The organism is Streptomyces niveiscabiei (assembly GCF_033794345.1).
GTDB lineage: Bacteria > Actinomycetota > Actinomycetes > Streptomycetales > Streptomycetaceae > Streptomyces > Streptomyces niveiscabiei.
Genome location: NZ_JARAYJ010000057.1, coordinates 1 through 41,813, shown reverse-complemented (window position 1 = coordinate 41,813; position 41,813 = coordinate 1). Strand labels below are relative to the sequence as shown.

At 69.5% G+C, this 41,813-nt stretch carries 42 protein-coding genes and 1 pseudogene; 25 read left to right on the top strand and 18 right to left on the bottom strand.

Annotated elements, in window-relative coordinates; genetic code table 11:
• Positions 1–65: 65 nt before the first annotated feature.
• From msrA to PV682_RS41060, 7 genes are all read left to right on the top strand, one after another.
• On the top strand, positions 66–602 hold the full coding sequence (gene msrA / locus PV682_RS41090) for a peptide-methionine (S)-S-oxide reductase MsrA (RefSeq protein WP_319737635.1): 537 nt from the start codon (positions 66–68) through the stop codon (positions 600–602).
• Positions 599–1,246: a hypothetical protein gene (locus PV682_RS41085; RefSeq protein WP_319737634.1), complete on the top strand. Its 648-nt coding sequence runs from the start codon at positions 599–601 to the stop codon at positions 1,244–1,246. Before msrA ends, PV682_RS41085 begins: the two co-directional genes overlap by 4 nt.
• A gap of 80 nt (positions 1,247–1,326) precedes the next feature.
• Positions 1,327–2,514, top strand: coding sequence for a serine hydrolase domain-containing protein (locus tag PV682_RS41080; RefSeq protein WP_319737633.1), 1,188 nt, complete (start codon positions 1,327–1,329; stop codon positions 2,512–2,514).
• 126 nt (positions 2,515–2,640) lie between these two features.
• Positions 2,641–3,225 carry a hypothetical protein gene (locus tag PV682_RS41075; protein ID WP_319737630.1) on the top strand — a complete coding sequence of 195 codons (585 nt, stop codon included), beginning with the start codon at positions 2,641–2,643 and terminating at the stop codon, positions 3,223–3,225.
• Between the two features lie 107 nt (positions 3,226–3,332).
• On the top strand, positions 3,333–4,385 hold the full coding sequence (locus PV682_RS41070; protein ID WP_319737627.1) for an iron-siderophore ABC transporter substrate-binding protein: 1,053 nt from the start codon (positions 3,333–3,335) through the stop codon (positions 4,383–4,385).
• Positions 4,382–5,374 (top strand): FecCD family ABC transporter permease, encoded by a 993-nt coding sequence (locus tag PV682_RS41065; RefSeq protein WP_319737626.1) that lies wholly within the window; start codon positions 4,382–4,384, stop codon positions 5,372–5,374. Before PV682_RS41070 ends, PV682_RS41065 begins: the two co-directional genes overlap by 4 nt.
• Positions 5,371–6,426: a FecCD family ABC transporter permease gene (locus PV682_RS41060; RefSeq protein WP_319737623.1), complete on the top strand. Its 1,056-nt coding sequence runs from the start codon at positions 5,371–5,373 to the stop codon at positions 6,424–6,426. The genes PV682_RS41065 and PV682_RS41060 overlap by 4 nt, the downstream gene beginning before the upstream one ends.
• Positions 6,427–6,490: 64 nt before the next feature.
• Here PV682_RS41060 and PV682_RS41055 read toward each other — a convergent pair whose 3' ends face one another.
• On the bottom strand, positions 6,491–7,531 hold the full coding sequence (locus PV682_RS41055; RefSeq protein WP_319737621.1) for an NAD(P)-dependent alcohol dehydrogenase: 1,041 nt from the start codon (positions 7,529–7,531) through the stop codon (positions 6,491–6,493).
• 181 nt (positions 7,532–7,712) lie between these two features.
• Between PV682_RS41055 and PV682_RS41050 the strand changes: the two genes are divergently transcribed.
• Together PV682_RS41050 and PV682_RS41045 are read left to right on the top strand one after the other, a co-directional pair.
• The gene (locus PV682_RS41050) at positions 7,713–8,615 is read left to right on the top strand and encodes a helix-turn-helix domain-containing protein (protein WP_319737620.1); all 903 of its coding nucleotides are present in this window, start codon (positions 7,713–7,715) and stop codon (positions 8,613–8,615) included.
• 84 nt (positions 8,616–8,699) lie between these two features.
• Complete coding sequence (locus PV682_RS41045; protein ID WP_319737619.1) at positions 8,700–9,083, top strand: hypothetical protein; 384 nt, start codon at positions 8,700–8,702, stop codon at positions 9,081–9,083.
• On the opposite strand, the gene PV682_RS41040 is transcribed toward PV682_RS41045, so the two are convergent.
• Positions 9,080–9,367 carry a DUF397 domain-containing protein gene (locus tag PV682_RS41040; RefSeq protein ID WP_319737617.1) on the bottom strand — a complete coding sequence of 96 codons (288 nt, stop codon included), beginning with the start codon at positions 9,365–9,367 and terminating at the stop codon, positions 9,080–9,082. The genes PV682_RS41045 and PV682_RS41040 overlap by 4 nt on opposite strands.
• Entirely contained in the window at positions 9,339–10,202 is an 864-nt protein-coding gene (locus tag PV682_RS41035; RefSeq protein WP_319737616.1) for a helix-turn-helix domain-containing protein, read from the bottom strand. Before PV682_RS41035 ends, PV682_RS41040 begins: the two co-directional genes overlap by 29 nt.
• A 126-nt stretch (positions 10,203–10,328) precedes the next feature.
• Here PV682_RS41035 and PV682_RS41030 point away from each other — a divergent pair, with 126 nt between their 5' ends.
• Both PV682_RS41030 and PV682_RS41025 read left to right on the top strand, forming a co-directional pair.
• On the top strand, positions 10,329–10,550 hold the full coding sequence (locus tag PV682_RS41030; protein ID WP_319737615.1) for a hypothetical protein: 222 nt from the start codon (positions 10,329–10,331) through the stop codon (positions 10,548–10,550).
• A complete protein-coding gene (locus tag PV682_RS41025; RefSeq protein ID WP_319737612.1) occupies positions 10,547–10,915 on the top strand; it encodes an ATP-binding protein in 369 nt (122 codons plus the stop codon). The genes PV682_RS41030 and PV682_RS41025 overlap by 4 nt, the downstream gene beginning before the upstream one ends.
• A 554-nt stretch (positions 10,916–11,469) precedes the next feature.
• Here PV682_RS41025 and PV682_RS41020 read toward each other — a convergent pair.
• The 4 genes from PV682_RS41020 to PV682_RS41005 all read right to left on the bottom strand — a co-directional run bounded on the left by PV682_RS41020 (position 11,470) and on the right by PV682_RS41005 (position 15,672).
• Positions 11,470–12,153, bottom strand: a complete 684-nt coding sequence (locus PV682_RS41020; protein WP_112471997.1) for an ABC transporter ATP-binding protein — start codon at positions 12,151–12,153, stop codon at positions 11,470–11,472.
• A gap of 45 nt (positions 12,154–12,198) precedes the next feature.
• Entirely contained in the window at positions 12,199–13,659 is a 1,461-nt protein-coding gene (locus PV682_RS41015) for an ABC transporter permease (protein ID WP_319737609.1), read from the bottom strand.
• Between the two features lie 175 nt (positions 13,660–13,834).
• Entirely contained in the window at positions 13,835–15,100 is a 1,266-nt protein-coding gene (locus tag PV682_RS41010; protein ID WP_319737607.1) for a L,D-transpeptidase, read from the bottom strand.
• A gap of 227 nt (positions 15,101–15,327) precedes the next feature.
• Positions 15,328–15,672: a hypothetical protein gene (locus PV682_RS41005; RefSeq protein ID WP_319737605.1), complete on the bottom strand. Its 345-nt coding sequence runs from the start codon at positions 15,670–15,672 to the stop codon at positions 15,328–15,330.
• Between the two features lie 106 nt (positions 15,673–15,778).
• Between PV682_RS41005 and PV682_RS41000 the strand changes: the two genes are divergently transcribed.
• Together PV682_RS41000 and PV682_RS40995 are read left to right on the top strand one after the other, a co-directional pair.
• Complete coding sequence (locus PV682_RS41000) at positions 15,779–16,072, top strand: LAETG motif-containing sortase-dependent surface protein (RefSeq protein WP_319737604.1); 294 nt, start codon at positions 15,779–15,781, stop codon at positions 16,070–16,072.
• A gap of 45 nt (positions 16,073–16,117) precedes the next feature.
• Positions 16,118–16,900, top strand: a complete 783-nt coding sequence (locus PV682_RS40995; protein WP_319737603.1) for a hypothetical protein — start codon at positions 16,118–16,120, stop codon at positions 16,898–16,900.
• Between the two features lie 84 nt (positions 16,901–16,984).
• Here PV682_RS40995 and hutH read toward each other — a convergent pair whose 3' ends face one another.
• The 3 genes from hutH to PV682_RS40980 all read right to left on the bottom strand — a co-directional run bounded on the left by hutH (position 16,985) and on the right by PV682_RS40980 (position 20,688).
• A complete protein-coding gene (gene hutH, locus PV682_RS40990) occupies positions 16,985–18,523 on the bottom strand; it encodes a histidine ammonia-lyase (protein WP_319737637.1) in 1,539 nt (512 codons plus the stop codon).
• Positions 18,524–18,580: 57 nt separating this feature from the next.
• Positions 18,581–19,732 (bottom strand): GGDEF domain-containing protein, encoded by a 1,152-nt coding sequence (locus PV682_RS40985; RefSeq protein WP_319737601.1) that lies wholly within the window; start codon positions 19,730–19,732, stop codon positions 18,581–18,583.
• A 152-nt stretch (positions 19,733–19,884) separates the two neighbouring features.
• Positions 19,885–20,688 (bottom strand): enoyl-CoA hydratase/isomerase family protein, encoded by an 804-nt coding sequence (locus tag PV682_RS40980; RefSeq protein ID WP_319737600.1) that lies wholly within the window; start codon positions 20,686–20,688, stop codon positions 19,885–19,887.
• A gap of 191 nt (positions 20,689–20,879) precedes the next feature.
• On the opposite strand from PV682_RS40980, the gene PV682_RS40975 reads away from it, so the two are divergent.
• A complete protein-coding gene (locus PV682_RS40975) occupies positions 20,880–21,485 on the top strand; it encodes a hypothetical protein (protein WP_319737599.1) in 606 nt (201 codons plus the stop codon).
• Positions 21,486–21,501: 16 nt separating this feature from the next.
• Here the strand turns inward: PV682_RS40975 and PV682_RS40970 are convergent, their stop codons facing one another.
• Positions 21,502–22,617, bottom strand: a complete 1,116-nt coding sequence (locus PV682_RS40970) for an adenylate/guanylate cyclase domain-containing protein (protein WP_319737598.1) — start codon at positions 22,615–22,617, stop codon at positions 21,502–21,504.
• Between the two features lie 153 nt (positions 22,618–22,770).
• A complete protein-coding gene (locus PV682_RS40965; protein ID WP_319737596.1) occupies positions 22,771–23,625 on the bottom strand; it encodes a biotin--[acetyl-CoA-carboxylase] ligase in 855 nt (284 codons plus the stop codon).
• 109 nt (positions 23,626–23,734) lie between these two features.
• Here PV682_RS40965 and PV682_RS40960 point away from each other — a divergent pair, with 109 nt between their 5' ends.
• The 4 genes from PV682_RS40960 (at position 23,735) to PV682_RS40945 (ending at position 26,412) form a co-directional block, all read left to right on the top strand.
• Complete coding sequence (locus PV682_RS40960) at positions 23,735–25,339, top strand: acyl-CoA carboxylase subunit beta (RefSeq protein ID WP_319737594.1); 1,605 nt, start codon at positions 23,735–23,737, stop codon at positions 25,337–25,339.
• Between the two features lie 22 nt (positions 25,340–25,361).
• The gene (locus PV682_RS40955) at positions 25,362–25,565 is read left to right on the top strand and encodes an acyl-CoA carboxylase epsilon subunit (RefSeq protein WP_319737593.1); all 204 of its coding nucleotides are present in this window, start codon (positions 25,362–25,364) and stop codon (positions 25,563–25,565) included.
• 83 nt (positions 25,566–25,648) lie between these two features.
• Complete coding sequence (mmpB, locus tag PV682_RS40950) at positions 25,649–25,777, top strand: morphogenic membrane protein MmpB (protein ID WP_319737592.1); 129 nt, start codon at positions 25,649–25,651, stop codon at positions 25,775–25,777.
• Positions 25,778–25,809: 32 nt separating this feature from the next.
• Positions 25,810–26,412, top strand: coding sequence for a Maf family protein (locus PV682_RS40945; RefSeq protein ID WP_075733099.1), 603 nt, complete (start codon positions 25,810–25,812; stop codon positions 26,410–26,412).
• On the opposite strand, the gene PV682_RS40940 is transcribed toward PV682_RS40945, so the two are convergent.
• Positions 26,381–26,848, bottom strand: a complete 468-nt coding sequence (locus tag PV682_RS40940; protein WP_319737591.1) for a hypothetical protein — start codon at positions 26,846–26,848, stop codon at positions 26,381–26,383. The genes PV682_RS40945 and PV682_RS40940 overlap by 32 nt on opposite strands.
• 373 nt (positions 26,849–27,221) lie before the next feature.
• Here PV682_RS40940 and PV682_RS40935 point away from each other — a divergent pair, with 373 nt between their 5' ends.
• Entirely contained in the window at positions 27,222–28,994 is a 1,773-nt protein-coding gene (locus PV682_RS40935; protein WP_319737590.1) for an acetyl/propionyl/methylcrotonyl-CoA carboxylase subunit alpha, read from the top strand.
• A gap of 239 nt (positions 28,995–29,233) precedes the next feature.
• On the opposite strand, the gene PV682_RS40930 is transcribed toward PV682_RS40935, so the two are convergent.
• Both PV682_RS40930 and PV682_RS40925 read right to left on the bottom strand, forming a co-directional pair.
• Positions 29,234–30,202, bottom strand: coding sequence for a DeoR/GlpR family DNA-binding transcription regulator (locus tag PV682_RS40930; RefSeq protein ID WP_319737588.1), 969 nt, complete (start codon positions 30,200–30,202; stop codon positions 29,234–29,236).
• Between the two features lie 167 nt (positions 30,203–30,369).
• Positions 30,370–31,818: an NAD(P)H-quinone dehydrogenase gene (locus PV682_RS40925; RefSeq protein WP_319737587.1), complete on the bottom strand. Its 1,449-nt coding sequence runs from the start codon at positions 31,816–31,818 to the stop codon at positions 30,370–30,372.
• Between the two features lie 143 nt (positions 31,819–31,961).
• Between PV682_RS40925 and PV682_RS40920 the strand changes: the two genes are divergently transcribed.
• The 5 genes and pseudogenes from PV682_RS40920 to PV682_RS40900 all read left to right on the top strand — a co-directional run bounded on the left by PV682_RS40920 (position 31,962) and on the right by PV682_RS40900 (position 38,787).
• Positions 31,962–32,399 carry a gamma-glutamylcyclotransferase gene (locus tag PV682_RS40920; protein WP_055722427.1) on the top strand — a complete coding sequence of 146 codons (438 nt, stop codon included), beginning with the start codon at positions 31,962–31,964 and terminating at the stop codon, positions 32,397–32,399.
• 113 nt (positions 32,400–32,512) lie between these two features.
• Positions 32,513–33,349: a purine-nucleoside phosphorylase gene (locus PV682_RS40915; RefSeq protein ID WP_055722428.1), complete on the top strand. Its 837-nt coding sequence runs from the start codon at positions 32,513–32,515 to the stop codon at positions 33,347–33,349.
• A 488-nt stretch (positions 33,350–33,837) separates the two neighbouring features.
• Entirely contained in the window at positions 33,838–35,469 is a 1,632-nt protein-coding gene (locus tag PV682_RS40910; RefSeq protein WP_319737586.1) for a phospho-sugar mutase, read from the top strand.
• Positions 35,470–35,672: 203 nt separating this feature from the next.
• On the top strand, positions 35,673–36,827 hold the full coding sequence (locus PV682_RS40905; RefSeq protein WP_319737585.1) for a hypothetical protein: 1,155 nt from the start codon (positions 35,673–35,675) through the stop codon (positions 36,825–36,827).
• Positions 36,828–37,380: 553 nt separating this feature from the next.
• Positions 37,381–38,787, top strand: a pseudogene (locus PV682_RS40900) (IS1380 family transposase).
• Between the two features lie 365 nt (positions 38,788–39,152).
• Here the strand turns inward: PV682_RS40900 and PV682_RS40895 are convergent.
• The 3 genes from PV682_RS40895 to PV682_RS40885 form a co-directional block, all read right to left on the bottom strand.
• Positions 39,153–39,803, bottom strand: a complete 651-nt coding sequence (locus tag PV682_RS40895; protein WP_319737583.1) for a hypothetical protein — start codon at positions 39,801–39,803, stop codon at positions 39,153–39,155.
• 843 nt (positions 39,804–40,646) lie between these two features.
• Complete coding sequence (locus tag PV682_RS40890) at positions 40,647–40,901, bottom strand: hypothetical protein (protein ID WP_319737582.1); 255 nt, start codon at positions 40,899–40,901, stop codon at positions 40,647–40,649.
• A 139-nt stretch (positions 40,902–41,040) separates the two neighbouring features.
• Positions 41,041–41,298: a hypothetical protein gene (locus PV682_RS40885; protein WP_319737581.1), complete on the bottom strand. Its 258-nt coding sequence runs from the start codon at positions 41,296–41,298 to the stop codon at positions 41,041–41,043.
• A 218-nt stretch (positions 41,299–41,516) separates the two neighbouring features.
• Here PV682_RS40885 and PV682_RS40880 point away from each other — a divergent pair.
• Positions 41,517–41,813 (top strand): transposase family protein (locus PV682_RS40880; RefSeq protein WP_319737580.1); only part of this gene is annotated, 297 nt, incomplete at its 3' end.

The following is a 41,813-nucleotide window of genomic DNA, read 5'->3' as shown; positions in this document are numbered from 1 at the left end:
GAGATCTACCGCGAACTCCCCGAAAGCGCCCCCGCACTACCCAACACCCCGAACACGCCCACCAGTTGATCCCCAACACCACGGCAAGGGACACGACCGCCGAGTTCGCGCTCGGGTGTTTTTGGGGTGCTGAGCGGCGGTATTGGCAACTGCCTGCGGGGGTCTGGACCACCGCTGTCGGGTTCCAGGGTGGGTTTACGCCGTTTCCCGTTGATGACGAGGTGCGGACCGGGTTGACCGGGCACGCGGAGACCGTGCGGGTCGTCTATGACCCCGCGCGGGTCTCCTACGAGGCGCTGCTGCGGGTTTTCTGGGAGGGGCACGATCCGACTCAGGGGTTCCGGCAGGGAAATGATGTGGGGACTCATGTGCGCTCGCTGATTTTTACGCGTACGGACGACGAGGTGGAGGCCGCCGAGTCGTCGAGGGACGCTTATCAGAAGTGTCTCGCCGAGGCGGGGTACGGGGAGATCACCACCGAGATTCTGGCGGCGGAGGAGTATCCGTTCTATCCGGCCAGTTCGCTGCATCAGCAGTATCTGGCTCATCATCCGGGCGGATACTGCGGGTTGGGGGGTACGGGGGTGACGTACCGGGCGTGAGTTTCGGTGTTCACGCTCGTCGGGTACGCGACGAGAGTCTGCCGTTCGCGCACAGGCGCGGGGAGTTGAGGTACGCCGTCGGGCGGTACTGCCCGCTCGGGTTCAACGCGACGTGGGCCTACCTCTCGGCCCTCGCACCGGACCTGCGTACGGAACCGGAGGCGCTGCCGCGTGCGCTGGCCGTCCTGGAGGAGAGCAGGGACGTATTCCTGGTCCGGGAAAGGGAGTTCGCGGCGCGGCGACGGGTCGAGAAGGCGGCGGGGCGGCGGACGCCGGGAGTTCGGGACACGGCTGCCCTGCGGGGGCCGTGCTGGCCGGGTACGGTGCCTCCGGCGCGGCTCGGGTTGATCGCGGCGGTCGCCAACCGGCATGCGGCGTTCCGGAGTTGGCGCTTTCCGGATGTTTCGGTCGAGGCGCCTCGCCTCGGTGGGCTGCACGCGCGGCTGGACGCGTGCGCGGTCGCCTACTTGGCGGAGCTCAGCCGGCAAGGGCCGGAAGCCGCGCGGGAGTTGGCCGACGTCCTCGACCGCATCGACTCGCTCACCCGGCCCGGATACGCGCCGCTGAACGCCCACCTCCTGAGCCGGCTGCGCTTCGGGCGGCTCCTCGCGTACGCCATGAGCGTGACGAACGTGCCCGGTTGACCAGCCGGAATCATCAACTCCCCTTCCTGTAGCGGTAATTCAGTTGCCCCGGCCATGCCTCGACCCCGCTAATGCACTGCATGGCCGATATCCAGGGCACCTACGACGACCTCTTCCTCGCCGTCCCCAACCTCCTCGCCCGACTGCTGGACGAGGGGGACGCGGGAGGGTCGGTCGCCGTGTTCGTGGGCGGGGAGCCCGTCGTGGACGTGTGGGGCGGGTACGCGGATGCCGCGCGCGGCGTCCCCTGGCAGCGGGACACGATCACGAACGTGTGGTCGGTGACGAAGACGATGACCGCGCTGACGGCGTTGACGCTGATCGAGCGGGGCTCACTGGACCCGGACGCCGAAGTCGCCCGGTACTGGCCGGAGTTCGGGGCGAAGGACGTCCTCGTCCGGCATGTCCTCTCGCACACCGCCGGGCTGCCCGACTGGCCGGGCACGGTGGAGGAGCTGTACGACTGGGACGCGGTCACCGCGCGGCTCGCGGGCCTCACGCCGCAGTGGGAGCCGGGTACGGAGGCGGGGTATCACTCGCTGACCCAGGGGTACCTGGTGGGCGAGCTGGTCCGGAGGATTACCGGGGTACCTCTCGGGGACTACTTCGCGACGGAGATCGCGGGACCCCTCGGAGCGGACTTCCACATCGGGCTGGCCGCCGAGCACGACCACCGGGTCGCCGCGAGCGTCCCTCCCGAGGGGGAGACGGAGGAGTACGCCGCCAGCGCGCCGGGGAGCGGCGACGGCGACTCGGCCACGCCGGGGAGCGGCGACATGGGCGTGACAGGAAGCGGCTCCTCCGACTCGCCGGGGCACACGGACCCGTCGGCCTCGACGCCGCCAGCGGCCCCGGCGTCCTCCACCGACGCCGCCCCCCGCCCGACCCCGCCCACCCCCATCCGCGTACACCACGGCAACTCCCCTTCCTGGCGCCGCGCCCAGATCCCCGCCGCGAGCGGCTACGGCAACGCCCGCTCGGTCGCCCTCGTCCAGTCCCGCCGCCTCACCGGCCCCGCCCTCGACCTCGCGCGCCGCACCCAGTTCACCGGCGAGGACCGGCTCCTCGGCATGTCCGTCCAGTACGGCCTGGGGTACGGCCTCTTCGGCAACGCCCTCGGCTGGGGCGGCTGGGGAGGCTCCCTGGTCCTGGTCGACCCGGACGCCGGTATGACGGTCGCGTACGTGACGAACCAGATGCGCCGGCCCGGCGACGACAACCGGGGCCTGGAGATCGTGACGGCGGCGTACGAGGGGCTGGGCCTCTGAGTCACCGCCTCTCCACCCGGCCCACGAGTCACCACCCCGCACCACCCGGCCCGCCGAACCCCGCCCCTCCGCCTGAACCACGAACTCACCGCCCCACCACCCGCCCCGCTGGGTTACCGTCCCTCCATGTCGCCCTCGACCAGTGCCCTCGTCGTCGCCGTCGTCGGTGTCGCCGGCACCCTCCTGTCCGGCGTCCTCGCACACAGAGGCGCGCTGCGCTCCACGTCGATGGAGCTGGAGCACGCGAGGCTGGAGCGGGAGGCGGAGCGGGACGCGGTGGAGCGGCGGGAGAACGTGGAGGCGCGCAGGGCGTCGTACGTGCAACTGAACCGGGCGATACGGGAGTTGCACCTGTTGCTGTGGCAGCACCGGGAGGCGCTGGCGGCGGGGACGGGCGACACGGCCGCTCAGACCGCCGAACGTGCGGATGCGCGGCGGGAGTTGAGGGAGGCGTACGCGACGGCGCAACTGGTCGTCACGGACGAGGTGTTGCAGGCGGCGGGCCGCATCGTGCACCAACTCAACCGCATCCACACCCAGTTGGAGCGACACGAGCAGCAGTCGCCCCGCACGCCGGAGCCCCTGGACGTGCTCCTCGAACGGCTACAGAAAGCCTCCGAGGGCCTCTACGAGGTGCGCCAGCACATGCGCCGCGACCTCGGCATCACCAACCTCCCGATCGAGCGCCCCGAGGATCACGGAGCCTCCTGACCAGGTCCCCCGCACGGACCCGCCACAAAAAGAGAGGTTAAGGTAAGCCTTGCCTTAGCGAGACCCCCTTGCCTGGGCAAGCCCCTTATGCCCCCCGGAGTACCCCCGTGCGCACGTCCAAGCCGACAGCAGTCCTGACCGCCGCCCTGATCGCAGGCACCGTCCTGGCGGGCTGCTCGACCGACTCGGACGGCGCCACCAAGGACGCCAAGGCCCCCGGCGGCGTCAACAAGGTCGCCGGCGCCCCCGAGGGCCCCGCCGCCGCGCCCGGCGCGCTCGCCGCCGGCATGGGCTCGGACGTCGCGAAGGACGGCACCTTCCCGAGGACGGTCAAGCACTACGCGGGGACTACGACGGTCAAGACGGCGCCGACGAAAATCGCCGTTCTCAGCACCGGCCAGCTCGACGACCTCCTCACCCTCGGCGTCGTACCGACCGCGTCGACGCGCGCGGCGAACGCGGGTCTAGTACCCGACTACCTGAGCGCTACGTTCCCGCAGTACAAGGCGGAGCTGAACGAGATGGCGGACGCCGGTACCCGGCAGGCCCCGAACCTGGAGTCCCTCGCGACGGCGAAGCCGGACCTGATCCTGGTCAACAAGTCCCTCGCCGACCTGTACCCGAAGCTGTCGAAGATCGCGCCGACGGTCGTCACCGCAGGCCAGGGCATCAACTGGAAGCGTGATCTCCTCCTGGTGGGGGACGCGGTCGGCAAGGGCCAGGCGGCGCGGACCCTGCTGAACGGCATCGTCGCGGACGCCAAGTCCCAGGGGGCCGGCGTCAAGGGCGACCCCACCGTCTCCATGGTCCGCTTCACCCCCGACCGCACCCGCATGTTCGGTGTCTCCTCCTTCACCGGCTCGATCGCCGTGGACATGGGACTCACCCGCCCCGCGTCGCAGCGGTTCAAGGCGATCTCGCAGGACATCAGCAGCGAGAAGATCGACACGGCGGACGGCGACTGGATCTTCTACTCGGTGCAGGGCGACGCGTCGAAGACGGACGCGGCGAGCACGGTCGCGGGCCCGCTGTGGAAGGGCATGAAGGCGGTCAAGGCGGGTCACGCGGTGCAGGTCGACGACGACCCCTGGTACCTGAACGCCGGTCCCACCGCCGCGCGCCTGGTCGTCGGGGAGCTCGCGGAGCACCTGGCCAAGTGACCCGGCGCCTGATCGTCTGGCCGGCGGCTGCCCTCGTGGTGGCCGCCGCCGTCGTGCTCAGCCTCGCCGTGGGTACTAGAGCCGTACCCCCGGCGGCGGTCCTGGACGCGTTGCTCCATCGGGGGGAGTCCCCTGACACCCTGGTAGTACGGTCGCTGCGGCTGCCCCGCACCGAGATCGGACTCACGGCCGGTGCGGCGCTGGGTCTCGCGGGGACGGCGCTCCAGGCCGTCACCAGGAATCCGCTGGCCGACCCCGGGATCCTCGGCCTCAGCCAGGGTGCGGCGGCCGGTGTCGTCACAGCGATCGCGTTCGGCTGGGCGAACGGTTTCAGCGGGTACGTGTGGTTCGCGTTCGCGGGTGCGGTCGGCGCCGCGTGTCTCGTGTACGCGGTCGCCTCGCGCGGCAGGGGTGGGGCGTCGCCGGTCAAACTCGCCCTCGCGGGGACGGCGTTGGCGGCGATGACGGCGGGCGGGACGACCGTCGTCCTCACCTCGTCGTCCGCGACGCTCGACCAGTTCCGGTTCTGGCAGGTCGGTGCGCTCAGCGGGCGGGACGCCGGCAGCGTCGTACGGATGCTGCCGTTTCTGCTGGTCGGGGCGGTGCTGGTGATGGCGTGCGCGCCGGGGTTGGATGCGTTGGCGCTGGGGGACGAGACGGCTCGGGGGCTGGGGCATCGGGTTCACCTCGTGCGGGGTGCCGCGGCGTTGGGGGCGACGCTGCTGACGGCGTCCGCTGTGGCCGCCGCCGGGCCGATCGTGTTCGTGGGGCTGGTGGTGCCGCATGTCGCACGGAGGTCGGTGCGCACGGGAGGGCATCGTTCGCTGTTGCCGCTGTCGGCGCTGTTGGGTGCGGCTCTGCTGGTGCTCGCGGATGTGGCCGGACGGGTGGTGCGGGCGCCCGCCGAGGTGCCGGCCGGGGTGATGACGGCGGTGGTCGGGGTGCCGGTGCTGGTGATGCTGGTGCGCAGGAAAAAGGCGGTGGCATGAGGCTCTCCAGCGATCCCCCTACCGGCGTACACCCTGGCTCCCTGGTAGTACGTGCCACCCCCCGCCTCTCCCTCCTCGTGCACCGGCGTTCCCTCGCCGTCGCCGCAGTACTCCTGCTCCTCCTCGGCGCCGCGATGCTCACGTCCGCCTGTCTGGGGCAGACCCTGGTACCCCCGGGTGACGTGTGGGCCGCACTCAGGGGGACGCCGGGGCCGTACGACCTGGTGGTGATGGAGCTACGGGTCCCCCGGATCGTCGTCGGCGCCCTCGTGGGGCTCGCGCTCGGTGTCTCCGGTGCCCTGATCCAGACCGTGACCCGCAACCCCCTCGCCAGTCCCGATGTGATCGGCGTCGGGCACGGGGCGGCTGCGGCGACCGTCGGTGCGCTGGCGACCGGCGCCGTGTCGTCGCCGTCCGCGATGCCCGCCGTATCCGTGCTGGGCGGCCTCGCCGCCGCGGCCCTGGTGTACGCCCTGGCCTGGCGGAACGGGTTGCAGCCGAACCGGTTCGTGCTGACCGGCGTGGGCATCGGTGTGGCCCTCTCCGCTGTGGTTCAGCTGTACCTCGCCGACAGCGAACTCGATGCGGCCGAGCAGCTCAAGCTGTGGCTGACGGGGAGCCTCAACGGGCGCGGGTGGGAGCAGGCGCGGCCCCTGGCCGCCGTACTCCTGCTGGCGCTGCCCGCGCTGGTGTGGGCGAGCCGTGCGGTGCGGCCCCTGGGGCTCGACGCGGATACCGCTGCGGGGCTAGGGGTACGGGTGAACCGGGTGCGGCTGGGGTTGACGGTCCTGGGTGTCGTACTCGCCGCCGCGGCGACCGGTGCCGCGGGGCCGATCAGCTTCGTGGCGCTCACGTCTCCGCAGCTGGCGCGCAGGCTCACACGTACACCGCAGCTGCCGCTCGTCGCGTCGGGGCTGACCGGGGCCGTCGTCCTCGTCACGGCTGATCTGGTGGCGCGGGTACTGGTACCTCCGGTGGAGATACCCGTGGGGGCGCTCACCGCGCTGGTAGGGGGGCCGTACCTGCTGTGGCTGCTGGGGAGACGGACGTGAGAAGGCCGGCCCTCCGGTAGGGGATACCGGAGGACCAGCCTCGGTGGTCATACGACCGGCGGGGTCAGATCGTCGCCGTGTCGATCACGAAGCGGTACCGGACGTCGCTGTTCACGACCCGGTCGTACGCCTCGTTGATCTCCTCCGCCGAGATCAGCTCGATCTCGGAGCCCAGGTTGTGCTCGGCGCAGAAGTCGAGCATCTCCTGGGTCTCGGCGATGCCGCCGATCATCGAACCGGCGAGGGTCTTGTTGCCGCCGATGAGGGAGAAGAGGTTGAGGGAGATGGGCTCCTCGGGGGCGCCGACGTTGACGATCGCGCCGCCGGTCTTGAGGAGGGAGAGGTAGGCGCCGAAGTTCAGCGGCGCGGAGACGGTGGACACGATCAGGTCGAAGGTGCCCGCGAGCTGCTTGAACGTGTCGGCGTCGCTGGTGGCGTAGTAGTGCGTGGCGCCGAGCTTGAGGCCGTCGTCCTTCTTGCTGAGGGTCTGCGAGAGGACGGTGACCTCGGCGCCGAGCGCGGCACCGATCTTGACGGCCATGTGGCCGAGCCCGCCGAGACCGATGACGGCGACCTTCTTGCCGGGGCCCGCGCCCCAGTGCTTCAGCGGGGAGTACGTGGTGATGCCGGCGCACAGCAGGGGCGCGGCGACGTCGAGCGCGAGGCCGTCGGGGATGCGGACGACGAAGCTCTCCTTGACGACGATCTGCTGCGAGTAGCCGCCGTACGTGGGCTCGCCGTCCTTGCCGATGGCGTTGTACGTGCCGACGTTGCCCTGCGTGCAGAACTGCTCGACGCCGGCCTTGCAGTTCTCGCACTCGCCGCACGAGTCGACCATGCAGCCGACGCCGACCCGGTCGCCGACCTGGTACTTCGTGACGCCGGGGCCGACCTCGGAGACGATGCCCGCGATCTCGTGGCCCGGGACCATCGGGAAGATGGCCGTGCCCCAGCCCTCGCGGGCCTGGTGGATGTCGGAGTGACAGATTCCGGCGAACTTGATGTCGATCTGGACGTCGAACTCGCCGACCGGGCGGCGCTCGATGGTGGTGCGGGCGAGCGGGGCCTTGGCGGCGGGTGCGGCGTACGCGGCGACGGTGGTCATGCCGTGGTTCTCCTAGCGGGGGGATGCGTCCCGGCCTGCCTTCGGGCCGGGCACGTGCACCAGCCTGCCATGGCGTCGAGCGTTCACCCAGGTCACAGCTCTGCCTACGCTCACTGTGCCTACCACTGGCGGGGACAGGATCAGGAGCGTACGACGGTAGGGGGTGGCCGATACTGGGTGTATGGACGAGGAGCGGCCGACAGGGCCGGGTGAGCCGGCCGGGCTGGACCGGCGGGCCGAGCTGAGTGAGTTCCTGCGGACCCGGCGAGCCCGGCTGAAGCCGGAGGACGTAGGACTTTCGGGGTACGGCCGGCAGCGGCGGGTACCCGGGCTGCGGCGGGAGGAGCTGGCTCAGCTCGCCGGGGTGTCCGTTGCGTATTACACGCGTCTTGAGCAGGGCAACGGCCGCAACGTCTCGGCGGAGATCCTCGACTCCATCGCGCGGACCCTGCGGCTCACCGAGGCCGAGCACGCGCACCTCATGCACCTCGCGAAGCCCAAGCAGCACAAGAAGAAGGCGGGCGGTGGGCGACCCCAGCAGGTCCGCGTCCCCCTGCACCACCTCCTCACCGCCATGGACGGTGTCCCCGCGTACATCATCGGGCGGCGTTCCGAGATCCTCGCGTGGAACCGGCTCGCCGCGGCCCTCTTCGGCGACTGGTCCGAACTGCCCGCCGCCGAGCGGAACTGGGCCCGCCTGACCTTCCTGCGCCCCGACTACCGCGACCTCTTCATCCCCTGGGAGGAGAAGGCGAGCGACATCGTCGCCACCCTGCGCTGGGAGGCCGGCTGCTATCCCGACGACCCCCGCCTGTCCGCCCTCGTCGGTGAACTCTCCGTCAAGAGCGAGGAGTTCCGCCGGCTGTGGGCCGCCCACGACGTCAAGCAGAAGAAGAACGGCGTCAAACACCTCAACCATCCGCTCGTCGGCGAACTCACCCTGTCCTTCGAGGGGTTCACCCTGGGGGCGGACCCCGAACAGACCCTGGTCACGTACCACGCGGAACCGGCCTCCCCCAGCGCGGAGGCGCTACGGCTGCTGGCGAGCTGGGGGGCGGACGCAACGCGGGTGGAACGGGCCTGAGCCCAGGGAACCGCCGGCTGCCGCTTCGCGTGTGACCACAGGAACGCGCACTCCGTTCACGCCCGGTTCCTGGAAGGGTCCCCGATGTTCCTCTCGCTGTCCGGCGGCATGTGGCTGTTGATCGCCGCCTGCGCCACGGTCGTCAACATCGTCGGCATGCGGTGGACCATCCAGGTCCCGGAGTACCGCAAGCGGCAGGTGTGGATACCGGTGATCGCGGCGATCGGGATCGGCGCGTTCGGGCTGCGCGGTGGGAGCACGCTGGGCCAGGTGCTGTTCCTCTATACGTCCGTCCTGTTCATCCCCCTCGTCCTCCTCGCACCGATCCGGGGCCGGGTCACCCGCGACCACTACCGCTGGAAGGAGGACCCGACGACGAAGGCGAGCACCGGGGTGGTGGTGTGGATTCTGGTGTCGCTGCCGGTGATGGTGTTCGTCATCGGGGGGTTGTACGGGGCGGGGCGTTAGGGGGTGGGGTCCTGGAGGGAGGCGAGGAAGGGGGTCCAGGCGGTGGCGGGGAGGAGGAGGGTGGGGCTGTGGGGGAGTTTGGTGTCTCGGACGGGGACGAGGTGGGGGAGGTTGGTGGCAAGTTCGACGCAGTCGCCGCCGCTGCCGTTGCTGTAGCTGGACTTGCGCCAGAGAGCTGCGCCGGGGAAGTCGCTGGCAACCTCGACGCAGTTCCCGCCGCTACCGTTGCTGTAGCTGCTCTTGAGCCACAGGGCGTCACTCAAGTCGATCCGGTCGCTTGCCATTTCGGTAGTCCTCTGCCGCTGCTTTGATCATGGCCAGGGACGCCTTGGGAGAACGCGCGGCGGCCCTGAGGCGATCGTACGACCTGCGGTACTCCAGGACGAGCGCCGGATCATCGATGGTGTCACCGCTGTGCAGCGCCTCCGTGTAGAACAGCGGCGGAGCATCCGGGAAGGTCATGATCTTGGCCGGGCCCGTCATGAACGGATGCGCCCCGTGGGTTCGCAGCAGGATCTGCGGAACAATTCGGCGCCGCTCGGCCAACCTCACGATCCGGTCAAGCTGCTCGGCCATCTCCAGCGGCGGGAGGATCGGGTCGGTGATCAGCAACTCGTGCAGGATCGCCCAGTACTCCGGCTTGTGGTGGTCCCTCTCGAACAGGTCGGCTCGTTCCATTCGGCCGCTGACCTTCTCCTCCACCTCTTCGTCGAGAGCCAGCGGGTGGGTCGCCAGCACAACGGCCCGCGCGTAGGCCGGAGTTTGCAGCAACCCCGGAAACAGCGTAGGCGCCCACTCCTCGATCGTCAGCGCATGCTTCTCCGCCTCCAGCACCTTCTCGAAGTACTTGGCGTGCCCCTTCCTCCTCGACTTCCGCACGTCCTCGCAGTTCCGCTCGAAGTACCCGTCCGTACCGAGCCGTTGGTCCACGTGCCGCGCCAGCTCGATCGGCATCGTCCGCTCCCCCCGCTCGATGTCACTGAGGTACGTCTTGCCGAAGAAGCTCCCGGCGAGCAGCTCCTCCAGCGACATCTCCGCCTTCTCCCGCTTCCAGCGCAACTCCTTGCCGTAGAAGGTCGGAACCCCCTCGGAACCGTCGATGTCCTTGCCTCGCGCCATGTTCCTCACCCCTTGACCGGCCCTCCGCAGCGTGCGCTGCGGACTCAAAACCCCTTTCACGGTAGCGACCAACACGACACCCTGTGAGGCATTCGTCACACACCGCACAGAAAGCGACTCCCCCACATGCCCGACAACTCCCCCTCCCCCAACGACATCCCCGCCTGCGTCGAAGAACTCCGCCAGGCCCTCGCCCTCCACAACCTCCAGTTCCCCTCCCTCGGCCTCGACATCGTCAGCTACGCGAGCCGCTACAGCCCGCCCCTCAACCTCCTCTCCCTCGGCAACTGCCCCACCACCACCGCCCTGGCCCTCGCGGCCATCCTCCGCGAGGCCGCACCCAAGTGAGCTTCGAGCACAGCTTGTTCGAGCACAGCCTGTTGGCAACGCCGAAGGCGGTGCCCGACCTCCGGCACCGCCTCCGCGAGCACTCGTACGACGTCCGCCTGTGCGCGACGGAACTGATCACGAACGTCATCGACCACGTCGGCGACGGCACCCCCGTGACGATCCGCGTCCTCCCCACGGCCCCCGGCCACACCCGCATCGAGGTCACGGACCCCGAGCCCCACAAACTCCCGATACTCCAACAGGCCACCGCAGACGCCGAGTCGGGCCGGGGCCTCGCGCTCCTCACGGCCCTCGCCCGGCGTTGGGGCGTGGAGTGGGCGGCCGGCCGCAAGACCGTGTGGTGCGAGATCAGCGACTCGTGACGACGTCACCGGTGCAGCGCGGATCGGGATGCGGCGCCACCTGATCCGCGACGGCCTCCACCCAGCGGACGCGCCGCGCATCGAGCCCCGTATCCGCGGGGACGGCGAACCAGACCCACCCGGGGAACACAGACACTGGCGATCTCATCACCCCCGGAGGACCCGGAGTAGAAGACACCGGCAGCCATAGCGCAGAGCACGGCGGCACGGCTGCGGCGACGGCCGGAAGACGGATGTGCTTCACGGCATCAACCCCACAGCCGTCGGTAGTTGGCCTCGTCGTACTTGGTGGACTCGGTGAACCGGATCTCGCCGTCGTCCACGGCGGAGGGGAGTTGGTCAGCAGAGCCGTGGCGGTCGCGGTGGCGAGCGCGACCACCGTGACAACGTTCATGGGACCGGTCGATTGGAAGGGGAACGGGAGACCGACGGTAGAAGCGGGCGGCACCCGTAAGCCGCCAGATCGTTCCGGTTCCCCCGGATGGCCGAACCCTCCAGGCGTACACCCCCCGTAGTCCTACGCCAGAGGTGTACGCCCGGACACAGCAAGGCAGTCAGGACCTCGCCTTCTCCGTCACCGTGATCCGCCCCTTCCTGATCGTCACCAGACGAGGCGCCTTCTTCGCGATCGAGGAGTCGTGGGTGACCATGATGAAGGTCAGGCCGTGCTCCTTCCACAGCGTCTCCAGGACGTCCATGATCTCGTCGCGCATGCTTTCGTCGAGGTTGCCGGTGGGTTCGTCGGCGAGCAGGACCTTCGGCTTCTTCACCAACGCCCGCGCTATCGCCACGCGTTGCTGCTGGCCGCCGGACATCTCCGAGGGAAGGTGGGCCAGTCGCTCGCCGAGGCCCACCGACTCCAGCGCCTCGGCGGCCCGTTCGCGGCGTTCCTTGACCTTGAGGCCCAGGGGGACCAACGCCGTTTCCACGTTCTCCTGGGCCGTCAGCGTCGGGATGAGGTTGAAGGACTGGAACACGAAGCCGATGCTCTCGCTGCGGACCTTCGTCAGCCGGGACTCGGGGAGTTTCGCCAAGTCCGTGCCGTCCAGGACGACTTCACCGGACGTGGGACGGTCGAGGCCGCCCAGCATCTGGAGGAGCGTGGACTTGCCGCCGCCCGTGGGGCCCTGGATGACCAGGCGGTCGCCGTCGGGGATCGTCAAGTCGACGGCGTCCAGGGCGAGTACGGCGTCCTTGCCCCGGGTGTAGCGCTTGGTGACGTTTCTGAGTTCGTACATGGCGTGCAGCAACTCCTCGGTGAGGTAAGGGGGTTGAGAAACCGACTACTCGACGCGGCGCAGCGCGTCAGCGGGACGCAGCCGGGACGCCCGCCACCCCCCGAACGCCCCGGCGATCAACCCACCGGCCACCGCGAGCCCCACGGCGAGCGCGACCGTCGAGACGCTGACCGGCGCGGTCAGCGCGACATCGAGGGTGCGCGCGGCAGCCGCACGGCCGGGACCACCGCCCCCGAAACCACCACCCCCGCCGCCCCCGAAGCCGCCACCACCCCCGTTGCCGCCGCCCAACTGGGCTTGCAGCGTAGGGCTGATGGCCGTCACGACGTACGCCCCCGCAAGGCCCAGCGCGATCCCGAGCGCACCCCCGAGCAGCCCGTTGACCATCGCCTCGCCGATCACCTGCCGGGTCACCCGCCCCGACTTCCAGCCGAGCGCCTTGAGCGTCCCGAACTCCCGCACCCGGCGGGAGACGGCGGAGGAGGTCAGCAGCCCGGCGACGAGGAACGCCGCGACGAGCACCGCGATGGACAGCCACTTGCCGACGTTGGAAGCCAGGGAGGACGCCGTGGACAGCGACCCCGACACCGTGTCCGCGAGATCCGCCGACGTCGTCACCGTCGTACCCGAGATGTTCTTCTGGATGGCCGACTTGACGGCGTCGATCTGCTGGGAGTCGGTGGCCTTGACGTAGACCGTGGTGACCTTGTCCTTCGCGTCGCCGAGGGTCTGGGCCTGGGCGAGGGGGACGTACACGTTGGCGGCGGCGTCGCCGCTGTCGGCGGTCGCGATGCCGATGACGGAGAACTTCACCGTCTTGATGGTGATGGCCGAACCGACCTTGAGTGACTTCTCCTTGGCGTAGGACGCGTCGACGACGGCGACCTTCGCGTTCGTCTCGGACGTCGTGAACGTCCGCCCGCTGGTGATCTTCGAGGAGGTCAGCGGCCCCAACTCCGGCTTGGCGACGTCGGTTCCGTACACGGAGTAGTTGTTGACGTCGAAGTCGGCGCCCCCGCCCCGGACTTCACCCTGCGGCTGACCACCACCGGCGCCCCCACGACCGCCTTCACCGCCACCCTGCTGGAACTGCCCCCGCGTGAACTGCCCGTCCACCTTGACGACTTGGAGGCTGAGCCCGCCCACCGCATCGGCGACGCCGCTCTGCTTGCCGACCTGCGTGACGGTCGAGGTGGCGAGCGTCTGGAAGCCGCGCACCATGACGACGTCGCTGCTCTGCGACGCGTCGCTGTCGCCGTCCTGCGCGTCGAACTGGAAGCGCGGGCGCTGGGCGCCGGTGCCGCCGGCGGCTGCCGCCTTGGTGACGGTCATGTCCGTGCCGAGGCCGTACAGCGACTGGAGGACCTTGTCCTGGGCCTTGCCCATGCCGGAGGACACGGAGTTGACCACGATGACCAGCGCGATGCCCAGCGCGAGCCCGGAGGCGACGACGAGGGCCGCCTTTCTGCGGCGGCGCAGCTCGCGCCTCAGGTAGGTGAAGAACATGCGCCGAAAAGTAGGGACGGCGTGTGATGACTCGATAAGCCGCGCATAAGAGCCGGATGAGAAGGCCGCGCCGAAGCCCCCGTGCGCCAACTCGCCGACGCCGCAACCCCTTTCAGAAACGCCGATGCCGCCCCCGGCGAGGGAGGCGGCACCGGTCGAGCCGTATGACGAACCGTCAGACCGCGGACCCGGCCTTCCAGTCGGCCCAGCTCATGTTCCAGCCGTTCAGACCGTTGTCCGGCGCGACAGTCTTGTCACCGGTGTTCTGCACGACCACGACATCCCCGACGATCGAGTTCGTGTAGAACCAATACCCGGCCGTACCCGTGTCGTTGGCGCCCTTCGTGTCCGAGAGACCCACACACCCGTGACTGGTGTTGGTGCTGCCGAAGATGGACTTCGCACCCCAGTAGTTGCCGTGGATGAACGTCCCGGAGTTGGTCAGCCGGATGGCGTGCGGCACGTCCTTGATGTCGTACTCGCCCTTGCCGTCGTCGTCGGTGAAGCCCACGGTCGCGCCGTTCATGCGCGTCTCCTTGAACTTCTCCGACATCACCATCGTGCCCTCGTACGTCTTGTTGTCGGGCGAACCGGCGGAGATCGGGATGGTCTTGATGGTCTTGCCGTCCTGCGTGACCTTCATCTGCTTGGTCTTCGCGTCGACGTAACTGACCTGGTTGCGGCCGATCTTGAAGGTGACGGTCTTCTGCTGGACGCCCACGACGCCCGGCGCGCCCTCGACCCCGTCGAGCGCGAGCTTCAGCGTGACGGTGGAGTTCTCCGTCCAGTACTGCTCGGGGCGGAAGTCGAGGCGGTTGGCGCCGAACCAGTGGCCGACGACCTCCTGACCGCTGCTGGAGGTGACCGTGATGCCCTTCTGGACGGCGGCCTTGTTGGTGATCGACTTGTTGAAGTTGATCGAGACGGGCATGCCCACGCCGACCGTGGAGCCGGAGTCCGGCGTGAAGTTGCCGATGAAGCTGTTGGCCGGGGAGACGGTCGTGAACGACGCGTTCTCGTGGGCGACGCGGCCCTCGGAGTCCTTGGCCTCGGCGGCGACCTTGTACGTGGTGGAGCGCTCCAGCTGGTCGCTGGGCTTCCAGGTCAGCTTGTCGGCGGAGAGCTCGCCCTTGACGGCCGTACCGTCGGAGGTGGTCATCGTGACCGCCGTGAGCGTGCCCTTGCTGACCGTGACGGCCGCGGAGTTGTTGATGGAGGCGTTGGCGGAGCCGTCCGCGGGCGTGATCTTGATGTCCGCGACGGACGCCTTCTGGGCCGCCGCCTCGTCGGCCTTGGCCTGCGAGGACTCGCCGCTCCCGCCGCCGGAGGCGTCGTCGTCGCCACCGGAACACGCGGAGAGCACCAGGACCCCCCCGAGCAGTACGGACGCGGCCCGCAGACCCTTGCGCCGCTTACTGTTCGCTATCACTCGCTTCTCCATACGTTGCCGATTACCCGGAACCCGGACGTCCCCGTATCCCCGAGGGCTTCCCCAATCCCCGGGACCCTCTTGTCTGTTAACGCTTCAACCGCCGTCCCGCGTTCCACACGTTCCCGTCGTGTGAGCACGCCCACGTCCTCGCGGCCGAAGCAACACTGCCTGAGACGACGAAACCCCGGACGCGGTTTCCGTCCGGGGCCGCGGATCTCACTGATTCCCCAGGACGCTCAACCGTTACGGTCCATGGCGTCGTCCTCCTCGTCATCATCCTCGTCGAGGTCCCATTCCGGCGAATCGGGGTCGTAGTCGATGCGCTCGGTGGACCAGGACGCCTGGACGAGTTCCGCTCCCGGCACCCCGCTGACCAGGCCGAACGGGTCGACGAGGTAGGCGAGCGCCTCAGCGGTGTCTTCCGTCACAGCGCTCTCGGCGTGCGCGCGCTCGGCGTCCGGGAGCTCCGGATCCTCCGCGAGCCGCTCCAGCGCGGCGCTGGTCACGGCGCCTTCGTCATCGAGTTCCAGCACGATATCCACGCGAAGGCGGACAAAGCGCGAGGTTTCTTCAGTACTCATGCCGGGAGCGTACGATCTCTCTCCCCCGTGACTTTCCCGTGACCCTCGCCTTTCACTAAGCTCGCCCCCACGGCCATTCTCCAGCGCACAAGGAGATCGATATTCCGTGTCTTCCGCCCGCCGCCCCCTGCTGACCGCCACCGCCGCGGGGACTCTCCTGTGCGCCCTGTGGTTCGTCCCGTCCGCCAAGGCCGATACGGTCACCCCGGACGCGCCGGCGTCGCCGCACAGCACCTCCCAGCAGGCGCGTGCCGTACCCGCCGCGGATTCCTCCGGCGCGCAGCTCGCCGACACCGGGAGTTTCGACACGACGCCGTACGTCGTCGGCGGGAGCGTTTTCCTCACATTGGGTGCGGGATTCGTGCTTTATTCGGTTCGCCGGGAACGCCTCGATTTTTGAGTCGGATTTGACGCCCACTTGGCCGAAACTTCATAGTTCGCTGTCATGAACAGAACGTGGGGGGTGCGGCTGTCCATGACGGCCGCCGCGAGCGCGCTCTCGCTCGCATTCATGACCGGTTGTTCGTCGGACTCCGGTGAGAGCAAGAAGGACACGGCCGCGGACGCGAAGGCGACGCCGACGGCCGCTGCCGCGCCGACGGCGAAGGCGGTCACGGCGGCGGAGCTGGAGAAGCTGCTGCTGGCGGCGGGCGACGTCAAGGGGTACAAGGTCAGCCCGGGGGACGACACCCTGCCCAAGGGCAAGTCCGAGGTGAAGACCGACAAGGCCGAGTGCGCGCCGCTGGCCTGGGCGAACACCGCCCTCCCGCCGGGTGACACGACCGCCGCGGCGAGCAACACCGTCTCGTCGGACAAGCCGACCGACGCCCCCACCAAGCTCGACGTCAGCGCCCTGCTCGGTGTCGACATGACGTGGGTGGGCCTGTCCTCCTACGACGGCGACGGCGCCGAGAAGGCCATGAAGACGGTCTCCGAGGCCATCACCACCTGCGCGAGCGGCTTCACCATCTCCGGCGCCGAGGACGGCGCCAGCAAGATCACCAAGGTCGCCTCCGAGAAGGGGACCGGCGGCGGTGACGAGGCGCTGGCCTTCTCCGAGAACGTCAGCATGGACGGCGCGGGCACCGCCGTCTTCCACACCGAGGTGATCCGCAAGGGGAACACCGTCGCGACGTTCTACACGCTCGACTTCGGCGCCTTCGAGACCGGCCAGATGCCGAAGGTCCCGGCCGCGATCATCACGGCCCAGCTCGCCAAGCTGAAGTAACCGGGTAGTACCAGTACCCAGGCAGTACGGGCCCCTGCCCCTCATCTGTACGAGGGACAGGGGCCCAACCCTTGTACTACCCCCCTACCGCAGCGCCCCCGTCACCTTCTCCACCGCCTCCACGAGCCCCCCGCCGCGCACGAACGCGTCGGCAGCGGCCAGGTCCGGCGCGAGGAACCGGTCCGGCCCGGGCCCCTGGACACCCGCCCCGCGTACGGCCTCGACGACGGCCCGCGTCGCGGGCGCCGGCGTGAGGCCCTCGCGCAGCTCCACCGCCCGCGTCGCCGCGTACAGCTCCACCGCGATCACCCGCGTCAGATTGTCGACGGCCGTCCGCAGCTTGCGCGCCGCCGACCACCCCATCGACACGTGGTCCTCCTGCATCGCCGAGGACGGGATGGAGTCGGCGGACGCCGGTACGGCGAGCCGCTTCAACTCGCTGACCAGCGCCGCCTGCGTGTACTGGGCGATCATCAGCCCGGAGTCGACGCCGGCGTCGTCCGCGAGGAACGGCGGCAGCCCGTGGCTGCGGTTCTTGTCGAGCAGCCGGTCGGTCCGCCGCTCGGCGATGGACGCGAGGTCGGCGGCGGCGATGGCGAGGAAGTCGAGGACGTAAGCGACGGGCGCGCCATGGAAGTTGCCGTTGGACTCGACCCGGCCGTCGGGCAGGACGACGGGGTTGTCGACGGCCGACGCCAGCTCCCGTTCCGCCACGAGGCGCGCGTGCGCGATCGTGTCCCGCCCGGCCCCGGCGACCTGCGGAGCGCACCGCACGGAGTACGCGTCCTGGACGCGCGGCGCGTCGTCCTGGTGGTGCCCGGTCAGCCCCGAACCCTCCAGTACGGCCAGCATGTTGGCGGCCGAGTCGCCCTGGCCGGGGTGCGGGCGGATCGCGTGCAGCTCGGGCGCGAGGACCTTCGCGGAGCCGAGGAGCGCCTCCAGGGAGAGGGCCGCGGTGATGTCGGCGGCCTTGTACAGGGCGTCGAGGTCGGCGAGCGCCATGAGCAGCATGCCGAGCATGCCGTCGGTGCCGTTGAGGAGCGCGAGGCCCTCCTTCTCGCGTAGCTCCACGGGCGTAATACCGTGCGCCGCGAGCAGCTCGGCGGCCGGGCGTACGGTGCCGTCGGGGCCCTCCGCTTCGCCTTCGCCCATGAGGGTCAGGGCGCAGTGCGAGAGGGGGGCGAGGTCGCCGGAGCAGCCGAGGGAGCCGTACTCGTGGACTACCGGGGTGATACCGGCGTTCAGGATGTCCGCCATGGTCTGGGCGACCTCGGGGCGTACCCCGGTATGACCCGAGCAGACCGTCTTCAGCCGCAGGAACATCAGCGCCCTGACGACCTCCCGCTCCACGCGCGGGCCCATCCCGGCGGCGTGCGAGCGGACGATGTTGCGCTGGAGCTGGGTGCGCAGCTCCTGGCCGATGTGCCGGGTGGCCAGCGCGCCGAACCCGGTGGACACCCCGTAGACCGGCTCCGGCTTGGCCGCCAGCGCGTCCACGATCTCGCGCGCCGCCGCGAGCGCCGCGACCGCCTCGGCCGACAGCTCGATCCGGGCTCCGCCCCGGGCCACGGCGAGAACGTCGGACGCGGTGACCCCGGTGGTCCCCACCACCACAGTGTGCATATCCATATTCAGGAGCGTACGCATTGAAGAAGGCGCTGTCACCACCGGAGCGCTGTTTCACCCCTTACCCGTGCGGTCGCCCCGGAAGCGGCGGCGTTCGGCGCCGGTAGGGGGCGGGGTGTCCGCCAGAAGTACGACGGGGTCCTCGGGTCCCTTGCGGCCCGCGACCACCGGGTACGCGGCGCGTTCCGCCTTCGCCCGGTACTGGGCCGCGTCCGCGAGCCGGAAGAGGCGGCGGGCCGTACGGATCGGGCCGATCGGGTCCGCCGTGGACGCGACGCCGCAGGCCACGCCCTCGCCGAGGTCCAACTCGCCCGCCCTGCGGCACAGTTCGGCTGCCGCCGAGACGACCTCGTCCGCCGTCGGGCCCACCGCGAGGAGGCAGAACTCGTCGCCGCCGAGGCGGGCCGCCAGCGTGCCCGGGAGCATGGCTCCGCAGAGGGACAGGACCGAGCCGAACCGTTCCAGCAGGCGGTCACCGACCGCGTGGCCCTTCGTGTCGTTCACCTTCTTCAGGCCGTTCAGGTCGCACACGACGAGGCTGACCGTCACCCCCTCCGCCCGGTGCCTCTCGACCGCCTCGTCCAGGCGGACGTCCACGGCCCTGCGGTTCGCGAGGCCCGTCAGCGCGTCCGTGAACGCCAGGCGGCGGGCCTCCTCCAGGCGTTCCGTCTGCGCCAGGCCCGCGGCGACGACCGAGGCGAGGACGGTCGCGAAATCCGCGTCCGCCCGCTCGAAGGGGGGTACCCGGGTAGGTCTCGCGACGTACAGCTCGCCCCACGCCCTGCCGTTCAGGACGATCGGGGCGACCACACAGGAACCCCGGCCCCTCCGCCGTAGCGCCGCGACGCGCTGGTGCACGTAGCCCGGTCTGCCCGTCGTCGGACCCTCCGCCGTCTCCACCCACGCGTTCGGCCCGCCGCCGGTGGCCCAGCGTTCGTGCAGGAACTCCGCGATCTCCGGGAACTGGTGGACCGGGTACGACTCCGACTCGGGGTACTGCTCCTCGTCCGGGGCCCTGTCCCCCACGTTCACCAGTACCCGTAGCCGGCCCAGCTCCCGCTCCCAGACGGAGAGGGCCGCGAAGGTTCCGGACAGGGCGTGGCGCGCGCCGTCCGCCGCGGCGGTCCAGGTGTCCCTGGGGGTGCGCGCGGCTGCGAGTCCCTGCGCGAGCTTCACCACTGCCGCGAGGTGTCTTTCGTCGCCCATTCGTTCAGGCTAGGGATATTTGGGGTGAAAGGGGGGTTCGGGGCGGTCCGAGTGGGGGGTTCCGAGGGATTCGGGGTGCGGCGCCGTCGCGGCTGGTCGCGCCCACGCGGCGGAGCCGCGAATCGATACAGCCCCGCGCCCCTGAAAACACTTCACTCGCCCGGCCATACCGGCTTCCTCTTCTCGTTGAACGCCCTCACCCCCTCCGCCCGGTCCCCCGAGAACGCCACCGTCCGCCACGCCGCGTCCTCCACCTCAAGCCCCGCCCTGATGTCCAAGCCCTGCCCCAGCCGCAGCGCCTTCTTCGCCGCCCTCAGTCCCACGGGCGAGTTCGCGGCGATCCGGCCCGCCAACGCCAGCGCCTCCTCCCGCGCCCTCCCCTCCTCCACCAGGACGTCCACCAGCCCCAACTCCCGTGCCTCCGCCGCCTCCACGCGCCGCGCCGAGAAGATCAGCTCGGCGGCGCGGGCCGCTCCCACCCGGCGGGGCAGCAACTGCGTACCCCCGCCCCCCGGAATCACCCCCACCGACACCTCCGGCAACCCCACCACCGCAGTCCCGTCGGCCACGATCACGTCGCAGGACAGGGCGAGTTCGAAGCCGCCGCCCAGGGCGAAGCCGTTGACCGCGGCGATCGCCGGGACGGGGAGGTCGAGGACGGCCGTGTACGCGGCGCGGGTCGTCGGGCGTTGCAGGCGCAGGTCCGTGTCGGTGAACGAGTTGCGCTCCTTGAGGTCGGCGCCGACGCAGAACGCGCGGTCGTTGGACGACGTGAGGACCACGACCCGCACCTCGGGGTCTACCCCCAGAGAGCTACACGCGGCGGTGATGGCACGGGCCATGTCCGTGGAGACCGCGTTCATCGCCTTGGGCCGGTCCAGCACCAGTTCCGCCACGTGCCCGTCGGCCTCACGGCGGACCAGGACATGCTCGCCGAACCGTTCCTCGCTGCTCATGGCATCCTCCGGGGTCACATCGTTAACGGCGGTTAACCACCTCGTCCGGGGCGATCATCGCAGTACATCCCCCGCCCGGGGAAGGGCGGCGGGTTCGGACTCCGACTACCCGTTCGAGTGACATACCTCCGGACCACGGCCACCCCTCCCACCCCGCCGCGTACCGTCGCTGCGGCCCATCGGGAGGGGACATGTACGAGGGAGACGATCCGGCGACGACCCGCACAGGGGCGTTCCGCGCCCGGGGACGGCATCGGCGCCCCCGGCCCCGCAAGGTGGTCCTCGCGGCGGGCGGACTGGCGTTCGCGGCGGGGGTGCTGGGGCTGCTGCGGGTGGTGCCGGACGGGGGCGGTGGGGGTACGCCGGGGGTACGGGCGGGTGAGGCCGGTCGGGAAGGGTACGCGGATGGCGTCACCGACCTCGCGACGAACGCGGCACCGGTCCCCTCGGGTGCGGCCAGTGATACCCGCCGTACTTCAGGGGGAACCGTCTCCAAGATTCCGGACCCTCGCAGTACCCCCGGTACCTCCGGCGTACCCCGCCCCACGGCATCCACGGCCTCCACCGCCTCTACGGCCTCGCAGCGGCCTCCCTCTCAGGAGCTACCGGTACCCCCTGCCCCGACCCCTGATACGCCCACCCGCACCACGTCCCCCGCGCCGACCCCTACCCCCACGGTCGTACCCCCCGAGAGCCACACCCCGAGTACTGCTCCCACCCCCGACGCCCCCCACGACATCTGCATACCGGTCATCGGCCTCTGCGTGGACACGCCCTTCATCGAGCCGACCCCCTGAGGCCCCCTGGACCCCTTCAGCGCTCCTCGTCCCCCCCGTCCCGCCTGCTCAGCAGCCACGGTTCCACCACGCCCAGGCCCCGCACCGGGCGCTGCCACATCGGCTGGAGCGCGAAGCGGTACGCCGGGGGCTCCTCCCCCTCCTTCTCCGCCGTCGCCGCCTCCTCCGCGGCCTGCGCCTCCGAGGCGGGCGCGTCGCCACCGCGGATCAGGTCCTCCGCGAACGCCGAGTCCACGAGGACCGCGTCCCGGGGGGCTATGGAGGTGAGGCGGGAGGCGAGGTTGACGGTCGTACCGAAGACGTCGCCCATCCGGGTGGTGACCGTGCCGAAGGCCATGCCGACGCGGAGTTCCGGCATCGTCTCGTCGTTCGCCATCGTCTCGATCAGGCGCAGGCCGATCTCCGCGGCCGTACCGGCGTCGTCCGCCGCGTACAGGACCTCGTCGCCCAGCGTCTTGATCAGCCGGCCGCCGTGCGCGGCGACCAGGTCGGCGGCCGTCGTCTCGAACGCCTCGACCAGTTCGCCGAGTTCCTCCTCCTCCATGCGGCGGGTCAGCCGCGTGAACCCGACGAGGTCGGCGAAGCCGACGGCGAGCCGCCGGTCCACCATCTCCTCGTCGTCCGCCGTCTGCACGACGCGGCCCGCCGACGCGGCGAGCTGGCGGCGCCAGACGTACACGAGGAACTCCTCCAGCTCGGGCAGGAGCAGCTCGACGATCGGGTACGTGACCTCCGTGCGGGTCATGCCCGGCTCCGGGGGCTCGGTCAGGCCCTCCAGGAACGAGTCGATCTGCCACTCCGCCAGCCGGGCGGTCGTCTGGCCCGTCGAACGGGCCACCTGTACGGCCATCGCCTCGCTCAGCAGGCCCGCCTCCACGAGGCCCGCGAGGCGGCGCAGGGCCAGGACGTCCGCCTCCGTCAGCGCCTTCGCCTGGCCGATGTCCGCGAAGCCCATCGCGCGCCAGAACCTCGACGCCAGCTCCATCGACACGCCCGCGCTGCGGGCCGCCTGGAACGGGGTGTAACGGCGCTCCGCACCCAGGATCAGGCCCTCCAGGCGCAGCGCGAGGGGGTCCTCGCCGGGGTCGGCAGCGTCCTCGCCCACGTCGGGGCCGGTGTCGTCGACGGTCACGCCTGCTGCCTTTCCGGTCTGCCACGGTCAGGTATCGACCGGGGTCAACTTTACGGCAGATGTGCGGTAGCTCACGCTGGGAAGGGGAACCGGGGGGACAGTGAACGCCGGGTTTCTGGTGGCCGGTGTCGGTGTGGGCCAGGGGGCTACCCCCTACGCCGGCCTCAGATGCACGATGTCCCCCGCCCCTACCGGCTCCTTCACCCCCTCCTCCGTCGCCAGGACCAGCCTGCCGTCCCCGTCCACCGCAACCGCCTCCCCCACCACCGACCTCTCCCCCGGCAACTCCGCCCGCACCGTCCTGCCCAGCGTCGCGCAACCCGCCGCGTACGTTTCCTGGAGGCCGCTCGCCATGGGGTCGCCCTCTGCCTCGCGCCATTTGCCGTACCACTCCTCCAGGGAGCGGAGTACGGCCCTCAGGAGGGGGTCGCGGTCCGTGCTCACCGCTCCGGCGAGGGCCAGCGAGCCCGCCTGGGGTACGGGGAGTTCGTCAGCCTTGAGGGTGATGTTGATGCCTACGCCGATGACCACCGCGTCCTTGCCCGCGCGCTCCGCGAGGATGCCGCCCGCCTTGCGTTCCTCGCCCCCGACCTTTACCAGCAGGTCGTTGGGCCATTTCAGGGACGTGTCCACCCCGGCCGACCTCGACAGCCCCGTCGCGACGGCCACGCCGGTCAAGAGGGGAAGCCAGCCCCAGCGGTGGACCGGTACCTGAGAGGGACGCAGGAGGACCGAGAAGAAGAGGCCCGAGCGCGGCGGAGCCGTCCAGCGGCGGTCCAGGCGGCCCCGCGCCGCGGTCTGCTCCTCGGCGATGAGGACCGTGCCCTCGGCCGTCCCGTCGGCGGAAGACGCGAGGTCCGTGTTCGTGGACCCCGTCTGCCGGACCACACGGACCTCCCGCCACAACCCACCCTCGCGGATCAGCCCCCGGCGGAGCGCTGTCACGTTCAGCGGGGGGCGTTCGAGGTCGGACCAGGGGCTCGGGTCTGCGGCGTCGCGGGGTGTCATACCACCCACCCTAGGTGTGGCCAACGCCGCACTGCTGACCCGTAGGCGCACCACTACTCTACGAACGAGTAACCGTCCCCCTCTTGAGCAGGCAGGGAGCCGCATCCCGATGTCCGAGCCGGAAACGCGTCACGAGATCGACATCCACACGACCGCGGGGAAGCTCGCGGATCTCCAGCGCCGGGTAGAGGAGGCGACGCACGCCGGGTCGGAGCGGGCTGTCGAGAAGCAGCATGCGAAGGGCAAGCTGACGGCCCGTGAGCGGATCGAACTCCTGCTGGACGAGGGCTCGTTCGTCGAGCTGGACGAGTTCGCCCGGCACCGCTCGACCAACTTCGGCCTGGAGCGGAACCGGCCGTACGGCGACGGGGTCGTCACCGGGTACGGCACGGTCGACGGCCGTCCGGTCGCCGTGTTCTCGCAGGACTTCACCGTGTTCGGCGGCGCGCTGGGCGAGACGTACGGCCAGAAGATCGTGAAGGTCATGGACTTCGCGCTGAAGACGGGCTGCCCGGTGATCGGGATCAACGACTCGGGCGGCGCGCGCATCCAGGAGGGGGTCGCCTCGCTGGGGGCGTACGGGGAGATCTTCCGGCGTAATACCCATGCCTCCGGGGTCATCCCCCAGATCAGCCTGGTCGTCGGCCCGTGCGCGGGTGGAGCGGTCTACTCGCCGGCGATCACCGACTTCACGGTGATGGTCGACCAGACCTCGCACATGTTCATCACGGGCCCGGACGTCATCAAGACGGTGACCGGCGAGGACGTCGGCTTCGAGGAGCTGGGCGGCGCGCGGACGCACAACTCCGTGTCGGGCGTGGCCCATCACATGGCCGGGGACGAGAAGGACGCCGTCGAGTACGTCAAGCAGCTGCTGTCGTACCTGCCGTCCAACAACCTCTCCGAGGCGCCGGTCTTCCCCGAGGAGGCCGATCTCGCCGTCACCGACGAGGACTTGGAGCTCGACACCCTCGTCCCGGACTCCGCGAACCAGCCGTACGACATGCACACAGTCGTCGAACACGTCCTGGACGACGCGGAGTTCTTCGAGACGCAGCCGCTGTACGCGCCGAACATCCTCACCGGGTTCGGGCGGGTGGAGGGTCAGCCGGTCGGGATCGTCGCCAACCAGCCGATGCAGTACGCCGGTTGCCTGGACATCAAGGCGAGCGAGAAGGCCGCGCGGTTCGTGCGGACCTGCGACGCGTTCAACATCCCGGTGCTCACCTTCGTCGACGTCCCCGGCTTCCTGCCCGGCGTCGACCAGGAGCACGACGGCATCATCCGCCGGGGCGCCAAGCTGATCTACGCGTACGCGGAGGCGACGGTCCCCCTCATCACCGTCATCACCCGCAAGGCGTACGGCGGCGCGTACGACGTGATGGGGTCCAAGCACCTCGGCGCCGACCTCAACCTCGCCTGGCCGACCGCGCAGATCGCCGTCATGGGCGCGCAGGGCGCCGTCAACATCCTGCACCGGCGCACGATCGCCGAAGCGGAGGCCAACGGCGAGGACGTCGAGGCGGTGCGCGCGCGCCTCATCCAGGAGTACGAGGACACCCTCCTCAACCCGTACATCGCCGCCGAGCGCGGGTACATCGACGCGGTGGTCATGCCGTCGGACACGCGGCGGCACGTCGTACGCGGGCTGCGGCAGCTGCGGACGAAGCGGGAGTCGCTGCCCCCGAAGAAGCACGGCAACATCCCCCTCTAGAGCCAGCCGATCAGGAGCCGCTGTGAACATCAAGGTCGTACGGGGGAACCCGACCCCGGAGGAGTTGGCCGCCGCACTCGCGGTGGTCCGGGCCAGGGCGTCGGTAGTACCTGAGACCGACGCCCCCCGGGTGAAGGACGCGTGGTCGGACCCGGCGCGGATCGCCGAGCGGGGCGTGCCCCGGGCGGGGGCCACGGCGTGGGCGCGGACGTACTGGCCGAAGTGACCAGACGGGTGTGACCCGGTAAGCGGAAGACTTGAGTACTAGTACTCAGGTCTTCTCCACCTTTCCGTCGCACCCTGGACATCATGCTGTGGTCCGACCCTGAGAACGAACCCCCCAAGGAACTGCGCGACATGCAGGTCATGTTGCGCAGACTGGGGTTCCTCATGGCGGCGGCCATGGTGCTGGCGATGTTCGTGATCGGCCTGAGATGAGGCGCCGAACCGTCACGGATACGCTGATTCCCATGACTCGCCGCTTGATCCTCGCCTCCCAGTCCCCGGCCCGCCTCAAACTGCTGCGGGACGCCGGCTTCGCGCCCGAGAAGATCGTGAGCGGCGTCGACGAGGACGCGATCACCGCCCCCACCCCCGCCGAGCTGGCGCGGGCCCTCGCGGAGGCCAAGGCGTCCGTGGTCGCCGCCCGCCCGGAGGCCAAGGGGGCGGTGGTGATCGGCTGCGACTCGGTCCTCGACCTCGACGGCGAGGCGCTCGGCAAGCCCGCCGACGCCGAGGAGGCCACCGCCCGCTGGAAGTCGATGCGGGGCCGCGCGGGCACCCTCCAGACCGGGCACTGCGTGTACGCCGACGGCCGCTGGACGTCGGCCGTCGCCTCCACGGTCGTCCGCTTCGGCGAACCGACGGACGACGAGATCGCGGCGTACGTCGCGACGGGCGAACCCCTTTACGTCGCCGGGGCGTTCACGCTCGACGGCCGCTCGGCGCCGTTCATCGACGGCATCGACGGCGACCACGGCAACGTGATCGGCCTGAGCCTGCCGCTCGTTCGCCGGTTGCTCGGCGAACTGGGCATCGGCATCACGGAGTTGTGGGCACCGACGGAGGCGTGAGGGGCCCCGGGTTCCCCTCGGACTTCGGCGCGCCGTCCTCGTACCCCACCCCGTCGTGCGTCATCAGCAGCAGCACGATCAGGGCCATGACCACGATCATCGAGGCGAAGGCCGTCGCGCCGGCCAGGCCCCAGGCGACGGCGGCCAGCAGGCCGTGGACGACGGCCGCGCTGATCAGCAGGACGCGGCCGAGGCCCGCCGGGCGGTGGCCGCGGATCGCGACCAGGAGCGCGACGAGCGCGCAGAAGGCGAAGTAGGCGGCGAAGACGAAGCCGGAGATCTTCGAGGAGTTCGCCATCACGTCCGGGTCGAGGCCCGCGAGGGACATGTGCTGGCGGCCGACGAGCGTCCCGAGGATCCAGTTCAGGAGCGCGACGCCGAACGCCTCCGCGAGGAGGACGACCGCGACCACCCATGCCACCGGCCTGCGGACCATCGTCACCACCTGCTTTCGACCCGTGCTGGAGCGATTCTGCTCCTACCCGACGTACGTTCGGGCCATCAGGAACGCTACTGACTGGTAAAGCTCAGGACAATGGTTCGTGCCGGCGCAAAGATCCGGAGCGCCGTTCGTAGGGACCCGACAAAGAAACGGAGTGGGCCGCAGCACGCCTTCACAGAGACCTTGACCACATGGGCGGGCTAGGGTTTTCCGAGGAGTCCTGCGTACGGCCGTACAACAAGGGATTTCGCGGGTCGAGCGAGCCTGGCGTCACGCTCTGTGTGGGCAAGCTCACCTTTGGGGACGGGTCGATGCGCCGTGTCGGCAGTCCCTAAACTCGGCTTGTTTCCAGGAGGGAGCCTCAATCGTGCGCAAGGTGCTCATCGCCAACCGTGGCGAAATCGCAGTCCGCGTGGCCCGCGCGTGCCGGGATGCCGGTATCGCCAGCGTGGCCGTCTACGCCGACCCGGACCGGGACGCGCTGCATGTCCGCGCCGCGGATGAGGCGTTCGCCCTGGGCGGTGACACCCCGGCGAGCAGCTATCTCGACATCGAGAAGGTGCTGAACGCGGCCCGGGAGTCCGGCGCGGACGCCATCCACCCCGGGTACGGGTTCCTGTCCGAGAACGCCGACTTCGCGCAGGCCGTCCTCGACGCGGGCCTGGTCTGGATCGGCCCGCCGCCGCAGGCCATCCGCGACCTCGGTGACAAGGTCGCCGCCCGGCACATCGCCCAGCGCGCGGGCGCGCCGCTCGTCGCGGGTACGCCCGACCCCGTCTCCGGCGCCGACGAGGTCGTCGCGTTCGCCGAGGAGCACGGGCTGCCGATCGCGATCAAGGCCGCGTTCGGCGGTGGCGGGCGCGGGCTGAAGGTCGCCCGTACGCTCGAAGAGGTGCCGGAGCTGTACGAGTCCGCCGTGCGCGAGGCCGTCGCCGCCTTCGGGCGCGGGGAGTGCTTCGTCGAGCGCTACCTCGACAAGCCGCGGCACGTCGAGACGCAGTGCCTCGCCGACTCGCATGGCAACGTCGTCGTCGTGTCCACGCGTGACTGCTCGCTCCAGCGGCGCCACCAGAAGCTCGTCGAGGAGGCGCCCGCGCCGTTCCTGACGGACGCTCAGGTCGCCGAGCTGTACTCGTCGTCCAAGGCGATCCTCCGCGAGGCCGGCTATGTCGGCGCCGGTACCGTCGAGTTCCTCGTCGGGCTCGACGGCACGATCTCCTTCCTGGAGGTCAACACCCGTCTCCAGGTGGAACATCCGGTCACCGAGGAGGTCGCCGGCATCGACCTCGTCCGCGAGATGTTCCGCATCGCCGATGGCGAGGAACTCGGCTACGGCGACCCCGAACTGCGGGGCCACTCCTTCGAGTTCCGCATCAACGGCGAGGACCCCGGCCGCGGCTTCCTGCCCGCGCCGGGCACGGTGACGACGTTCGCGCCGCCGTCCGGACCCGGGGTGCGCCTCGACGCGGGCGTCGAGTCCGGGTCGGTCATCGGGCCCGCGTGGGATTCGCTCCTCGCCAAGCTCATCGTCACCGGCGCCACCCGCGAACAGGCCTTGCAGCGCGCGGCCCGTGCGCTGGAGGAGTTCCAGGTCGAGGGGATGGCCACGGCGATTCCCTTCCACCGTACGGTGGTTCGCGACCCGGCGTTCGCCCCCGAACTCACCGGCTCCAGCGAGCCGTTCACCGTCCACACGCGGTGGATCGAGACCGAGTTCGTCAACGAGATCCCCGCGTTCTCGGCGCCGGCCGACACGGAGGCCGACGACGACGCCGACCGCGAGACCATCGTCGTCGAGGTGGGCGGCAAGCGGCTTGAGGTGTCGTTGCCCGTCTCCCTCGGCATGTCCCTGGCGCGTACGGGCCTCGCGGCCGGGGCCAAGCCGAAGCGCCGGGCGGCGAAGAAGTCGGGGCCGGTCGCCTCCGGTGACACCCTCGCGTCCCCGATGCAGGGCACCATCGTCAAGGTCGCCGTCGAGGAGGGGCAGGAGGTCAAGGAGGGTGACCTCGTGGTCGTCCTGGAGGCGATGAAGATGGAGCAGCCGCTGAACGCCCACAAGGCGGGCGTGATCAAGGGGCTGTCGGCGGAGGTCGGGGCGTCGTTGACGTCCGGGGCGGCGATCTGCGAGATCAAGGACTGAGCATGGCTCGCTAGCGGGGGGGGGTGGGCTCGGATCGTACGAGTCTGCCCCGCCGCGGTGGCTGGTCGCGCAGTTCCCCGCGCCCCTGAAGAACGGCTGCTACGCAGCGTTCTTCAGGGGCGTGTGTGTTGCCGGGGTGAAGTGTTCAACTCCGGGTGACTGCATGGCTTTCAGGGGCGCGGGGAACTGCGCGACCAGCCACGACGGACGGTCAGCCGCGCACCCCTCAGAACCCGCCCCTACCTACTGCGCCTGAGGTCCGCGACCCGCGCCCTCTCACTCTGCGGCTGCTCCCCCATCACCGCAGCCGCCCTCAACCCCCCGGCAGAGCCGGGCAGTTGCCCCCTGCGAGGGGTGGGCAGCGCGACATCCCGGCGTTGCGGCGGATGCTGCCGAGCAGGAACCGCCTCACCGCCGGAGGCCCCCGCGGAACCGGCGACAGCGATCTGCACGCCCTGATCGGCCAGCGCCTGCAACTCCGTTGCCGCACGGTCGTCGTGGGCGGGAGGGTCGTCGGTGACGAGCCGCGTGATGACATCGGTCGGCACCGTCTGGAACATCGTGTCGGTGCCCAACTTGGTGTGATCCGCGAGGACTACGACCTCCGCGGCGGCCTGCACGAGCGCGCGATCGACGGACGCGGACAGCATGTTGGACGTGGAGAGCCCCCGCTCGGCGGTCAGCCCGCTCCCGGAGAGGAACGCCCGGGAGACCCGCAGCCCTTGGAGGGACTGTTCCGCCCCGCTCCCGACGAGCGCGTAATTGGACCCGCGCAGGGTCCCACCGGTCATGACGACCTCCACCCGATTCGCGTGGGCCAACGCCTGTGCGACGAGAAGGGAGTTGGTGACCACGGTCAGCCCGGGAACCCGCGCGAGCCGGCGGGCCAGCTCCTGCGTGGTCGTACCGGCCCCGACGACGATGGCCTCGCCCTCCTGGACGAATCCCGCCGCGAGATCGGCGATGGCCGTCTTCTCGGCGGTCGCGAGATGGGACTTTTGCGGAAAGCCGGATTCTCGCGTGAATCCACCCGGCAGTACCGCACCGCCATGCCGGCGGTCGAGGAGTCCTTCTGCCTCCAGCGCGCGCACGTCCCGCCGTACGGTCACTTCGGAGGTCTGGACGACGCGGGCGAGCTCACGGAGCGACACGGCCCCGTTCGCTCGCACCATTTCGAGGATCAATTGGCGACGTTCAGCAGCGAACACGAAACTGACAGTAACGCGGGCGACCGTCTGTTTTCAGGTGTTTGCGCCGAATAACAGAAGTTGTTCGCACAGGAGTGGGTGAAGTGGTATAGGGGGCCGACTACCCGCCCCCCGCCTCCCGTATGCCTGGCAACTCCCCGTGACGGACGGGGAGTTGGTTCCGGCCGTCAGCCCTCGCCGGCCGCCTTCCGCGTGTGCAGCTGGCGCGCCACCTCGGCGATCGAGCCCGACAGGGAGGGGTACACGGTGAACGCGTTCGCGATCTGTTCGACCGTCAGATTGTTGTCGACGGCGATCGAGATGGGGTGGATCAGTTCCGAAGCGCGCGGCGCGACGACGACGCCGCCGACGACGATCCCCGTACCGGGCCGGCAGAAGATCTTGACGAAGCCGTCGCGGATGCCCTGCATCTTCGCGCGGGGGTTGCGCAGCAGCGGCAGCTTGACGACGCGCGCGTCGATCTTGCCCGCGTCGACGTCGGCCTGGCTGTAGCCGACGGTCGCGATCTCGGGGTCGGTGAAGACGTTCGAGGAGACCGTCTTGAGGTTGAGGGGGGCCACCGCGTCGCCGAGGAAGTGGTACATGGCGATACGGCCCTGCATCGCGGCGACCGAGGCGAGGGCGAAGACGCCGGTGACGTCACCGGCGGCGTATACCCCCGGAGCTGTAGTGCGGGACACCTTGTCGGTCCAGATGTGCCCGGACTCGCGGACCTTGACGCCGGCCTCCTCCAGACCGAGCCCGGCGCTGTTGGGGATCGCGCCGACGGCCATCAGGCAGTGGCTGCCGGTGATGACACGGCCGTCCGCGAGCGTCACCTCGACCCGGTCGCCGACCCGCTTCGCGGACTCGGCGCGCGAGCGGGCCATGACGTTCATGCCGCGCCGCCGGAAGACCTCCTCCAGGACGGCCGCGGCGTCCGGGTCCTCCCCGGGTAGTACCCGGTCGCGCGACGAGACGAGGGTGACCTTCGAGCCGAGCGCCTGGTACGCCCCGGCGAACTCCGCGCCGGTGACACCGGAGCCGACGACGATCAACTCGTCGGGCAGCTCGGTCAGGTCGTAGACCTGCGTCCAGTTGAGGATCCGCTCGCCGTCGGGCTGTGCGTCGGGTAGCTCTCGGGGGTGACCGCCCGTCGCGATGAGTACGGCGTCGGCGGTGAGCGTCTGCTCGCTCCCGTCGGCGGTCGTGACGACGACCTTGCGGGAGCCGTCGAGGGCCTGCATGCCCTCCAGGCGGCCCCGGCCGCGCATCACCTTCGCGCCGGCGCGCGTCACCGACGCGGTGATGTCGTGCGACTGCGCGAGCGCGAGGCGCTTCACCCGGCGGTTGACCTTGCCGAGGTCCACGCCGACGACCCGGGCGGCCTGCTCCAGGGGCGGGGTGTCGTCGGCGACGATGATCCCCAGCTCCTCGTACGAGGAGTCGAAGGTCGTCATCACCTCCGCCGTGGCGATGAGCGTCTTGGACGGCACGCAGTCGGTGAGCACCGACGCACCGCCCAGACCGTCGCAGTCGACGACGGTCACCTCCGCCCCGAGCTGCGCGGCCACCAGCGCCGCCTCATACCCGCCGGGCCCACCACCGATGATCACGATCCGAGTCACGTACCCCATTGTCCCGTACGCGACGGGAGAGGCGGGAATCGGGGGGCCGGGTGGACTACGGGCCGGTACGACCGGCGGCACCGATACCCGGGAGCCACGGGTACTACGGCTTCGCATCCGGCCCCCGACGCCACTGCCGTACCCTCTCCCCCATGTCGCTCTACGCCGCGTACGCCGGCAACCTCGACGCGCGGCTGATGACCCGCCGCGCTCCCCACTCTCCGCTGCGTGCGACGGGCTGGCTGAACGGCTGGCGGCTCACCTTCGGCGGCGAGCAGATGGGCTGGGAGGGCGCACTGGCGACGATCGTCGAGGAGCCTGGCTCTCAGGTATTCGTCGGGCTGTACGACATCGCCCCCATGGACGAGGAGTCCCTCGACCGCTGGGAGGGCACCGGCCTCGGGATCTACCGCCGTACACGTATTCGCGTCCACACCCTGGAAGGGGAAGAGGGCGCGTGGACATACGTTCTCAACGGGTACGAGGGGGGTCTCCCGTCCGCCCGGTACCTCGGGGAGATCGCGGACGCGGCGGAGTCGGCGGGGGCGCCGCACGACTACGTGATGGAGCTGCGGAAGCGCCCCTGCTGACGCTCCGCTGATCACGTCCGACCGGAGTTGGCCGGAAACGACAAGACAACGATCGTCGAGCCGTAAGGTCTGTCATCTACGCGCGTAGGCACAGACCGGCTACGCTCATCCGCGTGAACGCATCTCTTCTGCCGGACGACATCCCGGACGACATTCAGGGCAACCCCTACACCGCCGCCGACAGCGCAGCCGCGCGGCTGCGTGAGCTGACGGGTGCCGAGACGCATGACGTCGCCCTCGTGATGGGCTCCGGCTGGGCGCCGGCCGTCGACGCGCTCGGCGCGCCCGACGCGGAGTTCCCGGTCACGGCGCTCCCCGGCTTCCCGCCGCCCGCCGTCGAGGGCCACGGCGGCAAGATCCGCTCGTACCGCATCGGGGAGAAGCGCGCACTGGTCTTCCTCGGCCGTACGCACTACTACGAGGGCCGCGGGGTCGCCTCCGTGGCCCACGGAGTCCGCACCGCGGTGTCCGCCGGCTGCAAGACGATCGTCCTCACCAACGGCTGCGGCGGCCTCCGCGAGGGCATGCGCCCCGGCCAGCCGGTCCTGATCAGCGACCACATCAACCTCACGGCGACGTCCCCCATCGTCGGCGCGAACTTCGTCGACCTCACCGACCTCTACTCCCCCCGCCTGCGCGCCCTCTGCAAGGAGATCGACGCGAGCCTGGAGGAAGGCGTCTACGCCCAGTTCCCCGGCCCCCACTACGAGACCCCCGCGGAAATCCGCATGGCCCGCGTCATCGGCGCGGACCTGGTCGGCATGTCCACGGTCCTGGAGGCCATCGCCGCCCGCGAGGCAGGCGCCGAGGTCCTCGGCATCTCCCTGGTCACCAACCTCGCCGCCGGCATGACCGGCGAACCCCTGAACCACGAGGAAGTCCTCCAGGCAGGCAGGGACAGCGCGGCCCGCATGGGCGACCTGCTGACACAGGTACTGGGCCGGCTGTAGTACCTGAGGGGGAGGGGTTCGAGGTGCCGGACGACGCGATGACTCCGGCACCTGAGACCGAAGCTGCGAGCAGGGCGAACCGGAGACCGAGAACACTCCGCACGAGAACGGCCTTCCCCAGCAGACCAGAACCACTCCCCGCGCCGGACGACACCTCTTCACCCTCGGACGGCACCTCCTCAACCCCGGACGACACCTCCTCAACCCCGGACGACACCTCTTCGCCCTCGGAGGGCACCTCTTCAACGCTGGTCCGGCACATCCAGCCCGTCCGGCGTTTGAGGACGAGGCCCTTTCAGGGCCGATGCACCACCCACCCACCCGAACGCCGTCCCCACCTCCCCCCACCCCGGGGTCCAGAGGCGAAGCCCCTGGTGCCGGCGGGGTCGAAGGGGCGGCAGCCCCTGGAGGATGGGACGGGTAGGGGCGGCGGGGGCGAGGAAATCCAGCCGTACCACCCACGACGTACAACGAGAGGCTGACCCGCAGTGCAAGACGACCTCATGGCCCGGGCCAGGACGTGGCTCGCGGAGGACCCCGACCCCGACACCCGCGACGAACTGTCGAAACTGATCGAGGCCGGCGACACAGCGGAGCTCACCGCCCGCTTCTCCGGCACCCTCCAGTTCGGCACAGCCGGCCTGAGAGGCGAACTCGGCGCAGGCCCGATGCGCATGAACCGCACGGTCGTCATCAGAGCGGCAGCGGGCCTCGCGGCGTACCTGAAGAGCAAGGGCGAGACGAACGCCCTGGTAGTCATCGGGTACGACGCCCGCCACAAGTCCGCGGACTTCGCGAGGGACACAGCCGCGGTGATGACGGGCGCAGGCCTCCGCGCGGCCCTCCTCCCCCGCCCCCTCCCGACCCCTGTACTGGCGTACGCCATAAGGCACTTGGGCGCAGCAGCGGGCGTAGAGGTGACGGCGAGCCACAACCCTCCGAGGGACAACGGCTACAAGGTGTACCTGGGCGACGGCTCCCAGATCGTCCCTCCGGCGGACAGCGAGATCGCGGCGGAGATCGAGTCGATCACCTCCCTGAACGACGTCCCCCGCCCGGAGGAGGGCTGGGAGACCCTGGACGAGGCAGTACTGGAGGCGTACCTCGCCCGTACGGACGAGGTACTGTCCCCCACGTCCCCGAGGACGGCCCGCACGGTCTACACCCCGATGCACGGCGTAGGGAGGGACGTCCTGCTCGCGGCGTTCGCGAGGGCGGGCTTCCCCACCCCCGTCCTGGTCCCCGAACAGGCGGACCCGGACCCGGACTTCCCCACGGTCGCGTTCCCCAACCCGGAGGAACCGGGCGCGATGGACCTGGCGTTCGCAAAGGCGAGGGAGACGCTCCCGGACCTGATCATCGCGAACGACCCGGACGCGGACCGCTGCGCGGCGGCGGTACGCGACGGCGAGGACTGGCGCATGCTGCGCGGCGACGAGGTCGGCGCCCTCCTGGCGGCACACCTGGTCAACAGGGGCGCGCGGGGAACGTTCGCGGAGTCGATCGTCTCCTCCTCCCTGCTGGGCCGCATCGCGGAGAGCGCGGGCCTCCCGTACGAGGAGACCCTGACGGGCTTCAAGTGGATCGCCCGGGTGGAGGGCCTGCGCTACGGCTACGAGGAGGCCCTCGGCTACTGCGTGGACCCGGAGGGCGTCCGCGACAAGGACGGCATCACGGCGGCCCTCCTGATCACGGAACTGGCGTCGGAACTGAAGGAACAGGGCCGCACGCTCCTGGACCTCCTGGACGACCTCGCGGTGGAGCACGGCCTGCACGCGACGGACCAACTCTCGGTCCGCGTCGAGGACTTGACCCTGATCGCGAACGCGATGACCCGCCTGCGCGAACACCCCCCGACAAGCCTCGCGGGCCTCACGATCACAAAGGCGGAGGACCTGACGCAGGGCACGGACAAGCTCCCGCCCACGGACGGCCTGCGCTACACCCTGGACGGCGCCCGCGTCATCGTCCGCCCCAGCGGCACGGAGCCGAAGCTCAAGTGCTACCTGGAGGTGGTGATCCCGGTCGCGGACCACGCGTCCCTCCCGGCGGCCCGCGAGCAGGCGACGCACCTCCTCGCGGAGATCAAGCGGGACTTCTCGACGGCAGCAGGCATCTAATACCTGAGATGTACACGGGGACTACGGGGGTTCAGCCCCACACCGGCCGGCTGACCCCCGTACCCCACTCACCCCTCACACAACCATCTGCTCCCATAGGGTGATTTCCCGGCGACAGCCCCCGCGCGCCCCACCCCCCGCGCCTCCCCGGGTGAACGGTGGACCGGTAGTACCGGACCCCGCCCGACTTGGAGCCCGCCGCCGTGACCGCCCTCATTACCCCCACCCCACCCCCACCGACGGCGCCGAACCCCCGCACCCCCGCCCTGCGCCACGCGGCCCCGGCCCTCGCCGCGTACCTCGCGGTCCGCCTCATCTCCCTTGCCTTCCTGACGACTTGGGCCCACCGCCGCCACCACGGCGTCCGCCCGATCCTGTCCCAGGAGTGGGACGCGAAGTGGTACTGGGGTATCGCCACCCACGGCTACACGCACACCCTGGGTACGGCATACGACGCGAACAACCTGGCGTTCTTCCCCCTGTACCCCTACCTGGTGAAAACCCTCTCGGCGATCACCCACCTCTCCCTCCCCAGTACGGGCCTGGCCGTAGCCCTGGCCTCCTCCCTCCTCGCGGCCTGGGGCATCTTCGCGATCGGCGACCACCTCCACGACCGCCGCACCGGCATCCTCCTGACGGTCCTGTGGGCGGCCTGGCCCGTAGCCCTGGTCCAGTGGATGGCGTACACGGAGTCCCTCTTCACGGCGTTGGCGGCCTGGTCCCTGTACGCCACCCTCACCCAACGCTGGCTCCCCGCAGCGGCGTTGGCGTCCCTCGCCGGCCTGACCCGCCCCACGGGCATCGCGGTAGCGGCGGCGGTCTCGGCGGCAGCCCTGCTGTCCCTCCGGCACCACCGCTCGTACAAAGCCGCCCTCGCCGTAGCCGTCGCCCCCCTCGGCTGGTGCGCCTACGTCACCTGGGTCGGCCTCCGCCTCCACCGCTGGGACGGCTACTTCGCGGTCCAACGCCTCTGGCACAACGAATGGACCGGCGGCCACGAAACCCTCCGCCGCTTCCGCGAACTCCTGGGCCAGGACTCGACCCCGGAACTGTTCCTGATCGGCGTAACCCTGACCCTGATCACGGCAACAGCCCTCTACGCACTGTCGGTCTGGGACCGCCAGCCGGTACCGCTCCTGATCTTCACCGGCGCAATACTGGCCATCGTCCTGGGCAGCGGAGGCGTCTACTTCCCCCGAGCCCGCTTCCTCCTCCCCGCCTTCCCCCTCCTCCTCCCGATCGCCGTCCACCTGACAAAAGCCTCCCGCCGCCTCCGCTGGCTCACGCTGGGCACGGCGGTGATGGCGTCGGCGTACTTCAGCGCGTACATGGCACTGGTGTGGCCGAGCGCGCCGTAAACCCGTAGCACCGGCAGAACTGGGAATGCAGCGCGGAGAGGGCCGTTCCTGCCTCGGTATGGGGTACAGGGCAGGGGCTAGAGGCGAGCGATCCGTGCCACGAACGAGATGACGACGACAGCCCACACAGCCCTGTAGGGGTACCCGGTGGGTATGCATGTTGATCGTGCAAGACTCGAAGCGCCACCCTTCAGGAGTGTCGGCAGCCGCTTGACCGCCTCGGAATCCTGAGGACCGATGGGTAGGTAGTCACGGAGCCAACAGGCCGTGAAGCAATGCGAGTTGACCGTCTCGCCTCTCCCTGTGGATGCAGGGAGCGCTGGTGACACGGACACGCGCACACCAGGTACCAGACTCCGGGAACGTCGGATTCACGAGGTTCGGCGTCCTGGCAACGGTCGTGGCTGCCGAGCACGCAAGGCGGGGAGCGGGACGGAGGCTCGGCAACCGCGACAACCAGATCACGGGGCTTCGGACACCACCCACGTCGCGGCAGGGACAGGTGCACTGGCGGATCAGCACCACGTCGCTTCGCCGGCTCGTCATCGAAGCGATCTTCTCTGCGCCTCCAGGAACCCCTGGAGCGCCGCAGCCAGCAACTACGTCATCCCCGCGTGTCCGCGTTGAGGGCGGCGGTCGCGGAGTGGTTTCGCAGGCCGGTGCGGTGCTGCTGGTCGAGACGGTCCGCAAGACCGGCCTGGATGCGGCGATATCGGCGGCACTTGCCCCGTGGCGCAAGCAGCGGGCCGTCCACGGCCCGGGGAAGGTCCTCCTGGACGTCGCCCTCGCGGTTGCGCTGGGCGGAAACTGTCTGGCCGATGTGGGCATGCTGCGGGCGGAGCCCGCTGTGTTCGGGCCGGTGGCCTCCGCCCCGACCGTCTCCCGACTCATCGACACGCTTGCCCGGGGTGGGAAGCGGGCCCTGACCGCACTGCGCACGGCCCGCGCCGAAGTACGCGAACATGTCTGGAAGTTGGCCGGCCAGGCGGCACCGGACGCGGGCGGGCAGGTGATCGTGGACATCGACGGCGTCCTCGTCATCGCGCACTCCGAGAAGCAGGACACCGCCGCGACCTGGAAGAAGACGTTCGGGCACCACCCGCTGATGGGGTTCGTCGACCACGGCCGCGGCCGGTCCGGCGAGCCGGTCGTGGGCCTGCTGCGGCCCGGCAACGCGGGCTCCAACACTGCCGCCGACCACATCGAGGCCACAAAACTGGCCCTGACCCAGCTGCCGAAACAGCTCCGGCGGGGCGCCAGACACTGATCCGCACCGATTCCGGCGGCGGCACCCACGAGTTCGTCGCCTGGCTCACCCAGCGCGGAAGGCGGCTGTCGTACTCGGCCGGGATGACCATCACCGACGCGTCCACCAGGCCGTCCTGAAGGTCCCGGCCTCGGCCTGGACGCCGGCCGTCGAGTCCGACGGCGACATCCGCGACGGCGCCTGGGTCGCCGAACTCGCCGGCGACTGCCTGATGGGCTAGACGAACGGGCTGCGGCGATCGTGCGCAAGGAACGGCCGCACCCCGGCGCCCAGTTGCGCTTCACCGACGCCGACGGCATGCGGCTGACGTGCTTCGCCACCAACACGGCCGGCGAGGCGATCGCCACCCTCGAACTGCGCCACCGGCAGCGAGCCCGGGCCGAGAACCACATCCGCGCCACCCGCGCCACCGGCCTGCGCAACCTCCCCCTCCACGACACCGCACAGAACCAGATCTGGCTGGAGATCGTACAGATCGCCCTCGACCTGCTGGCCTGGATGCCCCTGCTCGCCCTCAACGGCACCGCCCGGCTCTGGGAGCCCCGCCGCCTGCGGCTTCGGCTGTTCTCCACCGCCGCCCGGCTCGTCACCACCGACCGCCGCCAATACCTCCACCTCGCCAAGCACTGGCCCTGGACCGACGTGATCACCGACGCCCTGGACCGGCTCCACACCCTCCCGAACCCCGGCTGAACAGCACCTTCCCATCCCTGCGAGCAGCACCAGCCCACCGGAGCCGTGGAACCCGGCACCCACCCGACGCGACAGCCGGGCACTCAACCTACCCAGACGCCGAAAATCCCCAACGACACCCACCACAAAGGGTCTGTCAGCAAGCTGACGAACCGTCATGAATGATCGAGGCTAGAAATACTCGCCATAGCGTATTTCCAGTACTCGACTCCGATCGTTCGCCGAATACATCCTGCAATGGATGGCCTGGCGCCGCCGCCATCAAGCCATCGCACGAGCCTGCCACCAGCGCCAGCGCGCCCTTCAAGACCAGCCACGACCAGAACGACAACTGCCGTAACAAGACGGTTCGAAGCAACCCGCCATCAGAGCTTTGAGCACCCCAGAGTGCTCAGTACAGCGATCTCGGAAAGTGGTTCACTCTGGACACCCCCGTTGACGAACCAGGAGCCATCCCACGTAACGTGCCACACTTCGCCTCGAAAGTTCTCCCACTCCACGAAGCTGCCCACCGCCCCCTCAAGCAGTGCCAACTCCCTGAGCAGCACATCAGTGGTGGTGAAGCCGCGCGACGTTCCGAGGCTGCCACTACCCGTACGGGTGTTCTCGTACCGCATGCGGAGATACGGCGCCACCGGCCGCCCGACCACCGTCGGACGGAGCATCCGCTTGAAACGGTGAACGGCCTCCTCAAGCGTCTCGCTCCCGGAGAACTCGCAGCGGTACGCAGGAAACACTCCGGTGACGCGTTCACTCAATGCATTGTCCCGACCAAAGTGGTACTGGTGCACCACGGGCGGAACGGCCACAACGACATCGAACCCATGGGATTGCGCCATGAAGCCAGGAGCGACCGTGAAGGGCCTGGCGTCTTTCACCTCTCCAGCCAGGTGCCGCTCCCTCGCAAATTCAAGAACAGCAGTGACGAGCCCTTGATCGAAGTGATCGATAGTGTTCATCTGGTAGGCACTATCACGCTCAGAGTCCAGGGCCAGAGAGAAGACGAACCTTGGCATGGGTGACCACCGCCAAGCCCCTCGCACGCCAATAATAGGTTCCGCGCCATCAACTCCTGCCACAGCATCTTCGAAATTCATAGCACTGCTCATTTTATCGATCCTCTAGGGAGAGTAATTATTACCCGTATCCTGCCGGTATCTGGCTGCCATCCTACCGCCCGCGCCGGAGTTGAGTTCCCTACGCATCAGAACCAGATTCATCCGGGCCATTGTAGTAATCATTCCCAGCCGCTCGACTACTGTCATACCCAGCAGAATCCAAGTGATCGACCACAGGGGGCACATGATCGTAGGTCAATTCATTCCTGGGAATTACGCCACCTTGCTCATCGAGCCAGTTTCCATTGGCATCAGCCCAACGGTTTTCCATTTCCCGATGAGTAGACGCGCGATATCTGCTCGGGTACTGGTTGCTACGATCGAGTCTATTGACCGGAGCATTGGGGTTGGATCCCATGGCCCCGTTGGCCAACCGCGGCTGCGCACTGCTCGCACACGCGCATGTGCCGGAATTCTCAGAGAGTCACCGGACGGGTGAACTCCTTTTTTTCGCTTTGTGGATCACCGGCTCCTGCGCCTGCGCCCGCCATTCTCGACAGCAGGCGCAATTGACTAGCGCTCCACAGAGGACGTCTGGGTGACTGACCACAATCTCCGTGCTTCACATCCACACACAACCGGGTTCCGACACTCGAACTTTCCAGCGGAAACAACCCAGTCACCCTGAGATTCGCCTCCGCAGTATCGATATGACGTTGCCCCGCCCAGTTCAATCTCGGCGGAGCAACCACATCATCAAGCTACATCGATGGATCACATCTCAAGAACCGATCTCCGAATTCACGACTCACCGAGATTACCGGCCCATTGCCTGAGATACCGGGTAATCGTCGGCTCCCCCTCCGAGGCATCATCTGCTATACGCAGCAACATTGCACGCAATTCCGACTCATCCGACTGGGGAATCTCCTGTAGATATTCACCCATCGCCTGCTGAACCTTCACGGCATACTCCGGCTCTACCTCGTCAGGTTCGGCAGCATCAAGCATGTCGATGCAACTGACCATTGCCATAATGATCGGATCGAAATTCATTACGATGCCACCCTCACTCCAATAGTGGGAGCCACCACCAACTGAAGGGACTGCCGCCAAAATGGCATGAAGCCCCCTGGGCCGCCCCAAGGAGGACTTCATGCATTTTCAGCCTTTTTCCAGGGAAGGCGCCCCCGAATCAGTCTTCATCGAGAAGGCAGATGGCTTCTGGGAGCTCCAAAATTGTCCGCTTACGCTCCGGGTTCTCTTCCAGTTCGGCGCACTCAAGAATCAAGGAAGTAACTTCCCGACGCCCCTCTTCCGAGAGATCACGAAAGACAGCAGCAGGTTCAAGGATGTCGGTTGCGATATCCGGATCAATATCTTCATCATCCGTCAAGTCAATCGAGACGACGACGCTCACGAATGCGCGAACCAAGACTTTATTGACGTTCATCAGGGCACAACCTTCACTCGAATGTTGGTGATCAGGAGGCTCAGGGGTCATTGCATGATCGCGATTCGTCCGGAACGTCGGGCTGGACCAGAGACGGGTTGGGCATCCCGATTCGGACAGGGGGCGAACGCAGTGCAGACACGGTCTCGGTGATCATGTGAGTGTCGAAGTCCCATGAACACCTGGCGAGTCCGTGCCCGCTCCCGCATCTTCCCCCCATGCCCACCGCGCTGGCCCAACCGGGCCGGACTTCCGCGCCGGTCCCGCTGGCGGACGCGGTCGCGCTGTCCGGTTTCCTGGACCTGGTGCCCGACCCGCGAGGCGTCCGTGGCCGCCGCTACCGGCTGTCCGCCCTGGTCGCCGCGGCGAGTGTCCTGGCCGGTGCCCGCTCGCTCACCGCGATCACGGAATGGATCGGCGACGTCCCCGCGTGGGCCTGCCAGGTTCTCGGCTTCCCCACCGACCCGCTCTTCGGGACCGTGTCCGTGCCGCACCCCCACACCCTGCGCCGTCTG

Bases quoted from the DNA above. Each gene is read 5' to 3' on its own strand.
- PV682_RS40995 (WP_319737603.1), top strand. From the start codon at position 16,118: ATGAACAGAACGTGGGGGGTGCGGCTGTCCATGACGGCCGCCGCGAGC.
- PV682_RS40960 (WP_319737594.1), top strand. From the start codon at position 23,735: ATGTCCGAGCCGGAAACGCGTCACGAGATCGACATCCACACGACCGCG.
- PV682_RS40965 (WP_319737596.1), bottom strand. From the start codon at position 23,625: ATGACACCCCGCGACGCCGCAGACCCGAGCCCCTGGTCCGACCTCGAA.
- PV682_RS40920 (WP_055722427.1), top strand. From the start codon at position 31,962: ATGTCGCTCTACGCCGCGTACGCCGGCAACCTCGACGCGCGGCTGATG.
- PV682_RS40985 (WP_319737601.1), bottom strand. From the start codon at position 19,732: ATGGGCGACGAAAGACACCTCGCGGCAGTGGTGAAGCTCGCGCAGGGA.
- PV682_RS41020 (WP_112471997.1), bottom strand. From the start codon at position 12,153: ATGTACGAACTCAGAAACGTCACCAAGCGCTACACCCGGGGCAAGGAC.
- PV682_RS40885 (WP_319737581.1), bottom strand. From the start codon at position 41,298: ATGAACGTCAATAAAGTCTTGGTTCGCGCATTCGTGAGCGTCGTCGTC.
- PV682_RS40925 (WP_319737587.1), bottom strand. From the start codon at position 31,818: ATGGGGTACGTGACTCGGATCGTGATCATCGGTGGTGGGCCCGGCGGG.
- PV682_RS40975 (WP_319737599.1), top strand. From the start codon at position 20,880: ATGTACGAGGGAGACGATCCGGCGACGACCCGCACAGGGGCGTTCCGC.
- PV682_RS41035 (WP_319737616.1), bottom strand. From the start codon at position 10,202: ATGGCGCGAGGCAAGGACATCGACGGTTCCGAGGGGGTTCCGACCTTC.
- PV682_RS41050 (WP_319737620.1), top strand. From the start codon at position 7,713: ATGGACGAGGAGCGGCCGACAGGGCCGGGTGAGCCGGCCGGGCTGGAC.
- PV682_RS40945 (WP_075733099.1), top strand. From the start codon at position 25,810: ATGACTCGCCGCTTGATCCTCGCCTCCCAGTCCCCGGCCCGCCTCAAA.
- PV682_RS40940 (WP_319737591.1), bottom strand. From the start codon at position 26,848: ATGGTCCGCAGGCCGGTGGCATGGGTGGTCGCGGTCGTCCTCCTCGCG.
- PV682_RS41080 (WP_319737633.1), top strand. From the start codon at position 1,327: ATGGCCGATATCCAGGGCACCTACGACGACCTCTTCCTCGCCGTCCCC.
- PV682_RS41060 (WP_319737623.1), top strand. From the start codon at position 5,371: ATGAGGCTCTCCAGCGATCCCCCTACCGGCGTACACCCTGGCTCCCTG.
- PV682_RS41045 (WP_319737619.1), top strand. From the start codon at position 8,700: ATGTTCCTCTCGCTGTCCGGCGGCATGTGGCTGTTGATCGCCGCCTGC.
- PV682_RS40890 (WP_319737582.1), bottom strand. From the start codon at position 40,901: ATGAATTTCGATCCGATCATTATGGCAATGGTCAGTTGCATCGACATG.
- PV682_RS41005 (WP_319737605.1), bottom strand. From the start codon at position 15,672: ATGAGTACTGAAGAAACCTCGCGCTTTGTCCGCCTTCGCGTGGATATC.
- PV682_RS41055 (WP_319737621.1), bottom strand. From the start codon at position 7,531: ATGACCACCGTCGCCGCGTACGCCGCACCCGCCGCCAAGGCCCCGCTC.
- hutH (WP_319737637.1), bottom strand. From the start codon at position 18,523: ATGCACACTGTGGTGGTGGGGACCACCGGGGTCACCGCGTCCGACGTT.
- PV682_RS41030 (WP_319737615.1), top strand. From the start codon at position 10,329: ATGCCCGACAACTCCCCCTCCCCCAACGACATCCCCGCCTGCGTCGAA.
- PV682_RS41040 (WP_319737617.1), bottom strand. From the start codon at position 9,367: ATGGCAAGCGACCGGATCGACTTGAGTGACGCCCTGTGGCTCAAGAGC.
- PV682_RS41075 (WP_319737630.1), top strand. From the start codon at position 2,641: ATGTCGCCCTCGACCAGTGCCCTCGTCGTCGCCGTCGTCGGTGTCGCC.
- PV682_RS40980 (WP_319737600.1), bottom strand. From the start codon at position 20,688: ATGAGCAGCGAGGAACGGTTCGGCGAGCATGTCCTGGTCCGCCGTGAG.
- PV682_RS40895 (WP_319737583.1), bottom strand. From the start codon at position 39,803: ATGCCAAGGTTCGTCTTCTCTCTGGCCCTGGACTCTGAGCGTGATAGT.
- PV682_RS41015 (WP_319737609.1), bottom strand. From the start codon at position 13,659: ATGTTCTTCACCTACCTGAGGCGCGAGCTGCGCCGCCGCAGAAAGGCG.
- PV682_RS41010 (WP_319737607.1), bottom strand. From the start codon at position 15,100: ATGGAGAAGCGAGTGATAGCGAACAGTAAGCGGCGCAAGGGTCTGCGG.
- mmpB (WP_319737592.1), top strand. From the start codon at position 25,649: ATGCTGTGGTCCGACCCTGAGAACGAACCCCCCAAGGAACTGCGCGAC.